This is a genomic window from Pantoea sp. 22096 (genome assembly GCF_052045955.1).
Taxonomy (GTDB): Bacteria; Pseudomonadota; Gammaproteobacteria; order Enterobacterales; family Enterobacteriaceae; genus Pantoea; species Pantoea alfalfae.
On the sequence record NZ_JBQEPW010000008.1, the window covers coordinates 57,672 to 115,342 of the forward strand.

A 57,671-nucleotide genomic window follows, 5' to 3' on the forward strand; every position below is an offset into this window, starting at 1 on the left:
TGCGGCGTGCCAGCCCGTTGTGGCTGCTGGAAGACGAAAGTGAAATGAGTGGGAGTTAACAAACGTAACTCCCTGGGAAATGCGAGCTTACCCATCAGGGCTTGCTTTATTACTTAGAAACGGTCAGACGAGAACGGCCTTTAGCACGACGACGTGCCAGAACCTGACGACCATTTTTTGTTGCCATACGAGCACGGAAACCGTGTGAACGGTTGCGCTTCAGTACGGACGGTTGAAAAGTGCGTTTCATGGCGGTTTCTACCTAAACTTGAAAATTTTCACTGGGTGACGCGTTTCGGGCCAGTAAATCGACCTACGCCTCAATGTGTCTTTAATAAAGAGGCGGGATTGTAATAATTGTACAGTCCCGAGTCAATTTACTTCGCGTGCAACGGTACCTGAAAACCCGCTTACAGCCCGCTGAGTCCCGACTTTGCGCCTGATGGCTCAATCTCGGGTGGAGAATTATACGGGCTCCGCACTAAAGCGCAAGGATCGCGCGGGATCTTATTGCGATCGGCCTGGCGGATCCTGGGGATAAAATGAGATGTCGCCCGAAAATTTAGCGCATTCCACCAGATCCCTGCTGGTTTTTCCCGCAACTGGCGTAAACTTCTTTGCGCGTCTCAGGCCTGTGGATAAAAAGGATCAAAACTGTGTAGAAAGGGAAGATCTCTGCCTCGCTTTGCGCTATGATCCGCCCTTCCGCTGACGATCCTCCAATGATTGCAGGACGGGAAACCGCTGATAGCGGTCGCAGGCGCTTTCTTAGCGTCTGTGTCAAAAATGAACGTTTCTTAGAGTAACGCCTACTATTCTTATCGAATTTGTACGAGTGGAGTCCGCCGTGTCACTTACGCTTTGGCAACAGTGTCTTGCCCGTTTGCAGGATGAGCTTCCTGCCACCGAATTCAGCATGTGGATCCGTCCACTGCAGGCTGAGTTAAACGACAATACGCTTGCCTTGTATGCTCCAAATCGCTTCGTACTCGACTGGGTCCGGGACAAATACCTCAATAGTATCAATGCACTGCTGAATGAATTCTGTGGTCCGAACGTGCCTGCACTACGTTTTGAAGTGGGGACGCGCCCGGTTCAGCAGCAGGCGGCCGCGGTCAGCCAGCCGGTAATGGCCAGCGTCAGCGCGCCCGTCATGCCCGTGCAGAGTCATATCCGTCCGGCCCCGACGCAGATTCTGCGTCCCAGCTGGGATAATGTCCCGGCACCGGCCGACGTCACCTATCGCTCGAATGTGAATAACCGTCATAACTTCGATAACTTCGTCGAGGGTAAGTCCAACCAGCTGGCGCGCGCGGCGGCACGTCAGGTGGCGGATAATCCAGGCGGCGCTTACAACCCGCTGTTTCTGTATGGCGGTACGGGTCTCGGTAAAACGCACCTGTTGCACGCGGTAGGCAACGGCATCATTGCCCGTAAACCCAATGCAAAAGTGGTTTACATGCACTCCGAGCGCTTTGTGCAGGATATGGTTAAAGCGCTGCAGAACAATGCGATTGAAGAGTTCAAACGCTACTACCGTTCTGTCGATGCGCTGCTGATCGATGACATTCAGTTCTTTGCGAATAAAGAGCGATCGCAGGAAGAGTTCTTCCACACCTTTAATGCCTTATTAGAGGGCAACCAGCAGATCATCCTGACCTCGGATCGCTATCCAAAAGAGATCAACGGGGTGGAAGATCGTCTTAAATCACGTTTCGGCTGGGGTTTAACGGTGGCGATCGAGCCGCCTGAGCTGGAAACGCGCGTGGCGATCCTGATGAAAAAAGCGGATGAAAATGACATCCGTCTGCCAGGTGAAGTCGCCTTCTTTATTGCCAAGCGTTTACGCTCTAACGTGCGTGAGCTGGAAGGCGCGCTGAATCGCGTTATCGCCAACGCCAACTTTACCGGCCGGGCAATCACGATCGACTTCGTGCGCGAAGCGCTGCGCGATCTGCTGGCGCTACAGGAAAAGCTGGTCACCATCGATAATATTCAGAAGACCGTGGCTGAGTACTACAAGATTAAGGTGGCGGATCTGCTTTCCAAGCGCCGTTCGCGCTCGGTAGCGCGTCCGCGCCAGATGGCGATGGCGATGGCAAAAGAGTTGACGAACCACAGCTTGCCAGAAATTGGCGATGCTTTTGGGGGTCGCGACCACACAACGGTGCTTCATGCCTGCCGCAAGATCGAGCAGCTGCGTGAAGAGAGCCACGATATCAAAGAAGATTTCTCTAATCTCATCAGAACATTATCTTCCTGACGCTATGAAATTTATTGTTGAACGTGAGCAGCTGCTGAAGCCGCTGCAGCAAGTAAGTGGCCCCCTGGGCGGTCGTCCGACACTGCCGATCCTTGGAAACCTGCTGCTGCAGGTAACGGAAGGGTCGCTGTTACTGACCGGTACCGATCTGGAAATGGAGATGGTCGCGCGTGTAGCGCTGACGCAGGCGCATGAGCCTGGCTCCACCACCGTGCCAGCGCGCAAATTCCTCGATATCTGTCGCGGATTGCCCGATGGCGCAGAAATTACGCTGGCGCTGGAAGGCGATCGCATGCTGGTTCGCTCTGGCCGCAGCCGTTTTTCGCTGTCGACCCTGCCCGCTAGTGACTTCCCGAACCTGGACGACTGGCAGAGTGAAGTTGAATTCACCCTGCCGCAGGCGACCCTGAAACGGCTGATCGAAGCGACCCAGTTCTCGATGGCGCATCAGGATGTGCGTTACTACCTCAACGGCATGATGTTTGAAACCGAAGGCGAAGAGCTGCGCACCGTGGCCACTGACGGTCACCGTCTGGCCGTCTGCTCCATGCCGGTTGGTCAGGCGCTGCCGAGTCATTCGGTGATTGTGCCGCGTAAAGGCGTGATTGAACTGCTGCGTCTGCTGGATGGCGGCGAGAACCCGCTGCAGGTGCAGATTGGCGGCAGCAACATCCGCGCACATGTCGGTGACTACATCTTCACGTCTAAGCTGGTTGATGGCCGTTTCCCTGACTATCGCCGCGTATTGCCAAAGAATCCTGATAAAGCGCTGGAAGCGGGCTGCGATCTGCTCAAACAGGCGTTTGCCCGTGCAGCCATCCTCTCGAATGAGAAGTTCCGCGGCGTTCGCCTTTATATCACCGAAAATCAGCTGAAGATCACCGCTAATAACCCTGAACAGGAAGAAGCAGAAGAGATGCTGGATGTCAGCTACAACGGCACCGAGCTGGAAATTGGCTTCAACGTCAGTTACGTGCTGGATGTGCTGAACGCGCTGAAGTGCGAAAACGTCCGCCTGCTGCTGACGGATTCGGTGTCGAGCGTGCAGATTGAAGATGTAGCGAGTCCGGCAGCGGCCTACGTCGTGATGCCCATGCGTCTATAGTCTGTGCCGGGCTAACTTACTCGCCATTTTGCGCCCGGGCAGTGCTCGTTCCTGGTCACATACTTCAGTATGCTCCCAGGGCCTGTGCGCTGGCCGTGCGCAAACTTGCTTCGCCGTCGACGCCCTGGATTGTTAAAGGTAAGACCTGAATTTTTACAAGGCAAAACCATTTCATCCCGATCATTGCCCTTCACGCTGGACTGATTCATGGCTTTAACCCGCCTTCTTATCAAAGATTTTCGTAATATTGAGCAGGCTGACCTGCAGCTGGCACCCGGCTTTAATTTCCTGGTCGGTGTCAACGGCAGCGGGAAAACCAGCGTTTTAGAGGCGATCCATACGCTGGGGCATGGCCGTTCGTTTCGCAGTCTGCAGGCGGGCCGCGTGATCCGTCACGACGAGGCGGCGTTTGTGCTGCACGGGCGGCTGGAAAGCAAAGAGCGGGAAATCTCCGTCGGGCTGACCAAAAACCGGGCTGGTGACAGCAAAGTGCGCATTGACGGCAGCGATGGTCACAAGGTCGCGGAGCTGGCACAGCTGCTGCCGATGCAGTTAATTACGCCGGAAGGCTTTAGTTTATTGAATGGCGGCCCCAAATACCGCAGGGCCTATGTCGACTGGGGCTGTTTCCATAATACGCCCGGCTTCTTTATCGCCTGGAACAACATGCGCCGCCTGCTTAAGCAGCGAAACGCGGCGCTGCGCCAGGTTTCACGTTACAGCCAGATTCGTCCCTGGGATCAGGAGCTGGTCCCGCTGGCGGAACAGATCAGCCAGTGGCGGGCGGAATACAGTGCGGCGATTTCAGCGGAGATCACCGCCACCTGCGCCCAGTTTCTGCCGGAGTTTGAGCTGCGCTTCTCCTTCCAGCGTGGCTGGGACAAAGAGAGCGACTACGCCGAACTGCTGGAACGTAATTTTGAGCGCGATCGCGCACTGACCTATACCGCCAGCGGTCCCCATAAAGCCGATTTTCGTATTCGCGCTGAAGGAACGCCGGTCGAAGATTTACTCTCACGCGGGCAGTTAAAACTGCTGATGTGTGCATTGCGTCTGGCACAGGGCGAGTTCCTGACAAGCCAGAGCGGACGCCGCTGTATTTACCTCATTGATGACTTTGCTTCTGAGCTGGATGAGAGTCGCCGACGCCTGCTGGCGGACCGGTTAAAAGCCACTCAGGCTCAGGTGTTTGTCAGCGCTATTTCTGCCGGACATGTAATCGACATGACCGACGAAAAGGGCAAGATGTTCCGCGTGGAACAGGGTAAAATAGCGGTTCAACCTGAAGATTAAAATGAGCGAGAAACGTTGATGTCGAATTCTTATGACTCCTCAAGTATTAAAGTCCTGAAAGGACTTGATGCGGTACGCAAACGCCCGGGCATGTATATCGGCGATACCGATGATGGTACCGGTCTGCATCACATGGTATTCGAGGTCGTGGATAACGCAATCGACGAAGCGCTCGCTGGTCACTGTAGTGACATCGTAGTCACTATCCATGCGGATAACTCCGTTTCGGTGCAGGATGATGGACGCGGCATTCCAACCGGTATTCATGAAGAAGAAGGCGTTTCCGCCGCTGAAGTGATCATGACCGTGCTGCATGCGGGCGGTAAGTTCGACGATAACTCCTATAAAGTCTCCGGCGGCCTGCACGGCGTGGGCGTCTCTGTCGTTAACGCCCTGTCGCAGAAGCTGGAGCTGACCATTCGTCGCGAAGGCAAAGTGCATCAGCAGATTTACGTCCATGGCGTACCTGAGGCACCGCTGGCAGTCACTGGTGATACCGATATCACCGGTACCCGCGTGCGTTTCTGGCCAAGCTATGAAACCTTTACCAACGTGCGCGATTTCGAGTATGACATTCTGGCAAAACGCCTGCGCGAACTGTCGTTCCTGAACTCGGGCGTGTCGATTCGTCTGGAAGACAAGCGTGATGGCAAAACCGATCACTTCCATTACGAAGGCGGCATCAAGGCGTTTGTTGAGTACCTCAACAAAAACAAAACCCCGATTCACCCTACCGTGTTCTATTTCTCTACCGAGAAAGATGGCATTGGCGTGGAAGTAGCACTGCAGTGGAACGACGGCTTCCAGGAAAATATTTACTGCTTTACCAACAACATTCCGCAGCGCGATGGCGGTACGCACCTTGCCGGTTTCCGCGCAGCGATGACGCGTACCCTGAATGCCTACATGGATAAAGAGGGTTACAGCAAGAAAGCCAAAGTCAGCGCCACCGGTGATGATGCGCGTGAAGGTCTGATCGCCGTGGTTTCGGTGAAAGTGCCGGATCCAAAATTCTCCTCACAGACCAAAGATAAGCTGGTCTCGTCAGAGGTGAAATCGGCGGTTGAGCAGCAGATGAACGAACTGCTGGCCGAGTACCTGCTGGAAAATCCATCAGACGCTAAAATCGTGGTCGGTAAAATTATCGACGCCGCGCGTGCCCGTGAAGCAGCACGCCGCGCCCGTGAAATGACCCGCCGTAAAGGCGCGCTGGATCTGGCGGGTCTGCCAGGCAAGCTGGCGGATTGCCAGGAGCGCGACCCGGCGCTCTCTGAAATCTACCTGGTGGAGGGTGACTCCGCAGGCGGCTCGGCAAAACAGGGCCGTAACCGTAAAAACCAGGCGATTCTGCCGCTGAAAGGTAAAATCCTGAACGTTGAGAAAGCGCGTTTCGACAAGATGCTCGCCTCGCAGGAAGTGGCCACGCTGATCACCGCACTGGGTTGCGGCATTGGTCGCGATGAATATAACCCGGACAAGCTGCGCTATCACAGCATCATCATCATGACCGATGCCGACGTCGATGGTTCACACATCCGTACCCTGCTGCTGACCTTCTTCTATCGCCAGATGCCTGAAATTATTGAGCGCGGCCACGTCTATATCGCCCAGCCGCCACTCTACAAAGTGAAGAAAGGCAAGCAGGAGCAGTACATCAAAGATGACGAGGCGATGGATCAATACCAGATCGCTATCGCCCTTGATGGTGCGACGCTGCACACCAATGCCAGCGCCCCGGCGCTGGGCGGTGAGCCGCTGGAGACGCTGGTCACTGATTTCAACAGCACCCAGAAGATGATCAAGCGTATGGAGCGCCGTTATCCGATGGCCATGCTGCGTGCGATGATTTATCACGACACGCTGAGCGACCTGAGCAATGAAGCGGAGGTTACAACCTGGCTGAACGGCCTGGTAAGCTATCTGACTGAACGCGAAGCGCATGGCAGCACCTATCTGGCACAGGTGCGTGAAAACCGCGAATCAAACCTGTTCGAGCCGGTACTGCGTGTGCGTACCCACGGTGTGGATACTGACTATCCGCTGGATGCTGATTTCATTCAGGGTCCTGAGTACCGCAAAATCTGCGCCCTGGGCGGCAAACTGCGTGGTCTGCTGGAAGAGGATGCTTACATCGAGCGTGGCGAGCGTCGTCAGCCAGTGGCAAGCTTCGAACAGGCGATTGAGTGGCTGATTAAAGAGTCGCGTCGCGGACTCTCGGTCCAGCGCTATAAAGGTCTGGGCGAGATGAACCCGGATCAGCTGTGGGAAACCACCATGGATCCAGACAGCCGTCGTATGCTGCGCGTCACCATTAAAGATGCGATTGGCGCTGATCAGTTGTTCACTACCCTGATGGGCGATGCGGTTGAACCGCGCCGCGCCTTCATTGAAGAAAATGCGCTGAAAGCCGCCAATATCGATATTTAATCGGCATCAGAGATGAAAGGCCATCACCCAGGTGATGGCCTTTTTTTGTGCCGTCCGAGCGGAAAACCCGCCAGGCGGTGCCTTCCTGCCTGCATGCTGCGACCCCGATCACGTTTTAACCCGGTCAGCTCCCTTACTCTTGCCTCTCTTTGCGCTATTCCGGCGCACTCATTTTTACAGGGAGTTACACCATGATTGTTTGCGATCGTCACGACTGGGACAGAGAACGTCACGCCTTTCATCCGGTCATCGATCAGGCGATAAGCTGGATTGCGGGAACCGATTTCAGCCAGCTCGACACCGGCAAATATGAGATCCTGCCTGACAACAAAATGTTCTGTCTGGTGCAGGAGATGATGACCGAACCCGCCAGCGCGCGTCGTGCAGAGTCCCACTTTAACTACATCGATATTCAGTATCTGCTGGCAGGCACCGAGAATATCGGCGTGGCACGCGCCCATGCCGACCAGAAAATTACCGAAGATTTTGCCGGGCAGCGCGACGTCGTGTTTTATCAGACGATTTTGAATGAGTCGGTGATTACGCTGCTGCCCGGCATGTTCGCGCTCTTTTTCCCGCACGATATTCATCGCCCCTGCTGCGCGCCTGGGGAGCCCGCAACAATCCGAAAAGCCGTGATTAAAATCCACCGTGATCTCTTTACCGCCTGAAGCTGGCGATCAGCCAGCCATTCCCGCCTGCCATGAAACTGGTCAATGTGCGCTGAATCGCGCTAGCATTGAATAAAACCCAGACGCTACGAGGACTCTATGGCTATTAAATTGATCGCTATCGACATGGATGGCACCCTGCTCAATCCGCAACATGAGATCACACCGGGGGTGAAATCCGCCCTGGATCGCGCCCGTCAGCAGGGCGTGTCGATTGTGCTGACCACCGGCCGACCGTTTGTGGGTATCCAGCGCTATCTGATGGAACTGGATATGCAGGCACCCGGCCAGTACGCGATCAGCAACAACGGTGCGCTGGTTCATCAGGCCGAAGATGGTGAGTGCGTGGCGGAAGTGACGCTGACCTTTGACGACTACCTCTACATTGAGAACCTGGCGCGTGAGCTTGGCGTCCATTTCCAGGCATTCGACAAATCTCATCTCTACACGCCGAACAAAGACATCAGCGAATACACCATCCATGAAGCGAGCCTGACCGGCATTCCGGTGCGCTATCGCGCTGTGGAGGAGATGGATCGTGCCATGCGCTTCCCGAAACTGATGATGATCGACCGGCCTGCACTGCTCGACGCGGCAATTGCCCGCCTGCCGGAACAGGCCCATCAGACTTACACCATCCTGAAGAGTGCGCCGTATTACCTCGAAATCCTCGATCGTCGGGTGAACAAAGGTCAGGGCGTCAGAATGCTGGCGGAGAAGCTCGGCCTGAAGCAGGAAGAGGTGATGGCGATTGGCGACCAGGAGAATGACCTGGCGATGATTGAATACGCTGGTACGGGTGTCGCCATGGGTAATGCCATTGATTCTGTTAAAAAAATCGCGCAGTTCATTACTAAAACCAATATGGAAGATGGCGTCGCCCATGCCATTGAAGAGTTAGTGCTGTAACACCGCTGTTCTCTGCCGGGCCGCTGCGGCCCGGCACCCTTAATCCGGCAAAAAAGCGGTACCGCAAAACGGAATCGCGTACGTTGTCGGGCAACGCTTTCTCCCTGGGTTTCATCATGTCAGAAAAACAGATCACCTTTGCTGACCGTCAGCACCAGCTCACCAATATCAATGTCTGGACGGCCGACAGCCAGTGGCTGGCGTTTGACGTCCGGCCCTCGGGCGCGTCCTTTACCAGCCAGACCATTGAGCGGGTCAATGTGCTGACCAGTGACGTTGAGGTGCTCTATCAGGCCCGGGACGGAGCGCATGTCGGGGTCGTGACGGTCAGTCCCGATCTGCCCCCGCGCTACGTCTGCATTCATGGCCCGGAACATCCCGATGCCAGCTGGCAGTATGACTTCCACCACCGGCGCGGTGTGATTGTTGAGAACGGCGCGGCGGTGAATCTGGATGCCTGCGATATCACGCCGCCCTTTACCCCTGGCGCGCTGCGCGGCGGCTCGCATGTGCATGTCTTCAGCCCCGACGGTTCACGCCTCAGTTTTACCTATAATGACCACGTGATGCACGAGCGGGACAGCCGTCTCGATCTGCGCAATGTCGGTATCGCGGTGCCGCTGCGTGCTGTGAAGCCTGAAAAGCAGCATCCGCGTGAATATGACGGTACCTTTTTCTGCCTGCTGGTGAGCCAGACGCATGCGGAACCCGAGCCGGGCAGTGACCAGATCAATCGTGCTTATGAGGAGTGCTGGGTCGGTGAGCGTGGCTATCAGAAACCGGACGGCCGCTGGCAGCGCTGGGCCATCGCTTTTATTGGCGACACGCTGACGGCGCAGGGCGAGAAGTGTCCTGAAGTCTTCATTGTTGATCTGCCTGACGAACTGGAAGATTACGCTCGCGCCGGAGAGAGGCCGCTGGAGGGCACCAGCACACAGTTACCGGCGCCACCGGCTGGCGTGCAGCAGCGTCGCCTGACGCACAGTCGTGGCGTGGCGCTGCAACCGCGCCACTGGCTGCGTAGTGCGCCCGATGGCAGCCAGATTGCGTTTCTGATGGCGGATGCGGACGCGGTGATCCAGCTCTGGTCGGTCTCTCCCAACGGCGGCGAGCCACGTCAGCTCACCCGACTCAGCCATAGCATTCAGTCCGCCTTTAGCTGGCATCCTGACGGCCAGTCAATCGCCTTTATCTGCGATAACAGTGTGATGCGATGTGACGTTGAGAGCGGCGCATGTCAGCGTCTGACGCACAGAACGGAAGACGCGCCATCAGGTGACGCGGTGGTCTGGTCACCTGACGGGTCACAGATTGCTTTTATGCGTGAGGTGAATGGCTGGCGGCAGCTCTTTACAGTTGCGGTTGCGGCTGTGACCGCATAGGTGGCATAGGCTGTGCCTGCGCCAAGCTTTCGTTAGTATGCGCCAGCCTTTCGCTCTGCAGGATGCGTTCACGTGGGGAGTCGAGAGATTTGTCTTTATCGCTACGGTAGTAGTCCCACGGCAGCAGCAGCGTATCCAGCACGGCAGAGAAAGGAAGATCGATTAACGCGAGTGGCTTCAGCGCCCAGCTGGTATCACCATCAGTCAGCATGTCGGCGCTGGCACGGGTACCGGGATAATAGCCCTGACTCGCACCGGTATGAGACATCACACTGGAACAGCCTGTTGTTGCCATAGCGCAGCACACCATTCCAGCCAGAGGTAAGGTCTTCATCAATTTCATCATCATCATCCCTTCAGCCATGGCATAAGCCTGGCTGAGTTGGCTTGCCAGACAACGTCAACACTCTGGGGCGAAGTCCGTCTGCGTCTGGCAAAAGTAGTTCTGAGTGTATGTCATTTCCGCAATTTGGCGAAAAAAATTGCATATCGCCCTCTTGAAAATCGTTTTGTGACACCCATTTTTAGTTTACGGACGCACTCACCGTCGCCGCAAGGGACAGTGGGGTGCCGTATCCAGCCTGTCCAGTAGTGGAAGGTTGCCAAAACTTGCTGAATTTCAGGAGTCTTAATATGCGTAATTTTGATCTCACCCCACTTTATCGCTCTGCTATCGGTTTTGATCGCCTGTTTAACCTGCTCGAATCTAATCAGAATCAGAGCAATGGCGGCTATCCTCCTTATAACGTTGAACTGGTCGATGAAAATCACTATCGCATAACCATTGCGGTGGCCGGTTTTGCTCAGAGCGAACTGGATATCACGGCGCACGATAACGTGCTGATCGTGCGGGGTGCCCATCCTGAAGAGCAGACCGAGCGTAAATACCTGTATCAGGGTATCGCCGAGCGTAACTTTGAGCGTAAATTCCAGCTCGCCGACCACATTGTGGTGCGCGATGCCCGTCTCGAAAATGGTCTGCTGAGCATCGATCTTGAACGACTGGTGCCGGAAGAGGCGAAACCACGCCGTATTGAGATTCTGAAGTAACCATGAAAAACGCCGCATTAGCGGCGTTTTTCGTTTTTGATGTCAGTGGGTGCACAGGCTCAGAGAGCATACGCCTTTCGCAAAGACGCAAAAGCGCCATCCATGGCGGCTCAGCGCGGTCGATTACGCACCTCATCCCTAAGGTGCGCCCGTAAACGGGCCAACGCTTTGCGTTGTTCAAAAACGCTCCCGGCGTTTTTGTCCCTGGCCCGCGATGCTTTGCTACAGGCGTATGCTCCCATCGCCTGGAATTTATGAGCTGCCTGAAAAAAAGAGCAGCACCAGCGCTGTTTTGCGCCCTGAGCTATAACGCTTACAAAGGCCGCGTCAGCGAAGATTTTTAACTTACGGCTGCGTTCGCATCGCCAGACGCTGACCCAGTACGCCCCCAAACACATTCACCAGCAGTCCCAGAATAATCACCACCGCACCCAGCATCTGCTGACCAGAGAGGTGCTCATCCAGCACCAGCGCGGCGGTAATAATCCCCACCACCGGTACCAGCAGCGACAGCGGCGCGACGCGCCAGGTTTCATAGCGACTCAGTAAATTCCCCCAGATAGCGTAACCGACAATGGTGGCGACAAACGCCAGGTAGAACAGCGCCAGCATGGTCTGCAGGCCGATGTGCAGCAGGCTATTAACGATGGCGGCCTGCCCCTCAAACAGCAGCGAACAGGCAAAGAACGGAATGACCGGCACCAGCGCACTCCAGACGACCAGCGACATAATCGGCACACTGCGGTTCCGCATAATAATCTTATTGGTGATATTCCCCAGCCCCCATGACAGCGCCGCCGACAGCGTCAGCATCATGGTGGTCAGCGTAATCCCGGCGCTGGTCTGCCCTTCCATCCCCGCCGTCGCCAGCAAAAACATCCCCAGCGTGGCGATGATAATCCCGACGATATGATTCCAGCGCAGCTTCTCCGCCAGCAGCAGCGCACCCAGCAACAGGGTAAAGAACGCCTGCGCCTGCAGCACCAGCGACGCCAGACCGGCCGGCATGCCGAGCTTGATCGCCAGAAACAGAAACGCAAACTGACCAAAACTGATGGTCATACCGTAAACCACCAGCCAGCGTAGCGGGATCGGCGGGCGACGCACAAAGAAAATAGCGGGAAAGGCGACCAGGGCGAAACGCAGTCCGGCCAGCAAAAAAGGCGGCATGCCCTGCAACCCGAGCTTAATCACCACAAAATTCACGCCCCACGCCACCACTACGCACAGCGCTAACAGCATATCTTTTACCGACATCTGAAACTCCTTGAGCCACCGTCAGGCGGTGATCGCAATCGGGGAAGCGATATCAGCACAACAGTCTTCACCCACGATGCGAAAATAATCGTCTGCAGCCAGCGCGATCGATTTATCCAGCTCACCCGCGTTAAACCATAATGTGCCGACCTGTTGCAGCCGGGTATCAACCCGCAGCGCCAGCCGGTCATCAAAACTAAACGGCGGCACTGCACCCATCACACAGTCGGTCAGTGCCTGCGCCAGGTCAGGCGCGGCGAACGAGGATTTTTTGCCGCCGATGGCGCGCGCCGCGCTTTTGAAATTGATGCGGCAGTCGCCCGGCACAATCGCCAGCAGCTGTCGCGAGGGCGCACCGTCCGGCATGCTCACCTCCAGCACCATCGCTTTGGCCGCCTGACCCAGCGCGTTGCCGCGGATCTGGCTGATCTGATCGGTCTGCCCTACCGCCTCATGCTCCACCACACGGTAGCTGGCCTGATGCTGATCCAGCAGCGCAGTAATTTTTTCAAACGTTGTCATTCCCTTCTCCTCTTCTGGCACAACTTCTGGCATAACCCGGCTTAGCTCCAGGCGATAGCGTGTTTCATCTTTTTATCGGTCAGCCCGAAAAAGAACCCCATGGTGATGCGGGTATCACCTTCAACCCGGTCGATCTCATGATAAAAAGCGGGATTAAACAGATAGATATCACCACTGCGTGGTGAAAATTCACAGATCTCGCTGTTTTCAATCACGCCACTGCGGTAGCCCAGCTCACCGGCGGTTTTGAACTGCTCATCCTCCGGTGTCCACTTTTTGTTGTAGATACGCAGCGCGCCACCCGCGTTGCACTCCTGCAGGCAGACCACGCAGCTGAGCTGATGCAGGATTTGCGTCACCACCAGCGAGTTCTTTGCGGCGTCGCGCACGATATTGTCGTTATGCAGCGGGTTCGCGACGCCATCGGCGTGAAAGCGCACGATAGAACCGGCGTAGTCACCACAACCCGGTTCGTGGGCGATGTTTAGACTGTCCAGCCGCAGCGCATGCTGCACCCACTCGTAAATCTGTTCGCGCAGCTGGTTAAGCGAGGGCGGCAACGCCGGCTGGATATCACGCAGCTCGGTAAAATAGTTATCGGGATACGCCGTATGGCGCGCCAGATAAGGGCCCAGCGTGGTCAGTGCGCCATTCGGATAGTGAGAGACACGGATCTTTTCCCGGCAGTGTTGCAGGTCAGCCACTACCGTTTCCCGCACCTCTGGCGTCAGGAAATTGCGCAGCACCAGCAGCGGTACCCGTGCGGTAACAATGTCATCCAGCCAGGTCGATTCCACAAACATGTTGGGATTAATCACGCGGAACTGATTGAAAATAGCCATGTTTATCACTCCCTAAACGATATTTCATAGAGTTCATGATTGTTCATTCGCCGCCAGTTACCGGCGCTGCCTGGTATTGCCACGGGTTCAGAGGCGATCAGCGTGCAACCGTCCTGTTGCCTAAAATGCATCGTAAAATAGTCAGGGAAAGGGGTGTCGTGCGGGTACCACTGCCACGCCCAGGCTTTGTCGCGGGTGACGAAGATGGCATTGCCTGCGCTGCCGCCTGGCTCAACCTGAGCCATCTTTGCGCGCAGATAGTCGCGGGTGAAATCGGCGGGCGTAGTCTGATCCACCAGGTAGCGCAGATATTCTTCGGAATCGAAACGTGACTCCGCCAGGCCAAGCTGGCGGTAAATTGTTGGCAGAAAGCCGTTATGCATCATGTACCACTGATGTCCGGCGCTGTGACGCCACAGCGGATGCGAAAATTCGATCCCCTGATTTTTATTCAGCGTGGCGTGACGCACATGCACCGCCAGAAAGCGGCTGCGCAGGCGATCCACATCAATACCTGGCAGAGCATCGGCGAACGGGCCGGTGCCGTGCAGGGTTCGAATCTCGCCCTCTTCCAGCCACAGACAGCCCCAGCCGTTGGGATGTGATTTGATCGGGCCATCGTGTTCGGCGCCTTCACCGCAGCTCATGGCACGCGCTGCCTCTAAAATCTGTGCGCTGTCGAACTGGCCATGCGCCAGAATCATCCTGCACATACTTTGTCTCTCCCTGCGATGACGGATTGCGCGGCAATCACCTGCTGAAACGTAGTCATAATGGGTTCGCGCGCAGAGGCCGTCAGGCTGAACGTTGCCAGAATGCCTGCGTGGCGGGTCAGATCGGCATAGAGCGAGGATCGGGGTGAAACCTGTAATGCTGGCAATCTGAGTGGTGGCAACAGCGCACCCTGCTGATGCTGATCGATCCAGCGTTCAGCCGCCTGCAACTGCGCCGGTTGCCGTAACCGCAGCTGGCCGACCGCACCGGGTGTGGTGAAGGTAAAGGCAGGCAGTGCGCCGCCCGCTTCCAGCCGGAAGGTGACCTCCGCCCAGTTGATGCCTGTCGTCGCCTGCACCAGCGTCGCCACGCCCATGCCGGAGAGCCGGAATCCCATCTCCAGGAAATGCGGCACGCCATTCACCACAATGAAATCGATGTGAAACGCGCCCTGACGATAGCCAAAGGTTTCGCAGCAGAAGGTCATCAGGCTGCTGAACGAGGCTGGCAAGGCCGCTGCCGCCACCGCCACATGCCCCGACTCATAAAAGCTGACGCAACCTTCGCTATCGCGGTGCTGCTCTATCACCTTCTGGCAGCAGGTCAGCGCCAGGGGATGCCCCTGATGCACCACGCCCTGCAATGAAAACTCCTCGCCGATCAGCGCACTTTCCACAATGAAGCCGCTGAAGCCGCGCCCGCCATAGTTCATGGTCTGTATCAGCTGTGTTACCACGCTGTACAGCTGATCGGCGCGCTCAATCAGCCAGATACCCAGCCCGCCGCCGCCATCCACCGGCTTCACGACGCAGGGATAGATCAGCGCCTGTGCCGCATCCAGAATGCTGAGCGGCGAGGCAAAAAAGCGGAACTCCGGCTGCGGGAAGCGCGGCCAGGCTTTTTTCAGCGCCATGCGCTGCGCATATTTATCCAGCGGAATAAAGGCAGCGGGTGCGTCAGGTCCGGCCAGCATCTCGCGCAGCCGTCCGGCGCTGGCGTTGTAGGCTTCAAAGCCCGCCAGCACCACCAGCGGATGCGCCAGCAAACCGGCGTGCAGATAAGCCTGCATGACCTCCCACGGATTCTCAGGACGGTCAAGGCGGATGATCAGATCAAACGGCAGCGCCAGGCTTAACGACTGGTAATCGACAAAATCGCCCATTTCCGCCAGTACGGTGAAATAGCCATCGCGTTTTGCCACCTCACAGTAGGGGTTCTGGCCATCGCGGGTGGCACCAATTTGCAGAAAAATCTTTTTCATCGCCTCGCCTTACCGGGTTAACGCCCGGAAATGATTTCTGTCACGATGTCATTCAGTACACCGTTATTGACCTGAATCACCGCTTTATGGGGATCGAAACGCAGTACGCGCGACAGCGGATCGCGGCTTTTGCCCTCAAGCAGCGAACTGACCGGCTTACTCTGCCAGCAGTGCCGCATCTGCTTCAGCGTCAGGCCGGAGAGCTGCGTTAACTGCTGTGCCAGCGCGAGATCCTCACTGCGCTGCTCAAGCAGGTCGCGAATGGCTGTTTCATCCAGCGCAATCTGCTGCTGCGACAGCCACTGTCCGAGCTGCTCTCCCTGCGCCAGGAAGGGCGAGTAGATCATGCAGATCAGCTGATCTTCACTAAGATCAAACGCCTGCAGGGCGAAGTCCGCCGCACGCTGCCGCTGCTGGTGGATGGCGTCGTCATCCTGATAACGTGCCGCCATCTCATCAATCAGCTGTGGCGGAAAATCTTTCTTCACCATCAGCCCCAGCGCAAAGCGCACATATTCACGGATCCCTTCGGCATAGTTACGCTGCAACAGCGTTTCCGCCCGCAGTCCGCGCAGGTGAGCCATCAGCGTCGGATTACCGCAGTCGGACTCAGAAAAGCTGAACATCAGTTCATCAAAACGGAAACGCATAAATTCGCTGAGCAGCGCCCAGTGCGCGCCCGCTTCATAGGCGGTGTCCTGATAGATGTTGAAAAATAGCGGATCGCGCGCCAGCTGGTGGGTAATGCGGTGTGCGGGTGTCAGTTGATCGGCACCGTAAACGTCAGAGAAGTAGCGCTCAGCCACGCCGTCCAGCGTCTGGAGAAAGCCACTGAAGCCGCGACTTTTATTGGCGACGTGCGCATCAAACAGCCGTGAAAGGTGCCGCGCCCAGGCAACGTAGGCAGCCTGCTCCTGCGGCGAGTCGCCGGTGATAATCAGATCCACGCCGCCATTGTAGTCAGCCGCCAGGCCAAAGGAGTTCACCATGCTGAGATTACAGGCGTTGCAGAAGGTCGAGCGCCCATCAGCGCGAAAGCGGTGTCCATTCATCAGCACATCATGGCGGTTCTGCTGCCGCACGCTCTCCGGCATCGGCAGGTCGCGGGCAAACGGCCGGATCAGCATGCCATCCACCACCAGACATTCCGCCCGTTCATCGTCGTGCATCGCCAGCGCCTGATAAACGCGGTGGATATTCTCCATCACGCTCTGATTCATCGCCGCGTGGCGGTTGGTACTGACCCGAAGAGAGAACGTGCTGCCCTGCTGCTGCCAGATCAGGCCCTGAATGTATCGCACGTAAGCCACCATGTAGCTGCTGTCTTTTCCGCCGCCATAGGCGAGCAGCACACGGTTGTTCTCCAGTTGCAGCTTATCCGGTAACACCGCAAGCAGGCGGGCGGAGCAGCGCTGAGCCGACTCCATGATCGCGGGCGACAGATAGGCTTCAATCTCCTTCATCATGGTGGGCAGATTATTCATTTCTCGCATTTCCCTCACGTGAACAGAATCGCTTTATGGCCTGAAGCCCGGTGGCTGGCGGGGTCGCCGTGCCGTTCAGCATCATGAATAATTAAGAGATGCAGCCTAAAGTACTTTGAATGTACTCTGTTGAATATGCACAGATCAGCGCGATATGGGGTGGAACAGATGGCCGATGTTGTCGGGGAACAGGAGAGTCAGAGCAGTCGTTACCGCCAGATAGCAGAACAGATCAAGCAGGCCATTCACGCCGGTTCGCTGGCTCCCGACAGCCGTCTGCCGTCGGTGCGGACGCTGGCGACGCAGTACAATGTCAGCCTCACCACCGCCCTGAAAACACTGCGCACGCTGGAAGATGAGCGTTACGCCGTCGCCCGCCCTAAATCGGGCTTTTTTGTTGCCTCGCAACGCCCCGCTTCGCGTCAGTTGCCCGCTGTCAGCGAACAGCCGCGCGCCATCGCGCCGCTGGATGAGCAGACAGAACTGCATCTGGCGATGCTCGGCTCAGACTGCCGGGTGCGCCTCGATCTGGCTAACGGTGACAGCGCGCTCTATCCGGTCAAACGCATCGGTCTGCTGATGCGCCAGATGGGTTACAGCAAACCAGCCCTGCTCGGCAATACGGTCAAGGGCACCGGCTATGCGCCGCTGAAAACGGAGATTGCCCGCCGCGCGGTCGATTACGGCTGCAATATCAGCGCCGACGATATCCTGATCACCAACGGCTGCATCGAGGCAATCTCGCTGTCGCTGCGCGCCACCACCCAGCCGGGGGATGTGGTTGCAGTAGAGTCACCCTGCTATTTCGTGCTGCTGCAGATGCTGCATAACCTCAATTTACGGGTAATTGAAGTGGAAGCCGGGACAGAAGGGTATGTGAATGTGGCGAAGCTGACCGGCCTGTTTAAGCGCAAGGCGGTGCGGGTCTTTCTTACCCTGTGCAACGTCAATAATCCGCTGGGCAAGAGCATTCCCAACGAGCATAAAGCCTATATTGCGCGGCAGGCGGATGAAAACGATGTGGTGATCATCGAGGATGATATTTTTGGCGATACCGCCTTTGGTGAGCGTCGTCCCTTCCCGATGCGCGCCTTCAGCCCCAACGCCATTCTCTGCAGCGGCTTCTCTAAAACCGTGGCTCCGGGCATTCGCATTGGCTGGGTTCACAGCGTCAATTACATGCGCAAAATCGCCTCACTGAAATATACCTCTACGATGGGCACCTCAGTGCTGTCACAGGCGGCAGTAGCGGAGCTGCTACGCAACGGCGGCTACGATGCTCACCTGCGCAAGCTGCGGCGCGAACTGGCGCGGCAAATCCGCGAAATGCGTCAGTCGGTGCTACGGGAATTTCCGGCAGGCACGCGGGTGTCCGATCCGGAAGGAGGCTATGTGCTGTGGGTGGAAATGCCACGAGCGGCGCTGAACGTGCGCGAGCTGTTTCTGAAAGCGCGCAATGCGGGCATCGGGATTGCGCCGGGCCACATTTTTGCCACCGATCAGCGTTACGATCACTGTTTCCGGCTGAATGCCGGTTTCGGCTGGAATGCGGAGGTGGAACAGGCGATTCAGCAGCTGGCACAGTGGTGCCAGCTGTCGTTAACCGATTCACAGGAAGAGCAGGATTAACTGTCGCGCCAGGCGATCTCAACCTCTTCCGCCAGAATCTGCACTGCCCGCTCGATGTTCTCTGCATCCGGCACGTAGTTCATCCGCATACATTGATGGGTATGCGGCCATGCCAGTTCCAGTCCCGGGAAGAAGAAGTGGCCCGGCACCATCAGTACGCCACGCGCTTTAAGCCGCTGATAAAGCAATTCAGTGGTGATTGGCAGATCGCGGAACCAGAGCCAGAGGAAAATCGCCCCTTCCGGCTTGTGGATCAGGCAGCGCTCTTCCGGCAGATAGCGCCGCAGGATCGCGATGGTCTGCTGCACCTTCTGCTGATAGAACGGCTTAATCACCTCTTCGGAGAGCCGCAACAGATCGCCGCGACGGATCATTTCATTGGCGATGGCCGGACCGATGCTGCCTGGCGCCAGGCTGATGATGCCGTTCATGTTGCTCAGCGCAGTAATGGTCTTCTCATCCGCGATAATAATGCCGCAACGTGCACCCGGCAGGCCGAGCTTCGACAGGCTCATGCAGAGAATGATGTTGGGATTCCACAGCGGGCGCACCTCACTGAAGATGATACCGGGAAACGGCACGCCATAGGCGTTGTCGATCAACAGCGGAACGTCATGCTGCTGTGCCAGCGCATCGAGCTGCATCAGCTCATCATCAGTGATCACATTGCCGGTGGGGTTGGTCGGGCGCGAGACGCAGATTAACCCGACATCATCGTTCATCGGCAGATGCTCGAAATCGACATGATATTTAAACTGACCTTCCGGCAGCAGCTCAATGTTCGGCTTCGCCGAGACAAACAGATCCTCTTCCAGACCGGCATCCGCATAGCCAAGATACTCAGGCGCCAGTGGGAACAGTACCCGCTTTTTGCTGCCATCGGCCCGGCGACCAGCGTACAGATTAAACAGATAGAAGAAGGCGCTCTGGCTGCCGTTAGTCAGCGCGATGTTCTCTGCGGTAATCGGCCAGCCGAGCTGTTCACTCAGCAGTCCCGCCAGTGACGCCAGCAGCGTCGCTTTGCCACGCGGACCGTCATAATTGCACAGCGCCTCGCTGAGTTTGCCCTCCTCATGCATCTGCTGCAGCAGTTGCTGAAAATAGTCGTTCATGGCCGGAATTTGCGCCGGATTGCCGCCACCCAGCATGATGGTGCCAGGCGTGCGCAGGCCCGCGCCCATATCTTCCATCAGACGTGAGATGCCGGAATGTTGGGTAAATTTGTCGCCGAACTGAGAAAAGGACATAACGGTTAAATATTTGTGATAGCGAATCGGGGGTTCACCATAACGCCCGCCGATGGCGGGCGCAATCGAAAGGCGAGGGATTACTTCAGTGCCTGCGGGTTCACGCAGTTTTTCTCAACGCTGCCGCCGAGTGCGGCAATGAGATTTTCTACCGCATCCTGCATCATGCCGTAACGGGTTTCGTGCGTGGCGGAACCGATGTGCGGCAGCGTCACCACGTTGGGCAGCGACAGCAGCGGAGAGTCGGCTGAGACCGGTTCCTGCTCAAACACATCCAGCCCGGCAGCGTACAGCCTGCCCGCCTGCAATGCGGCGATGAGCGCCTGCTCATCCACCACCGGCCCGCGACCGGCGTTGATCAGCACCGCATCCGGCTTCATCAGTTCCAGTTCGGCGGCGCCGATCAGATGATGCGTCTCTTCGGTCAGCGGCAGGCTGATGCAGACGAAATCACTCTGCTTCAGCAATGCTTCCAGTTCACAGCGCTGCGCGCCAAAGCGTGACTGCGCCTCTTCATGTTCGCGGCGGGCGTTGTAGAGGATTTTCATGCCGAAGCCAAAGTGCGCGCGCTGCGCCAGCGCCATCCCGATACGTCCCATGCCGAGAATACCCAGCGTTTTATGGTGCACGTCGATGCCGAACTGCGCCGGTCCGATGCTCTTCTGCCAGTTGCCCGCTTTAACCCAGGTATCCAGTTCCGGCACCCGGCGCGCCGTGCTCAGCACCAGCGCCATCATGGTGTCCGCCACGGTTTCGGTCAGCACGGTTGGCGTGTGCATCAGCACCACGTGACGCTGATTCAGTGCATCAACATCGAAATTGTCATAGCCCACAGAAACACTGGAGCAGACGCGCAGATTGGGCATTTTCGCCAGCAGCTCGCCATTCACCTTACCCCCCGATCCCAGCAGCCCTTCTGCCTGCTGAAACACCGCAGCATGCTGCTGCTGGCTTTCCGGCGAGAGATCGCTGATTTCCGTCACGTCACACTGTTCAGACAGGCGTGCATAGAGATCGTCAGGTAGTTTTTTATAAAGAATTACAGCGGGTTTCATTCGGTGGCTCCCGGTCAATAAGTTGCGGGCGGCTTGCAGGCCGCCCGAAGAAACAGAGATTAACGATTACGCTTTTAGTTTGCTGACGCCAGGGCCATGGGCGCTGATACCGGTAGCAAAGCATCGCGGGCCAGGGATGGCGGTTTGCGTCTTTGCGGACGGTGTCAGTGCCCTGAGCCAAAGCGGGTCAACAATCTCTAGCGTTTACGCTTTCAGGCCGGTTTGGCACCCTGCAGCGGCGGCGCTTTGTTCTGCGCCGGTTTCACAATCAGCGTCAGCCACACCGAAACCAGCAGGGCCGATCCCATAAAGATGTAGGACGCGGACGGGCTGCCGGTGGCTCCATTAAGATAGCCGACAATCCATGAACCGATGAACGACCCCAGCGCACCCATGCTGTTGATCAGCGCCATCGCACCCCCGGCGACATTACGTGGCAGCATCTCAGGAATAATGGCGAAGAACGGTCCGTAAGGCGCATACATCGCGGCACCGGCAATCACTAACAGGGTGTAGGACATCCAGAAATTCGTTGATCCCACCAGATAAGAGCCGAGGAACGCCAGCGCGCCAATCAGCAGCAGCGGCCAGACGAACAGCTTACGATTCTGGGTTTTGTCCGACGCCCAGGAGACCACCACCATCGCAATGGTCGCCGCCAGATACGGCACCGCTGAGAGCCAGCCTGCTTCTACCATGCCCATCTGCGTACCGTTGCGCAGAATCGACGGCAGCCACAGCACAAAGCCATACACGCCGATGCTCCAGGCAAAGTACTGCAGGCAGAGAAGGATGACGTTGCGGTTACGGAACGCTTCGCCGTAGTTACGCACCGCTTTGATGTTTTCCTGCTCTTTCTGCAGTTCAGCCTGCAATGCCGCTTTCTCGGCATCGCTCATCCAGCGCGCCTGTGCCGGTTTATCCTGCACCAGGAACCACCAGGCAATCGCCCAGACCACCGCCGGAATGCCTTCGAAGATAAACATCTCACGCCAGCCAAAGGATTCAATCAGATAGCCCGACACCACCGACATCCACAGCACCGTGACCGGATTACCCAGGATCAGGAAGGTGTTGGCGCGCGAACGTTCCGATTTGGTGAACCAGTTGCTGATGTAGATCAGCATTGCAGGCATCACGGCGGCCTCCACGACGCCCAGAACAAAGCGAATCGCGGCCAGCATCGGAATGTTGCTGACCACGCCGGTCAGCGAGGCACAGCCGCCCCACAGGATCAAACAGACGAAAATCAGTTTTTTGACGCTGCGACGCTCGGCGTAAATCGCCCCCGGAATCTGAAAGAAGAAGTAACCCAGGAAGAACAGCGCACCCAGCAGCGAGGACATGCCTTTGGTGATGCCGAGATCGTCATTAATCCCGGCAGCAGAAGCGAAGCTAAAATTTGCACGATCGAGATACGCCAGGCTGTAGGTGATAAACACGATGGGCATGATGAACCACCAGCGTTTTGGCGCGATTGTCTGCTTTTTCATCGGGAACTCCTGTGACTGTAGAGGGGCGCGAACTACACGTCGCCCAGTTGCTGACGCGTCGGCAGACCTTCGCTGTCACCAATGACCTGAATTGCCATCGAACCAATCTTGTTACCGCGGCGAATCGCCTGCGGCAGCGACTGACCTTCCAGCAGCGCGCTGATAACGCCAACGGCAAAGCCATCACCGGCACCCACGGTATCCACCACGTTATCGACCTTGATCGCCGCAACCTGGCCCTGTTCGCCCTGCGCGGTTTTATACCAGGCACCGTCACAACCGGTTTTAATCACGACGGCTTTCACCCCCCTGTCGAGATAGAAATCCGCGATCGCTTCTGGCTGACGATAACCGGTCAGAATCAGCCCCTCTTTTTCGCCCGGCAGTACCCAGTCGGCATACTCCGCCAGCAGATTGAGCTGCTTACGCATCTCCTCTTCGCTGCGCCACAGCACCGGCCGAAGATTCGGGTCAAACGAGATGGTTTTGCCGCGCGAACGCATCTCTTTGGCGGTGTGCTTCAGCAGGTCTAATGAGCTTTCTGACAGCGCTGCCGCCACACCGCTGAGGTGCAGATGGCGCGCCGCGCCGAAATAGTCCGCGTCAAAATCATCGACCGACAGATGGCTGGCAGCCGAGCCTTTACGGAAATATTCCACCAGCGGATCGGAACCGTCATCGACTTTGGATTTGAGCTGAAATCCGGTGGGATAGCGCTTATCGACCGTCACACAGCCGTGATCGATACCCTCTTTTTCCAGTTGCTGGCAGATAAACCGGCCAAAAGCGTCATCGCCGATACGACTGACCCAGCCCACTTTCAGGCCAAGACGTGCCAGGCCGGTCGCCACATTGAGTTCTGCACCCGCCGCGCGTTTAACAAAGGTCTCTGCTGCAGCCAGATCGCCGGTCTCGCGGGCGATAAACATTGCCATCGCCTCGCCGATGGTGACAACATCAAGTGGACCGTTGTGATGATTAGTGTGCGTCATATCTGTTCCTTACACGTTACGCAGCAGCAACACGTAGTGGCGCGTCACCGCAGTCAGATCGTCGCCTTCCAGCGGAAATTCAATACCGCGCGGCGCGCGGGCGGGCAGCTGTTGCAGCAGCGTGCGCCAGTGGTCATCAGCCTCATCCAGCGCAATCGCCCGGAAGCTATCCTGATGCGGCACGGCGGCTTTAACATGCACATAGCCCACCTGCGCGGCCAGCTGCGTCGCTGCCTGATCGGCATCCTCGCCGGTCCAGCACCAGTTACCCATATCAAAGGTCATGCTAATGGGCAGATCGGCTTCGCGCACCGCCGTGAAAAACGCGACGGACGGTGCCAGTCGGCCATGTTCGGTCTGGTCGTTTTCCACGGTCAGTTGAAACGGCAGATCCGCCAGCAGCGCCTGCAACGTTTCGCGAGGCAGCGCACTCGTAAAGTCTCCCAGCGCCACTTTCAGCCGCTGAGCGTTTAGCTGGCGTGCCTCTTCAACGTAGTGGGTTATGCGTGGATTGATTTCGCCGCCGTCACAAAACAGCGTATCCGGCACTGAATAGCTGGCATGCAGCTGATGCTCCGCTATCGCCCTGGCCAGCGCCGGCAGATCGGCCAGCGCCGCATCATCAAGCAGTTCGCGGCGGATTTCGACCCCGTCAGCACCCGCCTGCCGGATGACTGGCAGCAGCGCAGCCTGACCGCCGAGTGCGGCGATCTGCGTGTGGCCATAAGCGGCGGTCACCACGATAATGTCAGGTTTCATGTTCTACTCCATGGCAGAGGTCTGCCCATAACGAATAGAAAAACCCTAAATGGAACCGGTTCCAAAGCAAAGCAGCAAACTGTGAAATTATGATCGTGCTCACGAAGCGAGCATGTAAACAGAAGGTTAAATCTGAAATTCAGCCCAGAGGCTGGCTGGAGCCACGAACGATCAGTTCACCCGAGAAGACCTGCTCCGCAACAGGCAGTTCACTGCCCTCGATGCGCGCAATCAATCGCTCCAGCGCACTGAAACCAATCTGCCAGGTCGGCTGTTTCAGCGTGGTAATGCCGACACCCGCCAGCGCCGCCCACTCCAGTTCATCAAAACCGAGCAGGCCAATATCGCGACCCCAGTGCAGATTGAGCCGCTGCAGCGATCGCGCCACCTGCAGCGTCAGCGCGCCGTTGGCCACCATCACTGCGCAGCGTTTGCCGCTGTGACGCTGCTGGAAGGCCAGAAGCGCCTGATCCAGTGCGGCAGGCTGGTGCAGCGGCACTTCTGCATTTTCATGCTCAACCTGCGGATGCGCCGCCAGCAGCTGGCGGAAAGCCTGCAGACGCTCGCGGCGCGTATTCACGCTGCCCAGGGGCTCGCTGAGAAACAGCAGCGCCTCATAGCCATTCTCGACCAGATGCCGTGTTGCCGTTTCGGCCGCTTCGGCATTGTTCAGGCCCACTACATCGCAGGGAAAATCGGGAATTTTGCGGTCAATCAGCACCATCGGCAGCAGGGATTGTTGCAGATGGCTGAGCACCTCTTCACGCATGCCGACCGCATTAACCACGATGCCCTCAACCTGATAGCTGCTCAGCAGTTGCAGATAGTGCTGCTCCAGATCCACTTCGTTGTTGGTGTTACACATCAACAGCGTGAAGCCCTGCTCCCGGCACGCAGCTTCAATGCCGCTCATCACATCGACGGAATAAGGATTAGTAATGTCGGCGATAATCAGCCCGATCAGGCGGGTACGTCCGCGCTTCAGGCCGCGCGCCATCTGACTCGGACGGTAGCTGAGATCCGCAATGGCCTGTTCAATCCGCGCTTTTAAGTCGGCAGAGAGCAGATGCAGCTCGCCATTGAGATAGCGTGAAACGCTGGTTTTACCGGTTCGTGCCGCGTGAGCAACATCGCTGATGGTGGCGCGAGGCGGCCTGATTTTCATGAGATATCCTGCGAAATAAGAAACCCGGCAGAGACTAGCACAAGCGAAGCCCGGCGCAAAAAGTGCTAGGCCGGTAATTGCAGCCAGGGTTGCCACAGGGTCTGTAACGTTTCCGGCGGTTCGCCATTGATCAGCCTGATAACCATGTCAGCCACCTGTTCACCCGCCTGATGCGGCGTTGCCTGGCAAATCGCAGCAATGGGATGATCGAGAATCGCATCACGCGGTAATCCTTCCCAGCCTGCAAGCAGAATGGCGTCTTCGCCCGTAGCCCGACCAGCCTGCTGCAGCGCCAGGGCTGCGCCTTCAGCCAGCGCAGCGCAGTCGGTGATAATCACTTCCGGCGCGGGGTCCTCTGCCAGCCACTCACGCGTCTGGTGATAACCTGCACGGCGCGACGGTGCGACTGCCGCCATCGCATAAGGCGCAACGTCACCCAGCGCCGTCAGATAACCCTGACGCCGGTCACGTACCCGCGTGCTGTTTTCATTGCTGCCGAGCCAGGCTATCCGCTGCCGTCCCTGCGCCAGCGACCAGCCCACCGCCAGTTGTGAACCGGCAAGGTGATCAACATCAAACCAGGCATAGGTGGCTGGCAGATCGCTGCGGCCCAGCGCCAGAAAGCGAAAACTGGTCTGCATTAGCGCATTCAGTCGGCTGTCATCTGGCGTGGTATGGCCGACGATCAGGGCATCGGCGGCCCCACTGCGCAGCAGGCGCGTCAGGGTTGAGTGACTCTGCTGCTGTTTATCCGCCAGCAACAGCAGGTTAATTTCATGCCGGGCAAGATGATGATCCAGTGCCAGCAGCATATCGCTGAAGTCGCTACCACTCAGCGAAGATTCAATGACCGGATAAACGAGCCCTACTGCATTAGCACGGCCGGTTTTCAGCCGCCGGGCCGCCGCATTAGGTCGGTAGCCGCGCCGCTGCGCTTCCTCTTCAATGCGTTTACGCGTCTCCTGAGCGACATCCTGATAACCATTAAGGGCGCGGCTGACAGTCGTAACGGAAAGACCTAAAACTGCAGCGATGGCTTTAAGAGACATGGGGCAAATCCACTGATCAATTTTTGATCAGACTACCATAAGGCCTCTGCTGGCTCTATCCGCAGACACATTACTGGTGCTTTTAACGTGATGCTTTACAGAAAAGGTGCGCCCCCGGTCGGGGGCGATCGCGACTATCCCAGCGGGGTGAGCGTGATTTCAACGCGACGGTTTTGTGCTTTGCCTGCTTCGGTGCTGTTGGTGGCAACCGGGTTATCCGGGCCTGCACCCTGTGTGCGCAGGCGATCGCTGGCAACACCCTGTCCGATTAACGCACTGGCAACACTTTCAGCACGCTGCTGTGACAGACGCATGTTCAGCGCGCGACTGCCAGTACTGTCGGTGTAACCCACGACGTTTACCGCGGTTTTCGGATACTCTTTCAGCACCATTGAAACACCGGTCAGAGTGTTGGCACCGGCAGGTTTCAGATTACTGCTGCTGGAGTCGAAAGTGACATTGTTTGGCATATTCAGGACGATGTTATCGCCGTTGCGGGTCACGCTGACGCCGGTCCCGCGCATCTTGTCACGCAGTTTCGCTTCCTGCACGTCCATGTAGTAACCCACGCCACCGCCCAGGGCCGCGCCGCCTGCGGCACCAATCAGCGCACCTTTACGACGATCTTTCTTTGACGATGAGAGCACGCCAACACCGGCACCGACTAATGCGCCAAGGCCCGCGCCCACGCCTGACTTACCCGCCTGAGATTCGCCAGTGTAAGGATTGGTGGTACAACCTGGCAGGGCCAGACTGCCGCTTAATAACAAGGTGATGGCGATTAATTTCTTCTGCATTTTTGTTCCCTTACATTTGACACACAGGGTAAAACCTTTCCCATAAGTGGCACGATTATGCCGTCTGGTGACAGAGAATGTAGTGCGGAAAAATCCTGATTTACCGGGAATCACGCCTTTTGATTGGCAGGATGGCAAAAACAGTTGCTCTGATGATCGTTTATCAGCCCACAGGCCTGCATAAAGGAGTAGCAAATTGTAGGGCCGATGAATTTGAAACCACGCTGCTTCAGCGCCTTCGAGAGCGCAATAGCCTGCTCTGACGTGGTGGGTGCCTGACTGTAATCAGGATAATGGTGAACAATTTGCACGTTATCGACAAACTGCCAGACGAAGTCGCTGAAATGCTCGCCTTTCGCTTCCATCTTAAGAAAAGCGCGAGCGTTAGCGATAATGGCGGCGATTTTGCCAGGGTGCCGGATAATGCCGCTGTTGAGCATCAGCGCGTCGATGTCGGCAGCATCCATCTGCGCAATAGCCTGCGGATCAAACTGATGAAACGCTGCCCGATAATTTTCACGCTTTTTCAGCACGGTAATCCATGAGAGTCCCGCCTGTTGTCCTTCCAGACAAAGCATCTCAAACAGTGCACGCGTGTCTCTCTGCGCCACACCCCATTCCCTGTCGTGATACGCCAGATAGAGGGGATCCTGCGTTACCCAGCCACATCGTTGCATCGTTTTGTTCCTTTATAACGAGAATATTTTAGCGGTCCGCTTGATCTTAGAATTAATCGGTTGATAGTTAAACGATCACCGGTTAAATAACAGAGACGGCCCGAAAAATTCATTAAGACGCCGGATAATAACTTCAGCCTGGCCTGGAGATGCGATGTTGCCGAGAAGCGGTTGGAAAGGTCTGCGGACCTGCTGTGCTGTAGGGCTGTTAATGTTAACGCAACCGACGTTTGCCCGCGGCGGCATTTCTGCGCCTCAGCATGCTGACTTTCTGCCCGACTACGACACAATTCTGGCGGAGAAGATCGCCCTGACGCCACTTGCTTTCAGCGATGAGAGCCGCGCCCTGTTTGAAGCTGCGATTAATTCTCCCACTGCTTCCCCCATCGCTCTGCACAGTGAAACCGGTAGCGTAGGCACTACGCCGCTGGGTAAACGCTATCGGGCGGGCGTTAACCTGCCGATTGCGCCGTCATTCACCACCGGTCCGGTGGCGCAGTATGCGGTCGATCCCCAGCAGATGAACTGTCTGCAATGTGACTACAGCGATCAGCAGAGCCGTGAGCAGAGCGCCAGCGTCGGATGGCGCATTGATTCGCAGCAGGGATGGATATCGCCCTGGGCGCAACTGAGTTACCACTATCTGATGGCGGATACGCCGCAGACCCCCCGGCGCGAGGCGGCGAATGGCTCGGATCAGTCTGACGGTATTGATTTAAGCATCGGTGCACAAATGCCACTGAACGATAAACTGGCGGCTTTCGCGTCATTTTCACAAAGCGAAGCGCTGAACAACGACGAGCAGCAACTTTACACCTTTGGCTTTAGCGCCAGCTTCTAGCGGGGCATGAAAAGAGAAAGAGAATCGGGCGTTTAAAATATAATGAGTCCGCTAATCATTATACTGGTAACAAAATGCGCAACGATTTGACTATTATTGGCCGTGAAATGACGGTCTTCATACTGGCAGCACTCTTCCTCGCTCTGATGATATTGCCCATCTATATTGATGTGGCCTGGATGAATGATGCGCTGCACGAAACTTCTTTTACTGAAACCACCCAGGAAATCATGCTGGCGGTGATTGCCGCCCTGTTCTTTATTGCGGCCCAGCGCCGTCCGGCTCAGCGCGGCGCGCTGACCTTAGTGGCGGGCTTCTATAGCTGTATGCTGATCCGTGAGCTCGACTTTGTGTTTGATGCCATCCAGCATGGCAGCTGGATCTGGTTCGCCCTGGCGGTGACGGCCGGTTGCCTGGCCGTCGCGCTGCGGACGCCGAAAAAAACCCTGCATGCGCTGGCCAGGCTGCTGCAACACCGCAGCTGGCCGGTGATGGCCTCCGGCTTTTTAGTGGTGCTGGTCTTCTCACGACTGTTTGGTATTCATGCGTTGTGGCAGCACCTGATGCTGGGCGATTACAACCGCGTGGTGAAAAACATGGCCGAAGAGGGGACCGAGCTTCTGGGATACAGCCTCTGCTGGCTCGCCTCGGTGCGCTATTTATGGCAGACCCGTCCGGCCGCCGCTGCCGTCAGCGTGCGCGCCACTGAATCTGCATCGGCCCGCCACGCCACTTCTCCGGTCACCTCGCACTGATCCGCACTCTTGCTTTTTAAGCGATCCGCACCCTCAAAACAGGTACAATAAACACTTCTGCGTCGGCGACAGGTTCCCGGCGCAAGGTGTTCGTTAACCTCAGGTCTTTTCATGTCAGCTAAAATCTTAACTTCAACGCTCATTGGCCTGGATGCCTTCCGACAGGATCCGCTGACTGCCCTGCAGCAGGCGGAAAAGGGCACGCTGGCGGTGTTAGATAATTATGCGCCGGTGATGTACGCCATCACGCCGGCGCGTCTGGCTGAGCTGCTGTCGCTGGAAGCCGCCGCCCGGCAGCCGAATGATGTCGCACTGGATGACAGCCTCTATGACGATGCGCCCGCCGCAATCCACACGCCAGCAGGCAAGTTCGCCATGTATCCGGGCTGGCAGCCGGATGCCGACTTTACGCGTCAGGCCGCCATCTGGGGCGTGGCGCTGAGTGAACCGGTGACGCCCGGCGAGCTGGCGGCCTTTGTGGCCTACTGGCAGGCGGAAGGCCGGATGTTCCATCATGTGCAGTGGCAACAGAAGCTGGCGCGCAGCATTCAGATGAACCGCGCCGCAAACGGCGGGCAACCGAAGCGTGATATCACGCAGTTGCCTGATCCAGACCGTACCATTCCCGATGGTTTCCGAGGTGAATGATGAAAACGCCAGATGATCTCTTTAACCGTCTGAAAAGAATGATGCCTGCGGGCACCCGTCCTAAATTTGCCAATGGCGAAGAGCTGCTGGCGTGGAATCAGGAGCAGGGTCGTCTGCGGTCAGAGGCCATTGTGCGTGAGAACCGCGCAATGAAGATGCAGCGCGTGATGGGCCGTTCCGGCATTCGCGAGCTGCACATGAACTGCTCGTTTGATAATTACCGGGTCGAGAACGAGGGACAGCGCAAAGCGCTGGAGCTGGCACGTCAGTACGCCGCTGAGTTTGATGGCAGCATCGCCAGTTTTGTCTTTTCCGGGCGTCCTGGCACCGGTAAAAACCACCTGGCCGCTGCGATTGGTAATGACCTGATCCTGCGCGGTAAAAGCGTGCTGATCGTGACGGTCGCCGATCTGATGTCGAGCATGAAGGGCACCTTCAGCGGCAGCAGCGGCATTACCGAAGAGCGACTGATTCAGGATCTCAGCAGTGTTGATCTGCTGGTGATTGATGAGATCGGTATGCAGAGCGAGTCACGCTACGAAAAAGTGATTATCAACCAGATTGTCGATCGCCGTTCTTCATCGAAACGCCCGACCGGCATGTTATCCAACCTCGACCATGCAGGCATGAATGCGCTGCTGGGCGAGCGCGTCATGGACCGTATGCGCCTGGGCAACAGCCTGTGGGTGCGTTTCGACTGGGAAAGCTATCGCAGTCGGGTGCGCGGCGACGAGTATTAAACAGAGGCTACGCCGGGTCATTGCGCTAATGAGGCCGCCGGTACAGCAGAAAACCCGGCGTTAATCCGGCGATCTGATCGCCGTCACGATCTCAGCCACATCCGATCGGGTTGTGTGAAACAGCCCGCAAAAGTGTGGCATGAAGAATACGCCGGGGCTGATACACTCAATTCTAACTCCTCTGTTGGGTGAATCCGTGATGAAAACGAACGGCAAAGGCCCCGCACTATTGCGACTCAATAACCAGAAACGGGTGATGGCTCAGCTGCGTAAGCTGCGCGTGACGTCCCGTCAGGATCTGGCGGAGGCGCTGACCCTCAGCAAAAACACGGTCTCATTAATCATTGATGACCTGCTGGAGCAGGGTCTGATAGAGGAACTGGGGCCGGTCAGCGCCGCAGCAGCCGGACGGCCTAAAATCGGGATCACCCTGCGGCCGGAAAAGCTTAAGAGCGCAGGCGTCATGGTGGAACGCAACGTAATCCACTGGCGCGTCTGCGACTACTTTTCACAGGTGCTGGCAGAAGCGACGCTGCGCACCGATACCCGTCACCCGACTCGCCTGCTGGCTGAACTGGCTATGCTGTGCCGGGAACTCACAGAACGTTATCCCGACCTGCTCGGTATTGGCCTTGGCTTCCCCGGCATCGTCGATCCCCGGCGCGGCTGGATGCATATTTCATTGCCGCTGGAATGGCAGGATGTTGACCTGCTGACCACGCTGCGCAAGCACGTCCGTCTGCCCATCCTCATTATGAATAATGTTAAAGCTGCTGCGCTACTGGCTGTCGAGCAAAGTGGATTATCGCCGGAAAGCGGTCATTTTTATCTGCGTATTTCCGAGGGGATTGGCGGCGCTCTGGTACAACAGGGGCAGGTATTTACCGGACATAGCTGGACGGCGGGCGAAGCAGGACATCTGGTTGTCCAGCCTGAAGGGCCACGCTGCAGCTGCGGCCGCCGGGGGTGTCTGGAAGCGCTGGTCAGCAAGCCCACGGTGAATCAGCAGCTGGCGCAGCGTCAGCCGGGCCTGAGCTGGCAGAACCGCGACAGCGCTCCGCGCGTGGTGGATGAGGTGATGACGCAGGCGGGTGGCTATCTTGGCGCGGCGCTGAGTCAGATTATGCTGCTGCTCAATCCCGCCACCATCATCATTGATTGTCCGTGGAACGTCAGTGAGCGCTTCTGCAAGGCGGTGCGCGATACAGCACACGGCAACGCGCTGGCCTTCACCGCCGCGCACACTCAGCTGCACTTCCCGGAAACCCGGATTGACCCGGCTAACGGGCTGGCGCTGGCGGTGCTGGAACAGAGTGAGCAGCGGGTGGGGTGAGCGTGCCCCCACAGACTGCCCTCTTCTTTATGATCGCGTCTCACTGACCGGTGCATCTGTCCGTTCGCCCACCTCACGCGGGTCAACATTAAACTTCTCCAGCACACGCGCGTGAATTTTCTCCAGCGGCATCCCAGCCGTTTCCGGCAGATAGCGGAAAGTGAAGAAGTACATAGCCAGTGAAAAAAGCGCAAACAGTAACAGCGGGAAGCCACCGTGGAAAATCTCAAGCAGAAAAGCATTACTGTTCAGAATCGGGAATGTGGTGCTGATGACAAAATTGGCCATCGACATGGCGCAAATGGAGATGCCGACACAGATTGAGCGGATTTCTGTCGGAAACAGCTCGCCCAATACGGTCCAGACAATCTGTCCCCAGGTCATGCCAAAGAAAACCATATAGGCAAACAGTCCCACCACCGCCAGCAAGCCGGGCAAACGGTAATAGAAAGCAATAAACGTATAGGCAAGGAAAACGGCAGAGGTAATCGCCCCCAGCAGTAACAGCTTACGACGCCCGACTTTATCAATCAGCGCCATACCCATCAGCACACCCGCAAACTGACATACGGAAAGCCAGAAGGTCTGGAGCAGCGCCGAATCCGTGCTGCCGGACACATTTTTCAACAACGTTGGCCCGAAATACTGAATCACATTGATGCCGCTAATCTGATTGCCGACGGCCAGTCCGACACCAATGATGAGCAACGGCACCGTGGTTTTGTTCAGGCGGAATCGGGATTTATGGCGAGTCGCCGCCTCATCAGAGAAAGAGTGTTTAATTTCATTGAAAACGGTGCGGGCATGGACCGGGTCAGAGATTTTGCTCAGCGTATCCAGTGCTTCTTTGTCTTTGCCTTTCAGAACGTTCCAGCGCGGTGATTCTGGTATAAAAGCAATGAAAAAGATAAACAGCGCACAGGGCACCAGCGCGGTTGCCAGGATATAGCGCCAGCCTGTATCGACCATCATCTCTGGCAGCATCGATTTATTAATATAGTAGTTGGTGAGCAGAACCACTGATTGCCCACCGACGCAGCACACCGCATAGAGCGCGCTGGTGCGACCGCGATACTTCGACGGTGAAAGCTCCGCCAGATAGATTGGCGAGATCACCGAGGCCAGCCCAATGGCTAATCCGCCAAGAATACGAAAGGCGACAAAGGTGAAGAAGTTATGGGCGATGGCAGTCCCCACCACCGAGGCAGTAAACAATAGCGCCGTGATAGCGAGCGATTTTTTGCGGCCAAATTTATCGCTCAGCTTTGGCGCAATAAAGCAGCCAACCAGACTGCCAAGCAGGATATTAGACACTGCCCAGCCGGTTTCTGCCGGGGTCAGCTGGAAATAGTCACTAAGCGGCTCAATAGCGCCAGAGATAATCGACGAGTCATAGCCCATCAGCAGGCCACCAAAAGCGGCGACGGTGCAACAGAGCAGGACATATTTCATGTTGTAACGTTTTTGCCGGGTTTCCATTTTTACAGGCTCCTTTTCTCTACTGCCTGAACCGCATCGGTTCAGTAACAGGAGGCGTGACAGGTCAGAGGTTCAGGAATTTCAGCGAGCAGACACCCGTGAAATATATTTTCTAAATGGGGAAATTTGGATTAATTCTTTCGAAAGTGTGAGGCAGGTTGGAAAAAATTATAAACTTGCTGAGTGATAATCCTTAATAAAGATCATATTAATCAATGAGGTAAAAGATAACCCGGGCGATGAGGTTTTTCCATCAAGGGTAAATACCTGATGACAGAAGAAATATCGTCTGAAGCGGTCCGTCTGGGACTGATAAAATATCCCGCCAGCCCTCTGCCTTAAATGCTGATTTTTAAGCTCTAAATCTAATGAGGCTGGGCCGTTCCGGCTGGCAGATTAAGCCTGCGAAGATGGCCTCTGAACTGACAGCGAGGCATCAGGATGAAATATAATTTTCATCCTGCCCATTACATGAAAATCCGGGCGTTCTTTACTCCGGTCTGTCGTTAAAGCAGGTTTTCCCCAAAGTGCTGCCGATATTCTTTCGGCGTGGTGTCGTAGCTTTTGCGGAAGACTGAGTAGAAGTATTGCAACGAAGGATAGCCGCACATCTGCGAGATCTCGTTGATGTTGAGCGACGAGGAAGCCAGCAGTTCGCGGGCTTTTTCCAGCTTTTCGCGATGGATCATTGCATGAAGGGTGTCGCCGGTCTCATCCCTGAAGCGTTTTTCAAGATTAGAGCGTGACAGCCCGACCGCATCCAGCACCTGCTCCACTTTAATCCCCTTACAGGCGTTGAAACGGATGTAGTGCATCGCCTGAATCACTGCCGGATCGCGCAGAGAACGGAAGTCAGTCGAGCGCCGGGCGATGACTTTTACGGGCGGCACCAGAATGCGCTGTAGTGGCAGGGGATGCTTATCCAGCAGCCGATGCAGCAGTTTGGCCGCCTGATAGCCCATCTGTCGTGAGCCCTGTGCCACGGACGAGAGCGCCACGCGTGACAGATAGCGGGTCAGCTCCTCATTATCAATCCCGATCACCGTAAGCTTCTCCGGCACCGGTATTTTCAGATGTTCGCACGCCTGAAGCAGGTGTCGCGCCCGTGAATCCGTGACGGCGATAATGCCGGTTTGCGGCGGCAGCGTCTGCAGCCAGTCGGCGAGACGGTTCTGGGCGTGCTGCCAGTTTTCCGGCGCGGTTTCCATGCCCTGATAGACTACGCCCTGATAACGCTCGCGCCCCACCAGCTGACGGAACGCCTGTTCCCGCTCCTGTGCCCAGCGCTTGCCACTGGAGGCCGGTAAACCATAAAAGGCAAAGCGGTTAATGCCCTTCTCTTTCAGATGCAGAAAGGCTTTCTCCACCAGTGCGGCGTTATCCGTGGCGATGTAATGCACGGGTGGATAATCCTCCTGCCGATGGTAAGAACCGCCAACGCCGACAATCGGCACAGAGACATTCGACAGCAGGCTTTCGATGGAGCGATCGTCATAATCGGCGATCACGCCATCGCCCAGCCACTCACGGATATTGTCGATGCGACAGCGGAAATCTTCTTCAATGAAGATATCCCAGTCAGTCTGCGACGCCTGCAGATACTCTCCGACGCCCTCAACAACCTGGCGGTCATACACTTTATTGGCGTTAAACAGCAGTGTAATGCGATAGCGTTTATCATGCATGGTGGCGCGTTCCCTTAAATCCTCAGCGCATTGCATAACACGGCTGAAAGGGGCAAAAAAATTGTTTGCGCCACAATGTGATCGCCCGCGCGATTACACCCGACGCCGCGTTGCGGTATCCATCCACACCGCCAGCAGCAGAATCGCGCCTTTAACGATGTACTGCCAGAAAGTCGGCACATCCATCATGCTCATGCCGTTATCCAGCGAGGCCATGATAAAGGCACCCATTACCGCGCCCGCTACCGACCCCACACCACCCGCCAGGCTGGTGCCGCCGATCACGCAGGCGGCAATCGCGTCGAGTTCTGCGATGTTACCCGCCGATGGCGAACCGGCGCCCAGCCTTGAACTCAGGATCAGCCCGGCAATCGCCACCATCACACCGTTGATGGCAAACACCGCCAGTTTGGTGCGCGCCACGTTAATGCCTGACAGCCGCGCAGCATCAATGTTGCCCCCGATGGCGTAGATACGACGGCCAAATGCGGTGCGGGTGGCCATGAACATGCCCGCCAGCAACAGTACGGCCAGCAGTAACACCGGCGTCGGTACGCCGCGATAGTCGTTGAGCAACCAGATAGCACCGAGCACTAAGATGGCGGTGATCGCCTGACGCCCTACGGTGCTGCTGGCTGGGCCCTGCGGCAGTCCGAGCTGCTGACGACGCAGACGCAGACGCCACTGCCACAGCATAAACAGCGCCAGACCGGCAACGCCAAAGCCGAAACCGACGCCGCCCGGCAGATAACTCTGTCCAATCTGCGACATGCCCGGCGTGATGGGCGCAACCGTAGTGCCGTCGGTAATTCCGACCAGAATGCCGCGGAACGCCAGCATTCCCGCCAGCGTGACGATAAACGACGGCACTTTACGGTAGGCCACCCACCAGCCATTCCAGGTACCGAGCAATAGCCCCATCACCAGCGTCACCACGATGGTCAGGGGCAACGGCCAGCCGAGCCAGACGTCGAATATCGCCGCCGTGCCGCCCAGTAACCCCATCATGGAGCCGACTGACAGGTCGATCTCCGCCGAGATAATCACGAACACCATGCCCACCGCCAGGATGCCGGTAATGGCGGTCTGACGCAGCAGGTTAGAAACGTTACGCGCGCTGAGCCACGCGCCGTCGGTGGTCCAGGTAAAGAACAGCGCAATCAGCACAATCGCGCCCAGCATCACCAGAACCTGCAGATTAGGCAGTGTGAACCTGCCCGGTGACGGTTTGCCCGGCGTGCCGGAGAGGCGGCTTTGGGTACGTTCACTTTTAAGCATAATGTTCACTCCGCAGGGCAGCTTCCATCACCTGCTCCTGAGTCAGGTTATCGTTAATCAAGTCGGCTTTGATCTGCCCTTCATGCATCACCAGCACCCGATCGCTCAGGCCCAGCACTTCCGGCAGCTCAGAGGAAATCACAATCACCGCGATACCCTGCTGAACCAGCGCATTGATCAGCAGGTAGATCTCCTGACGTGCGCCCACATCAATGCCGCGCGTCGGTTCATCGAGGATCAGGATTTTTGGATTGAGCAGCAGACATTTCGCCAGAATTGCTTTCTGCTGGTTGCCGCCGCTTAAACGGCCAATCGGCAGTTCTGATGAGGAGGTTTTCACCCGCAGGCGGGTGATCGCGTCGTTGATCGCCTGCTGCTCCTGCGCTTCATCCAGCGTTGAGAGTCGGTGGCTGAACTGGTCCAGCGCCGCCAGGGTGATATTTTTGCCCACCGCCATCAGCGGCACGATGCCATCCTTTTTGCGATCTTCGGGCACCATCGCGATACCGTGCGCAATGGCAGCGCGGCAATCGGTGATGCTGACCTGCTGGCCATTGATCCAGATATCACCCTGCCAGCGTCCTGGCCAGACGCCAAACAGACACTGCACCGTTTCGGTCCTGCCTGCGCCCACCAGCCCGGCGATACCCAGAATCTCACCGCGTCTGAGCGTGAACGAGACATTGTTAACGCGGCGGATGTGGCGGTTAACCGGATGCCAGGCGGTGAGGTTATCGACTTTCAGTATCACATCGCCAACCTGATGCGGCGCGTGAGGATAGAGCGCGGTCAGCTCGCGTCCGACCATCATGGTGATGATGTCATCTTCGCTCAGACCCGCCGCCGGACGGGTCGCGATATGCTGGCCGTCACGGATCACGCAGATGGTGTCAGAGATCGCCTTTACCTCATTCAGCTTGTGGGAGATGTAGATGCAGGCGATGCCGTGTTCACGCAGATTACGGATGATACCCAGCAGCACATCCGTCTCCTGCTCCGTCAGCGATGAGGTCGGCTCATCCAGAATCAATAGCCGGACCTGTTTGTTGAGGGCGCGGGCGATCTCTACCAGCTGCTGCTGGCCCAGGCCTAACTCACCGACCCGGGTCGCGGGAGAGACGTTCAGCCCGACCCGCGCCAGCAGCTGCTGGCAGCGCAGGGTCATGGTTTCATCATCCACCATGCCGAAACGGCTCAGTTCAGCACCAAGGAAGATGTTCTCCATCACGGTGAGTTGCCGCACCAGCGCCAGCTCCTGATGAATAATCACAATGCCTTTACGTTCGGTGTCGCGAATGGTCTGCGCCTGAATCTCGTCGCCAGAGAAGTGAATCTTCCCTTCAAAATCACCGTGCGGATAGAGTCCGCACAGGATTTTCATCAGCGTCGATTTGCCCGATCCATTCTCACCGCACAGCGACATCACTTCACCTGCCTCAAGTTGCAGGCTGACATCATTCAGCGCTTTCACAGCACCGAAACGCTTGGTGATGTTTTTCATTTCCAGCAGCATCGACTGTTCTCCCTCACGCTATGCGCGGTCAGAGTTCGCTCTGTTTGTGGAAACCGTCTTTCACCACGGTGCTTTCGATATTGTCTTTGTTGACCGGAATCGGCTTCAGCAGTCGCGACGGTACATCTTTCAGGCCATTATTCAGCTTGCTGTTGCTGGCGGGCATTTTGCCCTCGCCCAGCTCGACCGCAATTTTCGCCGCTTCAGTGGCCAGCTCGGTGATCGGTTTGTACACCGTCATGGTCTGGGTGCCCGCTTTGATACGCTTAATCGCGGCCAGATCGGCATCCTGTCCGGAGATGGCCACTTTTCCGGCCAGCCCCTGCGCACTCAGGGCCTGAATCGCACCGCCTGCAGTGGCATCGTTAGAGGCCACCACCGCATCAATATGGTTGCCGTTGGCAGTCAGGGCATTTTCCATAATTTTCAGGGCGTTTTCCGGCAGCCAGGCATCGACCCATTGATCGCCGACAATTTTAATGCTGCCGTTATCGATATAAGGTTTTAACACTTTCATCTGTCCGGCGCGGAACAGGCGGGCGTTATTATCCACCGGCGATCCGCCCATTAGAAAATAGTTGCCCTTAGGCACCTGTTTCACAATGCTTTCGGCCTGCAACTCGCCCACTTTTTCATTATCGAACGAAATATAAAAATCGATATCGGCGTTATTTATCATTCGGTCATAGGCCAGCACTTTAATGCCTTCACGTTTCGCTTCAGCGACAACATTACTCAACACCTGACCGTTGTAGGGAATAATCACCAGCACATCGACACCGCGATTGATCATATTTTCAATCTGCGACATCTGTGTTTCCTCGTTGCCGTTCGCCGACTGAACAAACACCTTAGCGCCCAGCGTCTCCGCCTGTTTAACGAAAATATCGCGGTCTTTCTGCCAGCGCTCGAGGCGCAAATCGTCAATTGCCATGCCGATCTTCACTTCTTTTGCCACGCTGGTCTGGCTGAAGAGCGCCAGCGCCGCGCAGGCGGCAAACAGTGCATATTTCATCTTCATTGTGATCATCCTGTAGGTGGAGGCTATTGTTATCGCAGGCCGATAAACCAGGCGGATGAATTGTTGCCCTTATTTTCCGGTCACAGCAATTACTGATTTTTATCCGGCTATTACGTTTTTTGGTTTATTTCATTTTTTATGAGCGCGATCGAGGTTTCATCTTTTTCGGACAAAAGAGTGACAATGATAAAAAGGCAGGTGAATAACAATATTTTGCGAGCCAGCGCACAAATAACAATTATCTGACACCCGTAATGAAATATCGTAATTGAGCTGAGATTACAGCCCATATTGAATATTGCTTCAACGCAGACCATCCGGGTACTGATGCTAAGGAGCAAACCATGCACGCTTATTTCGATCAGATCGATCGGGTTCGTTATGAAGGCACCCAGTCGACGCATCCTCTCGCTTTCCGCCACTACAATCCCGATGAGGTCATCCTCGGCAAGACCATGGCCGGGCATCTGCGCTTTGCTGCCTGTTACTGGCACACCTTCTGCTGGAATGGCGCGGATATGTTTGGTGTCGGTGCCTTTGATCGTCCGTGGCAGAAAAACGGGGATGCGCTGCAGCAGGCAAAAATGAAAGCGGATGTCGCCTTTGAGTTTTTCCACAAGCTGAATGTGCCGTGGTACTGCTTCCATGACGTTGATGTCTCACCGGAAGGCGATTCGCTGCGCAGCTATAAAGAAAACTTAGCCGCCATGACCGATAAACTGCTGGAGAAACAGCAGGAAACCGGCGTGAAACTGCTTTGGGGCACAGCCAACTGCTTCACCCATCCACGCTACGGTGCGGGTGCAGCCACCAATCCCGATCCTGAAGTTTTTGCCTGGGCAGCGACGCAGGTCTGTAGCGCAATGCAGGCGACCAAAACCCTGGGCGGCGAAAACTATGTGTTGTGGGGCGGACGCGAAGGCTATGAAACACTGTTGAATACCGATCTGCGCCAGGAGCGCGAGCAGATTGGCCGCTTTATGCAGATGGTGGTTGAGCACAAACACAAAACTGGCTTCCAGGGAACACTGCTGATCGAACCCAAACCGCAGGAGCCGACCAAACATCAGTATGACTATGATGTCGCCACGGTTTATGGCTTCCTGAAACAGTTCGGGCTGGAGAAAGAGATTAAGGTTAACGTCGAGGCGAACCATGCCACGCTGGCTGGCCACTCGTTCCATCATGAAATCGCGACCGCCATTGCGCTGGGCATTTTTGGTTCCGTGGACGCCAACCGCGGCGATCCGCAGTGCGGCTGGGATACCGATCAGTTCCCGGTCAGCGTGGAAGAAAACGCGCTGGTGATGTACGAAATTCTTAAGGCGGGCGGCTTTACCACTGGCGGCTTAAACTTTGATGCCAAAGTGCGTCGTCAGAGCACCGATAAATATGATCTCTTCTACGGTCATATTGGCGCGATGGACACCATGGCGCTGGCGCTGAAGGTGGCGGCTCGCATGATCAGTGACGGTGAACTCGATAAGCGTGTGGCGCAGCGCTACAGCGGCTGGAATGGTGAGTTCGGCCAGCAAATTTTGAAAGGTGAGTTTTCACTCGAGGCACTGGCGGCGCATGCTCAGCAGCAGCAGCTTAATCCGAAGCATCAGAGCGGACGTCAGGAGCAGCTGGAAAATCTGGTGAATCACTACCTGTTTGATTTCTAACCCTTCAGGAGCAGCGCATGTTTATCGGGATCGATTTAGGCACCTCTGGCGTCAAAGTGGTGCTGATGGATGCACAGGGCAACGTGGTGGCGACAGAAACATCGCCGCTGCAGGTTTCGCGTCCGCAGCCCTTATGGAGCGAGCAGGATCCTGAAAGCTGGTGGCAGGCGCTGGATTCAGCCATGCAGGCCCTGAGCGCGCAGCAGGACCTGCATAGGGTTCAGGCTATCGGGCTGAGTGGACAGATGCATGGTGCAACGCTGCTCGACAGCGCTGACCAGATTTTACGTCCGGCCATGCTCTGGAATGACGGGCGCAGCGAGGCGCAGTGCCGCGAGCTGGAGCAGACGGTGCCGGATTCGCGTTTGATTACCGGCAACCTGATGATGCCCGGCTTCACGGCTCCCAAGCTGCTGTGGGTGCAGCAGCATGAACCGGCCATCTTCAGTCGGGTTGCTCATGTGCTGCTGCCCAAGGATTATCTGCGCTGGCGATTGAGTGGCGACTTCGCCACCGATATGTCCGATGCCGCAGGGACGATGTGGCTGGATGTAGCGCAGCGTGACTGGAGCGATGTGATGCTGCAAGCCTGCGATCTCAGCCGCGATCAGATGCCGCAACTCTATGAAGGCAATGCCCTGACCGGCACATTACATGCCGATCTGGCGACGCGCTGGAAGATGAACGCGGTGCCGCTGGCCGCTGGCGGAGGTGACAATGCCGCGGGCGCTGTTGGGGTCGGCATGACCGAACCGGGCCAGGGTATGCTGTCGCTGGGCACCTCGGGCGTCTATTTCGTGGTGAGCGATGGCTATCTCAGCAATCCGGAACGTGCGGTTCACAGCTTCTGTCATGCGTTACCGCAGCGCTGGCATCTGATGTCGGTGATGCTCAGTGCGGCTTCCTGTCTCGACTGGGCAGCCACGCTGACCGGATGTAAAGATGTTCCTGAGCTGCTGGCTGAAGCGGAGCGCGCGCGCGATGACGTGCCCGCGCTGTGGTTTCTGCCCTATCTTTCCGGAGAACGCACGCCGCATAACAATCCCAGTGCCCGGGGCGCTTTCTTTGGCTTTACCCACCAGCATGGTCGTCCCGAGCTGGCACGAGCGGTGCTGGAAGGCGTAGGGTTTGCGCTGGCGGAGGGCATGGACGCGCTGCACGACTGTGGCGTGCAGCCAGAGAGCATTATGCTGATCGGCGGTGGCGCACGCAGTGCACTGTGGCGTCAGATGCTGGCAGACATCAGTGGCCAGACGCTGGATTACTGCCACGGCGGTGAAGTGGGTCCGGCGCTGGGGGCCGCCAGGCTGGCACAGCAGGCGCTGGATGCAGAGTTCACCGTGCCGACCCCGGTTCTGGTGCAGCGACACCAGCCGGATCCGGTCAGGCTGGCGCATTACCAGTCGCGTCGGGCGACCTTCGCGACTCTGTATCAGCAGCTTCAGCCATTGATGAAGTAACAACGAGGGCGTTCTGAATTTAAAGCGCCTGTTAATCAATCCCTGGTGTTAAAAGCCAGGGGGTTGATTAATGCAGAAAAGATGATCGGTATTACTGACCCGGCGTGGCCGGGATGACACTAACTCAGCCATACCTTCCAGGCAGCATCAGCCAATCGCGCCCAGCGTATCTTCCTGACCCTGTTTCTTCGGCAGCAGGAACAGCGTCGCTGCAATATCCAGCAGATAAATCAGCGCCAGCAGGGTAATCGCCGCCGTAAACGAGAACTGGCTCGCCAGCAGACCAATCACTACCGGGCCGAAGCCACCCACGCCACGCCCAAGGTTGAACAGGACATTTTGCGCGGTGGCACGCACCTGCGGCGGAAAGGTATCGGAAATCAGCGCGCCGTAGCCGCCAATCATGCCGTTAACAAACATTCCCATGATCGCGCCGGTAAATAACATGATGTTCGGGTCGCGCAGCTGCGCATACACCACCACCATCACGACGGCACCAAACTGATAGAGCAGGAAGATTTTCCAGCGCGCAAAGCGGTCGGCCAGCACGCCAAACAGCCAGATGCCAAAGGTCATCCCGACCACCGTTACCGCAGTCCAGAGGCCGGATTTCGTCAGACTGAAGCCAAAGCTGGAGGAGAGGTAGCTCGGCATCCAGATCATCAGCCCGTAGTAACCAAAGTTCTGCACGGAACAAAGGATAAAAATACCGAGACTGGCTTTGGCGGTCGCGCGGTCGCGCACCAGCAGCTTCAGGCGCGCCGGAAACGAGAGCGACGGCACATGCTTAACCTGCCGTTGAAACGCCTCTGGTTCGCCCATTCCGCGACGAATAGCAAACGAGACCAGCGCCGGTAATAATCCGACCAGGAACATGCCGCGCCAGCCGATCATATTCAGCAGCGGCGGCGTGATAAAGGCTGCCATCAGCACGCCGAGCTGCCAGCCGATACCGACCCACGCTGATGCGCGGTTACGCTTCTCAGCAGGCCAGGCTTCGGCAATCAGCGCCATGCCAATACCGAATTCGCCACCCAGGCCCACACCCGCCAGCGTTCGCCAGGCGAGCAGGTCCCAGTAGCCCTGCGCCACCGCGCACAGCCCGGTAAAGACCGAGAAGACCAGAATCGTGACGGTGAGCATGCGGATGCGACCATAGCGGTCGCTGAGATGACCAAATACGATGCCACCGATAACCGCGCCAATCAGCGTCCAGGTCACCAGCGATCCCGCCTGTGAGGGATTGAGCGCCAGCGAAACACTGATCGCCGGCAGCATAAAGCCGAGTATCAGCAGGTCAAATCCATCCATGGCATAACCGCTGACCGCAGCCAGCATCGCTTTGCCCGGCGTGACGCCCGGCTTAGATTGGGGAGAAGGGGACATCGTTGCGCACCTCATAAAGAAAAGTGCCGCAATTATAAGGAGAGTTCAGGATGTGACCAATTGAAAAGGCGTATCCCTGCGCCACTCAGGCACAGGGATAAGATTACTCAGGAAGGGCGGTTGCTGCCATCGTCACCTGACAATAATTCATCGAGCCGGTCTCCACCAACGTGACGGAAATCCTGACCTTTGACGAAATAGAAGATAATTTCGCAGATGTTCTGGCAGCGATCGCCAATACGCTCAATCGCGCGGGCGCAGAACAATGCTGTCAGCACGCTGGGAATGGTGCGCGGATCTTCCATCATGTAGGTCATCAACTGGCGCACAATACCTTCGTACTCTTTATCCACCTTTTTGTCTTCGCGGTAGATGGTGATCGCCTCATTGAGATCCATCCGCGCGAAAGCGTCCAGCACATCATGCAGCATCTGCACGGTGTGACGACCCAGCGACTCAAGGCTCACCAGCAGCGGAAGATGCTGCTGACCAAATTTCTCCAGCGCCGTGCGGCTGATCTTCTCTGCCACGTCGCCAATGCGCTCCAGCTCGGAAATGGTTTTGATAATCGCCATCACCAGCCGCAAATCGATCGCGGTTGGCTGACGTTTGGCGATGATGCGCACGCAGGCTTCATCAATCTCCACTTCCATCATATTGACCTTCTGGTCGCCGTCGATCACCCGCTGCGCCAGTTCACCATCCAGATTATGCATGGCGGTAATCGCATCGGTCAGCTGCTGCTCGACCATGCCGCCCATGATCATTACCTGGGTTCGGATATGCTCCAGTTCGGCATTGAACTGACCGGAGATGTGCTTATTCAGATTCAGATTATCCATGTCGATCTCCTGTCAGATCAGCCGTAGCGGCCAGTAATGTAGTCTTCGGTTTGCTTCTGCGCGGGCTTGGTGAACAGCGTGTCGGTGTCGCTGAACTCAATCAGTTCGCCCAGATACATGAAAGCAGTATGGTCAGAGCAGCGTGCCGCCTGCTGCATATTGTGCGTCACGATCACCACGGTATAGTCCTGCTTCAGCTCGGTGATCAGCTCTTCAATGCGGCCGGTGGAAATGGGATCCAGTGCGGAGCAGGGCTCATCAAGCAGTAAGACTTCCGGCCGAATCGCGATGCCACGCGCAATGCACAGACGCTGCTGCTGGCCGCCGGAGAGACTGTAACCGCTCTGATGCAGCTTGTCTTTGGTTTCATTCCACAGCGCTGCTTTGGTCAGCGCCCACTGTACGCGCTCATCCATATCGGCACGCGATAGCTTTTCAAACAGGCGCACGCCAAAGGCGATATTGTCATAAATTGACATCGGGAACGGCGTAGGCTTCTGGAATACCATGCCGACGCGCGCGCGCAGCAGCGCGATATCCTGCTGTGTCGCCAGAATGTTTTCACCATCCAGCAGAATGTCCCCTTCGGCCCGCTGCTCTGGATAGAGCGAGTACATCTTATTGAAGGTACGCAGCAGGGTCGACTTACCACAGCCCGACGGGCCGATAAACGCGGTGACCTGATTCTTAGCGATATCCAGGTTAATGTTCTTTAGCGCATGAAACTTACCGTAATAGAAGTTCAGATTACGAACCTGAATTTTATCGGCTGTTGCTGTCGCGATACTCATCATTCATCTCTCTTATACGGCGCCGCTCAGGGCCGCGCCGGAAGTTAACCGTGTTTACCTTTGGCGAAAATCACCCGCGCCACAATGTTCAGCAGCAGCACGCAGAGGGTAATGATCAGCACACCTGCCCAGGCCAGGCTCTGCCATTCGGCGAACGGGCTCATGGCAAACTTAAAGATGGTGACCGGCAGATTTGCCAGCGGCTGCATCATGTCGGTGCTCCAGAACTGGTTCGACAGCGCCGTAAACAGCAACGGCGCCGTTTCCCCTGCGATGCGGGCAATCGCCAGCAGCACGCCGGTGATGATGCCGGAGACCGAGGCTTTCAGGGTGATGGCCGAGATCATCTTCCACTTCGGTGTGCCAAGCGCATAAGCCGCTTCACGCATGCTATCTGGCACCAGCCGCAGCATATTTTCGGTGGTACGAATCACAATCGGCACCTGCAGCAGTGCCAGCGCAATCACCCCGGCCCAGCCGGAGAAGTGCTGCATCTGCGACACCACCAGGGTGTAGACGAACAGGCCGACCACAATAGAGGGGGCTGAAAGCAGAATGTCGTTAATAAAGCGGATCACTTCTGACAGGGCAGACTTGCGCCCATATTCCGCCAGATAGATCCCAGCCATGATGCCCAGCGGTGTGCCGAAAAAGGTCGACCAGAAAATCAGCAATCCACTGCCGGCCAGGGCGTTCGCCAGACCGCCGCCTGCGGTATTTGGCGGTGGCGTTGATTCGGTGAACAGGGACCAGGAGAGTCCATCCACACCGCGCGTGACGGTGGTGAACAGTATCCACACCAACCAGAACAGACCAAACGCCATGGTCAGCAGCGACAGCGTCAGCGCAATTTTATTTTTCGTGCTGCGCCAGGACTGCATTTTACGACGTGATGCGTCCAGTTCGGCGCGCGCCTGAATTTCAATCGTGGTCATGAGCGCGTTCCTTCACTTTTCTGCAGTCGCATAATCATCAGCTTTGAAATCGCCAGCACGATAAAGGTAATCACAAACAGGATCAGGCCCAGCTCCATCAGCGCGGCGACATGCACGCCCGACTCCGCTTCCGCAAACTCGTTGGCCAGCGCCGAGGTGATGCTGTTACCCGGCATAAACAGCGATGGGCTGTCGAGCTGATAGGTGTTGCCGATAATAAAGGTCACTGCCATGGTCTCACCCAGCGCACGACCCAGCCCCAGCATCACGCCACCAATCACACCATTTTTGGTAAATGGCAGGACGATGCGCCAGATCACTTCCCAGGTGGTGCAGCCGATGCCGTAGGCTGACTCTTTCATCATCACCGGGGTCTGCTCAAAGACGTCGCGCATCACCGAGGCAATGTACGGGATGATCATGATCGCCAGAATCACTCCCGCCGCGAGGATACCGATACCGAAAGCGGGGCCGGAGAAGAGTTCGCCAACAATCGGAATACCCGACATCACGTCGTTAACCGGCGTCTGGAAATATTCGGCAAACAGTGGCGCGAAGACAAACAGGCCCCACATGCCGTAAACGATACTCGGGATAGCTGCCAGTAGCTCAATGGCGGTGCCCAGCGGGCGACGCAGCCAGCCTGGCGCGAGTTCAGTCAGGAACAGCGCAATACCAAAACTCACTGGCACGGCGATAATCAGGGCGATGATGGAGGTCACAAGGGTGCCGTAAATCGGAACCAGTGCGCCAAATTGTTCGTTGGGCGCATCCCAGGTTTTGGTCCACAAAAAGGCGAAACCAAACTTCTGGATGCTGGGCCACGAGGAGATGATCAGGGAGACAATAATGCCGCCCATCAGTAACAGCACAATCAGCGCAGCCAGCCTGACCAGCGCGCCAAAAATTCTGTCACCTTGTTTGCCTGGGGCTTTGAATGCCGGCTTCGTTGCAGCCATAGAAGTCTCAGTCTTCAGAAGTTATCAGGGCGGCATGAGCCGCCCGCTGGGTCTGACCGGACCGCTGTCCGGCCAGGGTCGGTCAATTACTGATAAAGCGCTTTACCAGAACTGTCTTTGATATTGGCTTTCCAGGCGGCGCGAATCTGCTCGGTCACGCTCTCTGGCAGCGCAGCATAATCCAGCGCTGTGGCGGTTTTGCTGCCGCTTTTGTAAGCCCAGTCGAAGAACTTCAGCACTTCAGCGCCCTTAGCCGCATTCGCCTGATCTTTATAGATCAGAATGAAGGTGGTTGAGGAGATTGGCCAGGCATCCGCGCCCTTCTGGAAGGTCAGATCCTGCGCAAAAGACTTGCTCCAGTCAGCGCCTTTCGCGGCATTACTGAAGCTGGTCTCGCTTGGTGCAACCGCTTTACCATCGGCATCGATCAGTTTGGTGTAGGTCAGGTTGTTCTGTTTGGCGTAGGCATATTCCACGTAGCCGATAGAACCCGGCAGACGCTGAACAAACGCGGCGACGCCGTCGTTGCCTTTACCGCCCAGACCCACCGGCCAGTTAACGGTATTACCTTTACCAATTTTGCTGTTCCAGTCCGGGTTCACTTTCGCCAGGTAACTGGTGAAGACGAATGAGGTGCCTGAACCATCAGCACGACGCACCACGTTGATGTTGGTCTCTGGCAGTTTTACGCCCGGGTTGAGTCTGGCGATCGCCGGGTCGTTCCACTTTTTGATGGTGCCGAGGTAGATATCACCGACGGTTTTACCATCCAGCGTCAGCTGGCCTGACTTGATGCCTGGCAGGTTAACCGCCAGCACCACACCACCGATCACGGTAGGGAACTGGAAAAGGCCATTTTTCTGCAGATCTTCATCTTTCATTGGCGCATCGGACGCACCGAAATCAACGGTTTTGGCGATGATCTGTTTTACGCCGCCAGATGAACCGATGCCCTGGTAGTTAATTTTGCTACCGGTGGCTTGCTGATATTCTGCTGCCCACTTGGCATAAACCGGCGCCGGGAACGTCCCGCCTGCACCAGTGAGATCGGTGGCCGCAAAAGCAGATACCGCGCTTACAGCGAAGGTGGTGGCGAGGATTCGGGCTACGGTGCTACGCATCAGTGTCATATTCCCTCCAGGGGAGAAAAGTCAGGCTAGGGGCCGTTTTAGTAAGAGTCTGTGATTGCTGCAGGAGGGAAAATAGGACAGTTTGATGACAGTGAAATGTACGAAATGTGACAGTTATATGACAGAGGGCCAGAATGAAGTGGGCCCGCGACGGGGCCCACCAGGTTATTCCACGGTAACCGATTTTGCCAGGTTGCGTGGCTGATCGACGTCGGTGCCTTTAATTAGGGCAACGTGATAGGAGAGTAACTGCAACGGCACGGTGTAGAAGATCGGCGCAATCACCTCTTCAACATGCGGCAACGGGATAATCTTCATCCCGTCACTGTCGCTAAAGCCTGCATCCTGATCGGCGAACACATAGAGCAGACCGCCGCGTGCACGCACCTCTTCGATGTTGGATTTGAGCTTCTCCAGCAGTTCGTTGTTAGGTGCCACTACGATCACCGGCATGTCCGCATCAATCAGCGCCAGCGGGCCATGTTTCAGCTCGCCTGCGGCGTAAGCCTCCGCATGAATGTAGGAGATCTCCTTGAGCTTCAGCGCCCCTTCCATGGCAATCGGGTATTGATCGCCACGGCCCAGGAACAGCGCGTGATGCTTGTCAGAGAAGCCTTCTGCCAGATTCTCAATCAGCTTATCCTGCGCCAGCATCTGCTCAATCCGGTTCGGCAACGCCTGCAGGGCATGAACGATCTCATGCTCAGTCTCAACAGACATGCCTTTCAGACGTCCCAGTTTCGCCACCAGCATCAGCAGCACCGCTAACTGGGTGGTAAACGCTTTGGTAGAGGCGACGCCGATTTCGGTGCCCGCTTTGGTCATCAGTGCCAGGTCAGATTCCCGCACCAGTGACGAACCCGCCACGTTACAGACGGCCAGCGACCCCAGGTAGCCCAGCTCTTTCGAGAGACGCAGTGCTGCCAGGGTATCCGCCGTTTCACCCGACTGCGACAGGGTGATCAGCAGGCTGTTTTTGCGCACCGCTGACTTGCGATAGCGGAACTCAGAGGCGATCTCCACGTCACAGGGGATATTTGCCAGCGACTCAAACCAGTAGCGTGACACCATGCCGGAATTATAAGAGGTGCCGCAGGCGATAATCTGGATATGCTCCACCTGACTCAGCATCGCTTCAGCGCCCGCGCCCAGCTCGCTGAGGTCAACCTGTCCCTGGCTGAAACGACCGCTCAGAGTGCTTTTCAGCGCCATCGGCTGTTCGTAGATCTCTTTCTGCATGTAATGACGGTAAATGCCTTTGTCACCGGCATCATATTGCAGGTTCGACTCGATTTCAGCACGCGTCACGGTGTTGCCTTCACGGTCGATTACCGTGACATCACGACGGCTGATCTCGGCGATATCACCCTCTTCCAGATAGATGAACCGGCGGGTCACCGGCAGCAGAGCCAGCTGATCTGAGGCGATAAAGTTTTCACCCATGCCACGGCCAATCACCAGCGGGCTGCCGGAACGGGCGGCCACCAGCAGTGACGGATCGCGGCTGTCCATGATGACCATGCCATAGGCACCGCGCAGCTGTGGGATTACGCGCAATACGACTTCGCGCAGCGAACCGCCCTGCTTCTGCTCCCAGTGAACCAGATGCGCCACCACTTCGGTGTCGGTTTCAGAGACAAAGACGTAGCCGCGTTCAATCAGCTCAGCGCGCAGCGGCTCATGGTTTTCAATGATGCCGTTGTGCACGATGATGATGTGCTCTGAGACGTGCGGATGCGCATTCGCTTCCGACGGCTCGCCATGGGTTGCCCAGCGCGTGTGCGCGATACCGGTGCCACCAATCAGCGGCTGCTGTTCAGCAGCTTCCGCCAGTTTCTGCACTTTCCCTAACCGCCGCAGGCGCGTGACGTGCCCCTGACGATCGACCACGGCCAGACCGGCCGAATCATATCCGCGATATTCAAGACGACGCAGACCTTCCAGCAGAATCTCTGCGATATCGCGTTGTGCTACTGCACCAACAATTCCACACATAATGATGTTTTCCTGACTACATGGCTTTTCGCCACTTCTGTTGTCATGCGACCTGATATCCGGCTTTGCCGGTTCCCCGAGCCTTGTAGAGAGTGGGGATTATAGTTTTGGCACTGCACTGCATCGGCCCGCATAAAGCGGGCCGTTAAAAATTTATTTTTTCTTCACCGGACGCTGCCAGTCCGCTTTGTGATTCTGTTCTTTACGGTTATAGACCAGACCGGCTTCGGTCACATCTTTCATGAGGGTGGTGCCTGCCGCAATGGTAGCGCCTGCCGCGACGCTGACCGGGGCCACCAGCTGCGTATCTGAGCCGACAAATACGTCATCGCCAATCACGGTTTTGAATTTATTCGCGCCATCATAGTTGCAGGTAATCGTGCCTGCACCAATGTTCACGTTGTCGCCAATCTCCGCATCACCCAGATAAGAGAGGTGACCCGCTTTCGATCCCTTGCCGAGACGCGCTTTCTTCATTTCGACGAAGTTTCCCACGTGAGCGGCGTGCGCCAGCTCGCTGCCAGGACGCAGACGGGCAAATGGCCCGACGGTGCAGGCGGTGGAGAGATGAGCATCCTCGATCACCGTATAGGGGCTGATTTCACAGTCATCGCCAATCACGCTGTTTCTGATAATGCAGCCCGCGCCGATTTTGACGCGCGAGCCTAGCGTGACCTGGCCTTCAATAATGACGTTGGTGTCGATTTCGACATCCCGTCCATGCGTCAGCGTCCCGCGTAAATCAAACCGTGCCGGATCGCGCAGCATCACGCCGGCCAGCAGCAGTTTTTCCGCCTGTTCAGCCTGGTAAGTGCGTTCTAATGTCGCCAGCTGCAGACGGTTATTTACGCCATCGGTTTCGCTGATGCGTGCCGGATGGACTGCGTTGATTACCCGACCTTCCTGATGCGCCAGCGCGATAATATCGGTGATGTAATACTCACCCTGTGCATTGTTGTTGGTGAGCTGTAACAGCCAGCGTTTTAAATCGCCGCCGTTGGCGATCAGAATACCAGTGTTGATCTCTTTAATGGTGAGCTGCGCCGGGGTGGCATCTTTCTGTTCGATAATGCCGGTGATGGTGTCGTTCTCGCGCACAATGCGGCCATAGCCGGTCGGGTCATCCAGTACCACGGTGAGTAAGCCAATGCCGCCCTGCGGTTTTGCTTCACGCAGACGCTGTAATGTCGCCTGAGTGATCAGCGGCACGTCGCCATAGAGCATCATGATATCTTCATCATCGGCGAAGGCAGGCGCGGCCTGCTGCATCGCATGGCCGGTGCCGAGCTGCTCAGCCTGCAGCACCCAGTTAAGCGTGCTGTCGGTAAGGGTCGCTTTCAGGCGGTCGCCACCGTGACCATAAACCAGATGTACCTGCTGTGCGCCCAGCCCTTTGGCGGCATCAATGACGTGCTGAACCATCGGTTTGCCTGCCAGCGTATGCAGAACTTTAGGCAGATCGGAATACATACGGGTGCCCTTGCCAGCAGCAAGAATCACCACACTCATCGCACTGTTAGACATAACTATCCTGAGTGAATTTTTACGGGTGAAAGTAAAACGGTTTGGGGTTGAGATTACTACATTTTTCTCAGGCCGAAATTAGGCGGACGGACAGATTGGCCGCCACAGGCAAAAAAAATGCCAGCCCGAGGGCTGGCATTTCGTGACGCATAAAGCTGGATTACATCGCTTTTTTGGTCAGTTCGATCACGCGCAGTTTAGCAATGGCTTTCGCCAGCTCGGCAGAGGCCTGAGCGTAGTCCACGTCGCCGTGGCTGCTGTTCATGTGCTCTTCTGCTTTGCGTTTTGCTTCCAGAGCACGCGCTTCGTCCAGATCGGTACCGCGAATCGCGGTATCGGCCAGAACGGTGCTGCTGCCCGGTTGCACTTCCAGCACGCCGCCAGAGAGGTAGATATACTCCTCTTCGCCGTGCTGTTTCACGATACGGATCATTCCAGGCTTAATGGCAGTCAGCAGCGGCGCATGGCCAGGGAAAATCCCCAGTTCACCTTCGCTACCTGACACCTGAATTTTCTGTACCAGACCAGAGAACAACTGCTCCTCTGCGCTGACCACATCCAGGTGATAAGTCATAGCCATAATCTTCCTCCCGGGAAACCGTTATTACAGTTTCTTCGCTTTTTCCACGGCTTCTTCGATGGCACCAACCATGTAGAAGGCCTGCTCTGGCAGGTGGTCAAACTCACCTTCCATGATGCCTTTAAAGCCACGGATAGTGTCTTTCAGCGTAACGTATTTACCCGGTGAACCGGTGAATACTTCCGCAACGAAGAACGGCTGAGACAGGAAGCGCTGAATCTTACGCGCACGTGCCACCAGCAGTTTGTCTTCTTCAGACAGCTCATCCATACCGAGGATGGCGATGATGTCTTTCAGTTCCTGATAACGCTGCAGCAGTGACTGAACGCCACGTGCAACATCATAGTGCTCCTGACCGACAACCAGCGGATCCAGCTGACGGCTGGTAGAGTCCAGCGGGTCAACGGCCGGGTAGATACCCAGAGAGGCGATCTGACGGCTCAGCGTTACCGTTGAGTCTAAGTGCGCAAAGGTGGTTGCTGGTGACGGGTCAGTCAGGTCATCCGCAGGGACGTAAACGGCCTGTACGGAAGTGATTGAACCGGTCTTGGTGGAGGTAATACGCTCCTGCAACACACCCATCTCTTCTGCCAGCGTTGGCTGGTAACCTACCGCAGATGGCATACGACCCAGCAGTGCAGAAACTTCTGTACCGGCCAGGGTGTAACGGTAGATGTTATCGATGAACAGCAGAACGTCGCGGCCTTCATCACGGAATTTTTCCGCCATGGTCAGACCGGTCAGTGCGACGCGCAGACGGTTACCCGGCGGCTCGTTCATCTGGCCATAGACCAGAGCAACTTTATCGATAACGTTTGAGTCAGTCATTTCGTGATAGAAGTCGTTACCCTCACGAGTACGCTCACCCACACCAGCAAACACAGAGTAACCTGAGTGTTCAGCTGCGATGTTACGGATCAGTTCCATCATGTTGACGGTTTTACCGACACCCGCACCACCGAACAGACCCACTTTACCGCCTTTGGCAAACGGACACATCAGGTCGATAACCTTGATACCGGTTTCCAGCAGTTCCTGCGAGTTAGACTGATCTTCATAAGAAGGCGCTGCGCGGTGAATAGAGGCGATCTCTACTGCGCTGCCATCTTCTTCTTTCAGCTCGCCTTTCATGTCGATAGGCTCGCCGAGAACGTTCATGATACGGCCCAGGGTCGCTTTACCGACCGGAACCTGAATCGGTTTCTGCAGGTCGTTGACGTTCAGACCACGCTTCAGGCCGTCAGACGTACCCATTGCGATGGTACGCACTACGCCGCCGCCGAGCTGCTGCTGTACTTCCAGCACCAGACGCGCATCACCATTCATTACCTCGAGGGCGCTGTACACTTGCGGTACCGCGTCCTGAGGGAATTCGACGTCAACAACGGCGCCGATAATCTGGACAATCTTTCCAGTTGCCATCTTGAATCCTCTACCTAATTCCAAACCTGGTTAAACCGCGGAGGCCCCCGAGACGATCTCGGTAAGTTCCTGGGTGATGCTGGCCTGACGAGCTTTGTTGTATACCAACTGCAGCTCTTTGATCAGATTTCCGCCGTTGTCGGTTGCGGCTTTCATCGCCACCATACGTGCAGCCTGCTCACTGGCCAGATTTTCCACCACACCCTGATAAACCTGCGATTCGACATAACGGCGCAGCAGGGTATCCAGCAGCGCTTTCGGATCGGGTTCGTACAGGTAATCCCAGGTCTTCGCCTTCATCTCTTCTTCACCTTCCGCTGGCGCTAACGGCAGCAGTTGGGTGATGGTCGGAGTCTGAGACATGGTGTTATTGAATTTGTTACTGACGATCATCAGTTTGTCGATGCGGCCTTCATCATAAGCCTGCAACATCACTTTTACCGGGCCAATCAGATCAGACAGGGCAGGTTTATCGCCCATGCCGCTGACTTGCGCCACAATGTTGCCACCCACAGCACTGAAGAATGACGCCCCTTTTGAACCGATAATCGACAGATCGCTCTGCACGCCTTTATCGGACCAGGACTTCATATCCGCCAGTAATTTTTTGAACAGGTTAATGTTCAAACCACCACAAAGCCCGCGGTCTGTAGAAACGACCAGGTAGCCGACGCGCTTGACGTCGCGCTGTTCCAGGTAAGGGTGCTTGTATTCCAGATTACCCAACGCAAGGTGACCAATCACTTTGCGCATGGTGTCTGCATACGGACGGCTGGCCGCCATGCGTTCCTGCGTTTTACGCATCTTGGAGGCGGCGACCATTTCCATCGCTTTGGTGATCTTCTGCGTGTTTTTCACGCTTCCAATCTTGCTTCGTATCTCTTTTGCGCCGGCCATTAGCTTCTCCTCAAAGCCTTGCGGCCTGCCTTTTCAGACAAGCCGCCAGACATTACCAGGACTGGGTTGCTTTAAACGTATCGATCAGGCCTTTCAGCTTCGCTTCGATATCGTTGTTAAAGTTACCCGACTGGTTGATTTCAGCCATCAGCTCAGCGTGGTCGCGATCGGCGAAGGCCAGCAGTGCAGCTTCGAAGCTGCCAATTTTTGCCAGTTCAACGTCGTTCAGGTAGCCACGCTCTGCAGCGAACAGAACCAGACCCTGCTGCGCGACAGACATCGGCGCATACTGTTTCTGCTTCAGCAGCTCGGTCACTTTCTGACCGTGGCTCAGCTGTTTGCGGGTAGCATCATCCAGATCAGAGGCGAACTGCGAGAACGCCGCCAGTTCACGATACTGTGCCAGCGCGGTACGGATACCACCGGACAGTTTCTTGATGATCTTGGTCTGTGCAGCACCACCTACGCGGGATACCGAAATACCTGGGTTAACGGCCGGACGAATACCGGAGTTAAACAGGTTCGATTCCAGGAAGATCTGACCATCAGTAATCGAGATTACGTTGGTCGGAACGAACGCAGAAACGTCGCCCGCCTGAGTTTCGATGATCGGCAGCGCGGTCAGTGAACCGGTTTTACCTGTCACTGCGCCATTAGTGAAACGTTCTACATAATCAGCGCTTACGCGTGATGCACGTTCCAGCAGACGGGAGTGGAGATAGAACACGTCGCCAGGGAACGCTTCACGGCCTGGTGGACGGCGCAGCAGCAGAGAGATTTGACGGTAAGCGATAGCCTGTTTGGAGAGGTCATCGTATACGATCAGCGCATCTTCACCACGGTCACGGAAGTATTCGCCCATCGCACAACCTGCGTACGGAGAGAGATACTGCAGTGCAGCTGATTCAGAAGCAGACGCCACAACAACGATGGTGTTCTGCAGTGCGCCATGCTCTTCCAGCTTACGAACCACGTTAGAGATGGTTGAGGCTTTCTGACCAATCGCAACGTAGACACACTTGATGCCTGAATCGCGCTGGTTGATGATCGCATCGATCGCCATCGCGGTTTTACCGGTCTGACGGTCACCGATGATCAGCTCACGCTGGCCACGGCCGATTGGAATCATCGCATCGACCGACTTATAACCGGTCTGAACCGGCTGGTCGACTGACTGACGATCGATAACGCCAGGTGCAATCACTTCGACTGGTGAGAAACCGTCGTTGTCGATTGCGCCTTTACCGTCGATTGGCGCACCCAGGGTGTTCACAACGCGGCCCAGCAGGCCGCGGCCTACCGGTACTTCAAGAATGCGGCCAGTACACTTAACCTTCATGCCTTCGGCGAGGTCAGCGTAAGGACCCATCACCACTGCACCAACCGAGTCACGCTCGAGGTTCAGGGCGATAGCGTAACGGTTACCCGGCAGGGCAATCATCTCACCCTGCATGACATCGGCCAGGCCGTGTACGCGGATGATACCGTCACTTACAGAAACAATCGTACCTTCGTTGTGAGCTTCACTCACGACATTGAACTGAGCAATGCGCTGCTTGATCAGTTCGCTGATTTCGGTGGAATTCAGTTGCATATGCTCCAGTCCCCTTAAGACTGCAAGACGTCAGCCAGACGGTCAAGACGGCCGCGTACGCTGCCATCAATAACCAGATCACCCGAACGGATGATCACGCCTGCCATCACAGACTTATCAATTTTGCAATTCAGCTTAACTTTGCGTGACAGACGTTTTTCCATCGCGGCGCTGATTTTATTCAGCTGGTCGTCACTCAGCGTACTGGCGGAGATAACATCAACTTCAGCGGTGGCTTCATGAGCGTCACGCAGTTCGATGTATTGGGCCAGTACAGCCGGAAGCGCTGTCAAACGTCCGTTTTCCGCCATCACCTTAATCAGGTTCTGCGCGGGTTCATCCAGTTGATCACCACAGACTGCGTTAAACGACGCTGCCAGCGCTTCAGGTGCTAATGCACCGGAGAGAAGATCAGCCATCTGTTCATTGCGAGCCACTTCTGCGGCAAACGCCAGCATCTGTTGCCAGCGTTCTATACTTTGATGCTCAACAGCAAAGTCAAAAGCTGCTTTGGCGTAGGGGCGAGCTACAGTAATCAGATCAGACATCAGCCCCTCCCTCCTTACAGTTCAGCGACCAGTTTATCAACGATGTCGCTGTTAGCAGCTTCATCCACGGAGCGTTCGATGATCTTCTCGGCGCCAGCCATAGCCAGCAACGCAACCTGCTTACGCAGTTCTTCACGCGCACGTTTGCGTTCGGCGTCAATTTCAGCCTGCGCTTGTGTCACGATGCGATTACGTTCGTTTTCAGCTTCGGTTTTCGCTTCGTCCAGAATCTGCGCGCGACGCTTGTTCGCTTGCTCGATAATGACCTGAGCGTCTTCTTTGGCTTTTTTCAGCTGGTCGGTCGCATTAGCCTGCGCGAGATCCAAATCTTTCTTTGCACGTTCAGCAGAAGCAAGGCCTTCAGCAATTTCTTTCTGGCGCTTTTCGATAGCAGCCATGAGCGGCGGCCATACGTACTTCATGCAGAACGCGACAAACAGGATGAACGCGATAGCCTGGCCGAGGATTGTTGCATTAATGTTCACAGCACAATGCCTCTAGATTGAGTATTTAACTTTTCTGCCGTTATCGTTGTGATAAGCGGCAGAATCCGTTCACCCCTGCACATTGTGCGCTGAGTGAACACAGGGCTTTAGGCGACAGCA

54 protein-coding genes (2 of these 54 cut by a window edge) are annotated in these 57,671 nt (G+C 56.4%); 16 read left to right on the top strand and 38 right to left on the bottom strand.

Annotated elements, in window-relative coordinates; genetic code table 11:
* Together rnpA and rpmH are read right to left on the bottom strand one after the other, a co-directional pair.
* A protein-coding gene (gene rnpA, locus ACTJKZ_RS19340; RefSeq protein WP_008926396.1) for a ribonuclease P protein component crosses the window boundary here: on the bottom strand, nt 1-95 show its 5' end (the start). It extends 265 nt beyond the left edge of the window; 95 of the gene's 360 nt are visible here — the first part of the coding sequence; the start codon lies at nt 93-95; the stop codon falls past the left edge of the window.
* A 14-nt stretch (nt 96-109) separates the two neighbouring features.
* Nucleotides 110-250: a 50S ribosomal protein L34 gene (rpmH, locus tag ACTJKZ_RS19345; RefSeq protein ID WP_003849659.1), complete on the bottom strand. Its 141-nt coding sequence runs from the start codon at nt 248-250 to the stop codon at nt 110-112.
* A gap of 597 nt (nt 251-847) precedes the next feature.
* Between rpmH and dnaA the strand changes: the two genes are divergently transcribed.
* From dnaA to ACTJKZ_RS19380, 7 genes are all read left to right on the top strand, one after another.
* Nucleotides 848-2,263, top strand: coding sequence for a chromosomal replication initiator protein DnaA (gene dnaA, locus ACTJKZ_RS19350; protein ID WP_161733220.1), 1,416 nt, complete (start codon nt 848-850; stop codon nt 2,261-2,263).
* Between the two features lie 4 nt (nt 2,264-2,267).
* Entirely contained in the window at nt 2,268-3,368 is a 1,101-nt protein-coding gene (gene dnaN / locus ACTJKZ_RS19355; protein ID WP_161733222.1) for a DNA polymerase III subunit beta, read from the top strand.
* A 207-nt stretch (nt 3,369-3,575) separates the two neighbouring features.
* Nucleotides 3,576-4,661 (top strand): DNA replication/repair protein RecF, encoded by a 1,086-nt coding sequence (gene recF, locus ACTJKZ_RS19360; protein WP_161733224.1) that lies wholly within the window; start codon nt 3,576-3,578, stop codon nt 4,659-4,661.
* 18 nt (nt 4,662-4,679) lie between these two features.
* Nucleotides 4,680-7,088 carry a DNA topoisomerase (ATP-hydrolyzing) subunit B gene (gene gyrB, locus ACTJKZ_RS19365; RefSeq protein ID WP_161733226.1) on the top strand — a complete coding sequence of 803 codons (2,409 nt, stop codon included), beginning with the start codon at nt 4,680-4,682 and terminating at the stop codon, nt 7,086-7,088.
* A gap of 191 nt (nt 7,089-7,279) precedes the next feature.
* Nucleotides 7,280-7,759, top strand: a complete 480-nt coding sequence (locus ACTJKZ_RS19370) for a YhcH/YjgK/YiaL family protein (RefSeq protein WP_161733228.1) — start codon at nt 7,280-7,282, stop codon at nt 7,757-7,759.
* Between the two features lie 99 nt (nt 7,760-7,858).
* Nucleotides 7,859-8,668, top strand: coding sequence for a sugar-phosphatase (gene yidA, locus ACTJKZ_RS19375; protein WP_253420606.1), 810 nt, complete (start codon nt 7,859-7,861; stop codon nt 8,666-8,668).
* Between the two features lie 116 nt (nt 8,669-8,784).
* Nucleotides 8,785-10,050: a DUF3748 domain-containing protein gene (locus ACTJKZ_RS19380; RefSeq protein WP_440829955.1), complete on the top strand. Its 1,266-nt coding sequence runs from the start codon at nt 8,785-8,787 to the stop codon at nt 10,048-10,050.
* Here the strand turns inward: ACTJKZ_RS19380 and ACTJKZ_RS19385 are convergent.
* Complete coding sequence (locus ACTJKZ_RS19385; protein WP_285088450.1) at nt 10,019-10,393, bottom strand: YceK/YidQ family lipoprotein; 375 nt, start codon at nt 10,391-10,393, stop codon at nt 10,019-10,021. The two genes, ACTJKZ_RS19380 and ACTJKZ_RS19385, sit on opposite strands and share 32 nt — an antisense overlap.
* 290 nt (nt 10,394-10,683) lie before the next feature.
* Between ACTJKZ_RS19385 and ibpA the strand changes: the two genes are divergently transcribed.
* Nucleotides 10,684-11,100 carry a small heat shock chaperone IbpA gene (ibpA, locus tag ACTJKZ_RS19390; RefSeq protein WP_010258920.1) on the top strand — a complete coding sequence of 139 codons (417 nt, stop codon included), beginning with the start codon at nt 10,684-10,686 and terminating at the stop codon, nt 11,098-11,100.
* Between the two features lie 345 nt (nt 11,101-11,445).
* Here ibpA and ACTJKZ_RS19395 read toward each other — a convergent pair whose 3' ends face one another.
* Genes ACTJKZ_RS19395 through ACTJKZ_RS19420 form a run of 6 tightly spaced genes read right to left on the bottom strand, consistent with a single transcriptional unit; the run spans nt 11,446 to nt 17,180 of the window.
* A complete protein-coding gene (locus tag ACTJKZ_RS19395; RefSeq protein WP_161733236.1) occupies nt 11,446-12,357 on the bottom strand; it encodes an EamA family transporter in 912 nt (303 codons plus the stop codon).
* A gap of 21 nt (nt 12,358-12,378) precedes the next feature.
* Nucleotides 12,379-12,879, bottom strand: coding sequence for a YbaK/EbsC family protein (locus ACTJKZ_RS19400; protein ID WP_253420600.1), 501 nt, complete (start codon nt 12,877-12,879; stop codon nt 12,379-12,381).
* A 41-nt stretch (nt 12,880-12,920) separates the two neighbouring features.
* Nucleotides 12,921-13,721 carry a 2OG-Fe(II)-dependent halogenase WelO5 family protein gene (locus ACTJKZ_RS19405; RefSeq protein ID WP_440829956.1) on the bottom strand — a complete coding sequence of 267 codons (801 nt, stop codon included), beginning with the start codon at nt 13,719-13,721 and terminating at the stop codon, nt 12,921-12,923.
* 5 nt (nt 13,722-13,726) lie between these two features.
* Nucleotides 13,727-14,434: a class II glutamine amidotransferase gene (locus ACTJKZ_RS19410; RefSeq protein ID WP_161733242.1), complete on the bottom strand. Its 708-nt coding sequence runs from the start codon at nt 14,432-14,434 to the stop codon at nt 13,727-13,729.
* Nucleotides 14,422-15,696 carry an ATP-grasp domain-containing protein gene (locus tag ACTJKZ_RS19415; RefSeq protein ID WP_161733244.1) on the bottom strand — a complete coding sequence of 425 codons (1,275 nt, stop codon included), beginning with the start codon at nt 15,694-15,696 and terminating at the stop codon, nt 14,422-14,424. Before ACTJKZ_RS19415 ends, ACTJKZ_RS19410 begins: the two co-directional genes overlap by 13 nt.
* Before the next feature lie 17 nt (nt 15,697-15,713).
* Nucleotides 15,714-17,180, bottom strand: coding sequence for a hypothetical protein (locus tag ACTJKZ_RS19420; RefSeq protein ID WP_440829957.1), 1,467 nt, complete (start codon nt 17,178-17,180; stop codon nt 15,714-15,716).
* 168 nt (nt 17,181-17,348) lie between these two features.
* Between ACTJKZ_RS19420 and ACTJKZ_RS19425 the strand changes: the two genes are divergently transcribed.
* On the top strand, nt 17,349-18,809 hold the full coding sequence (locus ACTJKZ_RS19425) for an aminotransferase-like domain-containing protein (RefSeq protein ID WP_222924798.1): 1,461 nt from the start codon (nt 17,349-17,351) through the stop codon (nt 18,807-18,809).
* Here the strand turns inward: ACTJKZ_RS19425 and ACTJKZ_RS19430 are convergent.
* The 9 genes from ACTJKZ_RS19430 to ACTJKZ_RS19470 form a co-directional block, all read right to left on the bottom strand.
* Complete coding sequence (locus ACTJKZ_RS19430; protein ID WP_440829958.1) at nt 18,806-20,056, bottom strand: valine--pyruvate transaminase; 1,251 nt, start codon at nt 20,054-20,056, stop codon at nt 18,806-18,808. The two genes, ACTJKZ_RS19425 and ACTJKZ_RS19430, sit on opposite strands and share 4 nt — an antisense overlap.
* Nucleotides 20,057-20,136: 80 nt before the next feature.
* Complete coding sequence (gene ghrB, locus ACTJKZ_RS19435; protein ID WP_260059638.1) at nt 20,137-21,111, bottom strand: glyoxylate/hydroxypyruvate reductase GhrB; 975 nt, start codon at nt 21,109-21,111, stop codon at nt 20,137-20,139.
* A 212-nt stretch (nt 21,112-21,323) separates the two neighbouring features.
* Nucleotides 21,324-22,604 (bottom strand): MFS transporter, encoded by a 1,281-nt coding sequence (locus ACTJKZ_RS19440; RefSeq protein WP_150014500.1) that lies wholly within the window; start codon nt 22,602-22,604, stop codon nt 21,324-21,326.
* Nucleotides 22,605-22,636: 32 nt separating this feature from the next.
* Nucleotides 22,637-23,596 (bottom strand): sugar kinase, encoded by a 960-nt coding sequence (locus ACTJKZ_RS19445; protein ID WP_440829959.1) that lies wholly within the window; start codon nt 23,594-23,596, stop codon nt 22,637-22,639.
* Nucleotides 23,597-23,605: 9 nt separating this feature from the next.
* A complete protein-coding gene (locus tag ACTJKZ_RS19450; RefSeq protein ID WP_440829960.1) occupies nt 23,606-24,355 on the bottom strand; it encodes a sugar phosphate isomerase/epimerase family protein in 750 nt (249 codons plus the stop codon).
* Between the two features lie 139 nt (nt 24,356-24,494).
* The gene (locus tag ACTJKZ_RS19455) at nt 24,495-25,520 is read right to left on the bottom strand and encodes a LacI family DNA-binding transcriptional regulator (RefSeq protein ID WP_440829961.1); all 1,026 of its coding nucleotides are present in this window, start codon (nt 25,518-25,520) and stop codon (nt 24,495-24,497) included.
* 65 nt (nt 25,521-25,585) lie between these two features.
* On the bottom strand, nt 25,586-26,569 hold the full coding sequence (locus ACTJKZ_RS19460) for a LacI family DNA-binding transcriptional regulator (protein ID WP_440829962.1): 984 nt from the start codon (nt 26,567-26,569) through the stop codon (nt 25,586-25,588).
* Between the two features lie 134 nt (nt 26,570-26,703).
* Nucleotides 26,704-27,366: an OmpA family lipoprotein gene (locus ACTJKZ_RS19465; RefSeq protein WP_161733267.1), complete on the bottom strand. Its 663-nt coding sequence runs from the start codon at nt 27,364-27,366 to the stop codon at nt 26,704-26,706.
* 110 nt (nt 27,367-27,476) lie between these two features.
* Nucleotides 27,477-28,043 carry a DNA-3-methyladenine glycosylase I gene (locus tag ACTJKZ_RS19470; RefSeq protein ID WP_440829963.1) on the bottom strand — a complete coding sequence of 189 codons (567 nt, stop codon included), beginning with the start codon at nt 28,041-28,043 and terminating at the stop codon, nt 27,477-27,479.
* Nucleotides 28,044-28,254: 211 nt separating this feature from the next.
* Here ACTJKZ_RS19470 and ACTJKZ_RS19475 point away from each other — a divergent pair, with 211 nt between their 5' ends.
* From ACTJKZ_RS19475 to ACTJKZ_RS19495, 5 genes are all read left to right on the top strand, one after another.
* Nucleotides 28,255-28,884: an autotransporter gene (locus ACTJKZ_RS19475; protein WP_237566694.1), complete on the top strand. Its 630-nt coding sequence runs from the start codon at nt 28,255-28,257 to the stop codon at nt 28,882-28,884.
* A gap of 74 nt (nt 28,885-28,958) precedes the next feature.
* A complete protein-coding gene (locus ACTJKZ_RS19480) occupies nt 28,959-29,639 on the top strand; it encodes a hypothetical protein (RefSeq protein ID WP_161733273.1) in 681 nt (226 codons plus the stop codon).
* Nucleotides 29,640-29,750: 111 nt separating this feature from the next.
* Complete coding sequence (dnaT, locus tag ACTJKZ_RS19485) at nt 29,751-30,287, top strand: primosomal protein DnaT (protein ID WP_161733275.1); 537 nt, start codon at nt 29,751-29,753, stop codon at nt 30,285-30,287.
* Nucleotides 30,287-31,027, top strand: a complete 741-nt coding sequence (gene dnaC, locus ACTJKZ_RS19490; protein WP_033734618.1) for a DNA replication protein DnaC — start codon at nt 30,287-30,289, stop codon at nt 31,025-31,027. Before dnaT ends, dnaC begins: the two co-directional genes overlap by 1 nt.
* Before the next feature lie 199 nt (nt 31,028-31,226).
* Entirely contained in the window at nt 31,227-32,360 is a 1,134-nt protein-coding gene (locus ACTJKZ_RS19495) for an ROK family transcriptional regulator (RefSeq protein ID WP_285086906.1), read from the top strand.
* 27 nt (nt 32,361-32,387) lie between these two features.
* Here the strand turns inward: ACTJKZ_RS19495 and ACTJKZ_RS19500 are convergent, their stop codons facing one another.
* The 5 genes from ACTJKZ_RS19500 to xylF all read right to left on the bottom strand — a co-directional run bounded on the left by ACTJKZ_RS19500 (nt 32,388) and on the right by xylF (nt 39,336).
* Nucleotides 32,388-33,839: a sugar porter family MFS transporter gene (locus ACTJKZ_RS19500; RefSeq protein WP_253420571.1), complete on the bottom strand. Its 1,452-nt coding sequence runs from the start codon at nt 33,837-33,839 to the stop codon at nt 32,388-32,390.
* A gap of 506 nt (nt 33,840-34,345) precedes the next feature.
* A complete protein-coding gene (xylR, locus tag ACTJKZ_RS19505; RefSeq protein WP_440829964.1) occupies nt 34,346-35,524 on the bottom strand; it encodes a D-xylose utilization transcriptional activator XylR in 1,179 nt (392 codons plus the stop codon).
* Nucleotides 35,525-35,617: 93 nt separating this feature from the next.
* Complete coding sequence (gene xylH, locus ACTJKZ_RS19510; RefSeq protein ID WP_440829965.1) at nt 35,618-36,802, bottom strand: xylose ABC transporter permease XylH; 1,185 nt, start codon at nt 36,800-36,802, stop codon at nt 35,618-35,620.
* Nucleotides 36,795-38,315 carry a xylose ABC transporter ATP-binding protein gene (locus tag ACTJKZ_RS19515; protein WP_161733283.1) on the bottom strand — a complete coding sequence of 507 codons (1,521 nt, stop codon included), beginning with the start codon at nt 38,313-38,315 and terminating at the stop codon, nt 36,795-36,797. The genes xylH and ACTJKZ_RS19515 overlap by 8 nt, the downstream gene beginning before the upstream one ends.
* A gap of 28 nt (nt 38,316-38,343) precedes the next feature.
* Nucleotides 38,344-39,336 carry a D-xylose ABC transporter substrate-binding protein gene (gene xylF / locus ACTJKZ_RS19520; RefSeq protein ID WP_161733285.1) on the bottom strand — a complete coding sequence of 331 codons (993 nt, stop codon included), beginning with the start codon at nt 39,334-39,336 and terminating at the stop codon, nt 38,344-38,346.
* 344 nt (nt 39,337-39,680) lie between these two features.
* On the opposite strand from xylF, the gene xylA reads away from it, so the two are divergent.
* Nucleotides 39,681-41,003, top strand: a complete 1,323-nt coding sequence (gene xylA, locus ACTJKZ_RS19525) for a xylose isomerase (RefSeq protein ID WP_161733287.1) — start codon at nt 39,681-39,683, stop codon at nt 41,001-41,003.
* Nucleotides 41,004-41,020: 17 nt separating this feature from the next.
* Nucleotides 41,021-42,463, top strand: a complete 1,443-nt coding sequence (gene xylB / locus ACTJKZ_RS19530; RefSeq protein ID WP_222924808.1) for a xylulokinase — start codon at nt 41,021-41,023, stop codon at nt 42,461-42,463.
* 147 nt (nt 42,464-42,610) lie between these two features.
* Here the strand turns inward: xylB and ACTJKZ_RS19535 are convergent, their stop codons facing one another.
* The 15 genes from ACTJKZ_RS19535 to atpE all read right to left on the bottom strand — a co-directional run.
* Nucleotides 42,611-43,849 (bottom strand): MFS transporter, encoded by a 1,239-nt coding sequence (locus ACTJKZ_RS19535; RefSeq protein ID WP_440829966.1) that lies wholly within the window; start codon nt 43,847-43,849, stop codon nt 42,611-42,613.
* Nucleotides 43,850-43,956: 107 nt separating this feature from the next.
* A complete protein-coding gene (gene phoU / locus ACTJKZ_RS19540) occupies nt 43,957-44,691 on the bottom strand; it encodes a phosphate signaling complex protein PhoU (protein ID WP_009088225.1) in 735 nt (244 codons plus the stop codon).
* A gap of 17 nt (nt 44,692-44,708) precedes the next feature.
* Complete coding sequence (gene pstB, locus ACTJKZ_RS19545) at nt 44,709-45,482, bottom strand: phosphate ABC transporter ATP-binding protein PstB (protein WP_013359568.1); 774 nt, start codon at nt 45,480-45,482, stop codon at nt 44,709-44,711.
* Nucleotides 45,483-45,526: 44 nt separating this feature from the next.
* Entirely contained in the window at nt 45,527-46,417 is an 891-nt protein-coding gene (gene pstA / locus ACTJKZ_RS19550; protein WP_161733293.1) for a phosphate ABC transporter permease PstA, read from the bottom strand.
* On the bottom strand, nt 46,414-47,376 hold the full coding sequence (gene pstC, locus ACTJKZ_RS19555) for a phosphate ABC transporter permease PstC (protein ID WP_222924810.1): 963 nt from the start codon (nt 47,374-47,376) through the stop codon (nt 46,414-46,416). The genes pstA and pstC overlap by 4 nt, the downstream gene beginning before the upstream one ends.
* 86 nt (nt 47,377-47,462) lie before the next feature.
* Entirely contained in the window at nt 47,463-48,506 is a 1,044-nt protein-coding gene (gene pstS, locus ACTJKZ_RS19560; protein ID WP_161733295.1) for a phosphate ABC transporter substrate-binding protein PstS, read from the bottom strand.
* A 165-nt stretch (nt 48,507-48,671) separates the two neighbouring features.
* Entirely contained in the window at nt 48,672-50,501 is a 1,830-nt protein-coding gene (gene glmS, locus ACTJKZ_RS19565) for a glutamine--fructose-6-phosphate transaminase (isomerizing) (RefSeq protein WP_260059658.1), read from the bottom strand.
* A 153-nt stretch (nt 50,502-50,654) separates the two neighbouring features.
* A complete protein-coding gene (gene glmU, locus ACTJKZ_RS19570; RefSeq protein WP_440829967.1) occupies nt 50,655-52,025 on the bottom strand; it encodes a bifunctional UDP-N-acetylglucosamine diphosphorylase/glucosamine-1-phosphate N-acetyltransferase GlmU in 1,371 nt (456 codons plus the stop codon).
* Nucleotides 52,026-52,185: 160 nt separating this feature from the next.
* On the bottom strand, nt 52,186-52,605 hold the full coding sequence (locus tag ACTJKZ_RS19575) for a F0F1 ATP synthase subunit epsilon (RefSeq protein WP_008926374.1): 420 nt from the start codon (nt 52,603-52,605) through the stop codon (nt 52,186-52,188).
* Nucleotides 52,606-52,629: 24 nt separating this feature from the next.
* Nucleotides 52,630-54,027 (bottom strand): F0F1 ATP synthase subunit beta, encoded by a 1,398-nt coding sequence (gene atpD, locus ACTJKZ_RS19580; RefSeq protein ID WP_008926373.1) that lies wholly within the window; start codon nt 54,025-54,027, stop codon nt 52,630-52,632.
* A gap of 30 nt (nt 54,028-54,057) precedes the next feature.
* A complete protein-coding gene (atpG, locus tag ACTJKZ_RS19585; RefSeq protein ID WP_003849534.1) occupies nt 54,058-54,924 on the bottom strand; it encodes a F0F1 ATP synthase subunit gamma in 867 nt (288 codons plus the stop codon).
* 52 nt (nt 54,925-54,976) lie between these two features.
* A complete protein-coding gene (gene atpA, locus ACTJKZ_RS19590; protein WP_003849532.1) occupies nt 54,977-56,518 on the bottom strand; it encodes a F0F1 ATP synthase subunit alpha in 1,542 nt (513 codons plus the stop codon).
* A 14-nt stretch (nt 56,519-56,532) separates the two neighbouring features.
* Complete coding sequence (gene atpH / locus ACTJKZ_RS19595) at nt 56,533-57,066, bottom strand: F0F1 ATP synthase subunit delta (protein ID WP_003849530.1); 534 nt, start codon at nt 57,064-57,066, stop codon at nt 56,533-56,535.
* Between the two features lie 14 nt (nt 57,067-57,080).
* Nucleotides 57,081-57,551, bottom strand: coding sequence for a F0F1 ATP synthase subunit B (gene atpF, locus ACTJKZ_RS19600; protein WP_003849528.1), 471 nt, complete (start codon nt 57,549-57,551; stop codon nt 57,081-57,083).
* A 107-nt stretch (nt 57,552-57,658) separates the two neighbouring features.
* On the bottom strand, nt 57,659-57,671 hold the 3' portion of the coding sequence (atpE, locus tag ACTJKZ_RS19605) for a F0F1 ATP synthase subunit C (RefSeq protein WP_003849523.1). Its footprint extends 227 nt past the window's final position; 13 of the gene's 240 nt are visible here — the last part of the coding sequence; its start codon lies off the right edge, out of view; its stop codon occupies nt 57,659-57,661.

Bases quoted from the DNA above. Each gene is read 5' to 3' on its own strand.
- phoU (WP_009088225.1), bottom strand. From the start codon at position 44,691: ATGGATAATCTGAATCTGAATAAGCACATCTCCGGTCAGTTCAATGCC.
- ACTJKZ_RS19495 (WP_285086906.1), top strand. From the start codon at position 31,227: ATGAAAACGAACGGCAAAGGCCCCGCACTATTGCGACTCAATAACCAG.
- xylH (WP_440829965.1), bottom strand. From the start codon at position 36,802: ATGCTTAAAAGTGAACGTACCCAAAGCCGCCTCTCCGGCACGCCGGGC.
- ACTJKZ_RS19425 (WP_222924798.1), top strand. From the start codon at position 17,349: ATGGCCGATGTTGTCGGGGAACAGGAGAGTCAGAGCAGTCGTTACCGC.
- ACTJKZ_RS19405 (WP_440829956.1), bottom strand. From the start codon at position 13,721: ATGGCTATTTTCAATCAGTTCCGCGTGATTAATCCCAACATGTTTGTG.
- pstC (WP_222924810.1), bottom strand. From the start codon at position 47,376: ATGGCTGCAACGAAGCCGGCATTCAAAGCCCCAGGCAAACAAGGTGAC.
- ACTJKZ_RS19480 (WP_161733273.1), top strand. From the start codon at position 28,959: ATGCGCAACGATTTGACTATTATTGGCCGTGAAATGACGGTCTTCATA.
- yidA (WP_253420606.1), top strand. From the start codon at position 7,859: ATGGCTATTAAATTGATCGCTATCGACATGGATGGCACCCTGCTCAAT.
- xylB (WP_222924808.1), top strand. From the start codon at position 41,021: ATGTTTATCGGGATCGATTTAGGCACCTCTGGCGTCAAAGTGGTGCTG.
- ACTJKZ_RS19500 (WP_253420571.1), bottom strand. From the start codon at position 33,839: ATGGAAACCCGGCAAAAACGTTACAACATGAAATATGTCCTGCTCTGT.
- ibpA (WP_010258920.1), top strand. From the start codon at position 10,684: ATGCGTAATTTTGATCTCACCCCACTTTATCGCTCTGCTATCGGTTTT.
- pstB (WP_013359568.1), bottom strand. From the start codon at position 45,482: ATGAGTATCGCGACAGCAACAGCCGATAAAATTCAGGTTCGTAATCTG.
- glmU (WP_440829967.1), bottom strand. From the start codon at position 52,025: ATGTCTAACAGTGCGATGAGTGTGGTGATTCTTGCTGCTGGCAAGGGC.
- atpG (WP_003849534.1), bottom strand. From the start codon at position 54,924: ATGGCCGGCGCAAAAGAGATACGAAGCAAGATTGGAAGCGTGAAAAAC.
- recF (WP_161733224.1), top strand. From the start codon at position 3,576: ATGGCTTTAACCCGCCTTCTTATCAAAGATTTTCGTAATATTGAGCAG.
- xylA (WP_161733287.1), top strand. From the start codon at position 39,681: ATGCACGCTTATTTCGATCAGATCGATCGGGTTCGTTATGAAGGCACC.
- ACTJKZ_RS19370 (WP_161733228.1), top strand. From the start codon at position 7,280: ATGATTGTTTGCGATCGTCACGACTGGGACAGAGAACGTCACGCCTTT.
- ACTJKZ_RS19395 (WP_161733236.1), bottom strand. From the start codon at position 12,357: ATGTCGGTAAAAGATATGCTGTTAGCGCTGTGCGTAGTGGTGGCGTGG.
- atpD (WP_008926373.1), bottom strand. From the start codon at position 54,027: ATGGCAACTGGAAAGATTGTCCAGATTATCGGCGCCGTTGTTGACGTC.
- glmS (WP_260059658.1), bottom strand. From the start codon at position 50,501: ATGTGTGGAATTGTTGGTGCAGTAGCACAACGCGATATCGCAGAGATT.
- ACTJKZ_RS19475 (WP_237566694.1), top strand. From the start codon at position 28,255: ATGTTAACGCAACCGACGTTTGCCCGCGGCGGCATTTCTGCGCCTCAG.
- ACTJKZ_RS19445 (WP_440829959.1), bottom strand. From the start codon at position 23,596: ATGACGCACACTAATCATCACAACGGTCCACTTGATGTTGTCACCATC.
- dnaC (WP_033734618.1), top strand. From the start codon at position 30,287: ATGAAAACGCCAGATGATCTCTTTAACCGTCTGAAAAGAATGATGCCT.
- ACTJKZ_RS19460 (WP_440829962.1), bottom strand. From the start codon at position 26,569: ATGTCTCTTAAAGCCATCGCTGCAGTTTTAGGTCTTTCCGTTACGACT.
- ACTJKZ_RS19465 (WP_161733267.1), bottom strand. From the start codon at position 27,366: ATGCAGAAGAAATTAATCGCCATCACCTTGTTATTAAGCGGCAGTCTG.
- dnaN (WP_161733222.1), top strand. From the start codon at position 2,268: ATGAAATTTATTGTTGAACGTGAGCAGCTGCTGAAGCCGCTGCAGCAA.
- ACTJKZ_RS19385 (WP_285088450.1), bottom strand. From the start codon at position 10,393: ATGAAATTGATGAAGACCTTACCTCTGGCTGGAATGGTGTGCTGCGCT.
- ACTJKZ_RS19575 (WP_008926374.1), bottom strand. From the start codon at position 52,605: ATGGCTATGACTTATCACCTGGATGTGGTCAGCGCAGAGGAGCAGTTG.
- ACTJKZ_RS19470 (WP_440829963.1), bottom strand. From the start codon at position 28,043: ATGCAACGATGTGGCTGGGTAACGCAGGATCCCCTCTATCTGGCGTAT.
- pstA (WP_161733293.1), bottom strand. From the start codon at position 46,417: ATGACCACGATTGAAATTCAGGCGCGCGCCGAACTGGACGCATCACGT.
- atpH (WP_003849530.1), bottom strand. From the start codon at position 57,066: ATGTCTGATCTGATTACTGTAGCTCGCCCCTACGCCAAAGCAGCTTTT.
- ACTJKZ_RS19455 (WP_440829961.1), bottom strand. From the start codon at position 25,520: ATGAAAATCAGGCCGCCTCGCGCCACCATCAGCGATGTTGCTCACGCG.
- ghrB (WP_260059638.1), bottom strand. From the start codon at position 21,111: ATGAAACCCGCTGTAATTCTTTATAAAAAACTACCTGACGATCTCTAT.
- dnaT (WP_161733275.1), top strand. From the start codon at position 29,751: ATGTCAGCTAAAATCTTAACTTCAACGCTCATTGGCCTGGATGCCTTC.
- gyrB (WP_161733226.1), top strand. From the start codon at position 4,680: ATGTCGAATTCTTATGACTCCTCAAGTATTAAAGTCCTGAAAGGACTT.
- rpmH (WP_003849659.1), bottom strand. From the start codon at position 250: ATGAAACGCACTTTTCAACCGTCCGTACTGAAGCGCAACCGTTCACAC.
- ACTJKZ_RS19430 (WP_440829958.1), bottom strand. From the start codon at position 20,056: ATGTCCTTTTCTCAGTTCGGCGACAAATTTACCCAACATTCCGGCATC.
- atpA (WP_003849532.1), bottom strand. From the start codon at position 56,518: ATGCAACTGAATTCCACCGAAATCAGCGAACTGATCAAGCAGCGCATT.
- ACTJKZ_RS19440 (WP_150014500.1), bottom strand. From the start codon at position 22,604: ATGAAAAAGCAGACAATCGCGCCAAAACGCTGGTGGTTCATCATGCCC.
- ACTJKZ_RS19535 (WP_440829966.1), bottom strand. From the start codon at position 43,849: ATGTCCCCTTCTCCCCAATCTAAGCCGGGCGTCACGCCGGGCAAAGCG.
- ACTJKZ_RS19380 (WP_440829955.1), top strand. From the start codon at position 8,785: ATGTCAGAAAAACAGATCACCTTTGCTGACCGTCAGCACCAGCTCACC.
- ACTJKZ_RS19400 (WP_253420600.1), bottom strand. From the start codon at position 12,879: ATGACAACGTTTGAAAAAATTACTGCGCTGCTGGATCAGCATCAGGCC.
- ACTJKZ_RS19420 (WP_440829957.1), bottom strand. From the start codon at position 17,180: ATGAATAATCTGCCCACCATGATGAAGGAGATTGAAGCCTATCTGTCG.
- ACTJKZ_RS19515 (WP_161733283.1), bottom strand. From the start codon at position 38,315: ATGCTGCTGGAAATGAAAAACATCACCAAGCGTTTCGGTGCTGTGAAA.
- ACTJKZ_RS19415 (WP_161733244.1), bottom strand. From the start codon at position 15,696: ATGAAAAAGATTTTTCTGCAAATTGGTGCCACCCGCGATGGCCAGAAC.
- pstS (WP_161733295.1), bottom strand. From the start codon at position 48,506: ATGACACTGATGCGTAGCACCGTAGCCCGAATCCTCGCCACCACCTTC.
- xylR (WP_440829964.1), bottom strand. From the start codon at position 35,524: ATGCATGATAAACGCTATCGCATTACACTGCTGTTTAACGCCAATAAA.
- ACTJKZ_RS19450 (WP_440829960.1), bottom strand. From the start codon at position 24,355: ATGAAACCTGACATTATCGTGGTGACCGCCGCTTATGGCCACACGCAG.
- ACTJKZ_RS19410 (WP_161733242.1), bottom strand. From the start codon at position 14,434: ATGTGCAGGATGATTCTGGCGCATGGCCAGTTCGACAGCGCACAGATT.
- xylF (WP_161733285.1), bottom strand. From the start codon at position 39,336: ATGAAGATGAAATATGCACTGTTTGCCGCCTGCGCGGCGCTGGCGCTC.